Genomic DNA, 51711 nt, shown 5'->3' with positions numbered 1-51711 from the left:
GGCCCGAGCACCGATCCCGCGGTGCGGCAGCGCCACCGAAGTCAGCGCCGGCACCACGCACGAGGCGACATGCTTTTTTAATGATACGGCGACCACCGAGAGCTCCTCCGGAACTCGGATTCCCCGGTGGGCCGCAGCCAGGAGCACACCGACAGCGGTGCGGTCGTTGGAGGCGAGGATCGCGGTGGGTCGATCGTCCGGATCACCGTCGTCGAACAGCGCGGCCGCGGCGCGGTATCCCTCGTCGATCTCCCAGCCGCAGGGGATCGTCCACGGGGTCGCGCGCCCTTGGGCGGTCCGGAGAAAGCCCGCGCGCCGCCGCGCGGTGGCCGGCGAGTCCTCGGTGCCGGCCAGCTGGACGATATCTCGGTGGCCCAGGGCCAGCAGGTGCTCGACGGCCTGCACCGACCCGCCGGCCTCGTCGGCGACGACGCTCGGCGCCCCGTCGGCTGGGCCCAGGCAGTTCGCCAGCACCGCCGGCAGGGCCAGGAGCTCCTGCGGCGGGGCCAGGTCGACCAGTCCGCCGGTGGCCAGCATCAGCGCGTCCACACTGCGCGAGAAGAAGACCTCGGACATCTCCCGAACGAGGTCCTCCTCGCCCTCGGTGTCGGCCACCATGATCATGAAGCCGTGCTCTCGGGCGACGACGCCGGCGCCGCTGATGATCCCCCCGGCGAAGGGAGAGGTGACGATCTCGTCGGTGATCACGCCGACGGTGCGCGTGCTCCGCGAGCGCAGAGACCGTCCGACGCTCTGCGGGACGTAGCCCAGCTCGTCCACGGCCGCGCGGATCCGTTCCTGCAGCGACGGCGCGACGTTGCCGTCGGCTCGGCCGTTGAGCACCAGAGAGACGGCGCTGCGCGAGGCACCGGAACGCTCGGCGACCTCGGCCGCGGTGATGCGTCGTCGTGTGTCCCGATTCACCAACGCTCCTGTCGCGGGGCGGAGCAGCCGACGGCCGACGCCGCCGGCTGCTCCTCGATGTCGTTCCGCGCCAGTCTACCGACCGGTCGGGCCGCTGGCCGGGTGTCTCAGCCCAGCGCCGGCCCCTGACGCAGCGCCCCGCCGGAGTGGGCCTCGCCGATCAGCTGACGCTGCCGGCGGTCGGCGGTGCCGCGCTTGGGCTTGCCCTTCAGGATCTGGACGACCGACGGACGCGGCATGGCGAACCGACCGTCGCCAGCGGAGTCCACGTAGTCCGGGAAGAAGGACTGCGGGGCCTGCCAGCTGCCGTCCTCGCCGGGGTGCTGGACGGCGACGAAGGCGGTGCGCTGGGTGTCGCGGATGACCGGTCCGCAGGTCTCCGCGCCGGCCGGCACGGAGAGGAACTGCTCGACCAGTCCGCGGTCCTCGCCCTCCAGCTGGACGCGGAAGAGCCCGTCGCAGTAGCCGATGCCGCTGGGGGCGCCGTCGGTGGAGATCCACAGGTTCCCCACCGAGTCGAAGGCGACGTTGTCCGGGCAGGAGATCGGCGAGACCTGGTCAGCCGGGAAGCCGGAGAAGTAGGTCGCATCGCCCTGCGCGGGATCGCCGCAGACCAGCACCAGCGTCCAGCCGAAGGACGTCGCCGTCTGGTCGCCCTGCTCGGTGATCTCGACGACGTGGCCGTCGCGGTTCTTCGCCCGCGGGTTCGGTTCGTCGACGCCGGCATTGCCCGCCGTGGCGCGCTCGTCGTTGTTGGTGCAGGCCATGTAGACCCGACCGGTGACCGGATTGGGCTCGACGTCCTCCGGGCGGTCCATCTTGGTGGCTCCGACGGCGTCGGCGGCCAGTCGGGTGTGGACCAGCACCTCCTCGACGCTGAAGCCGGAGACCTGCGAGGCGCCGTCGACGAGCAGCGGCAGCCAGGTGCCGCCGCCGTCGAAGGCGCCGTCGGAGGGCACCGCACCGGAGCCGTCGATCTCGCCGGCCGGCGAGTTGCCGGTGAAGCGGGCGACGTAGAGGTCGCCCTCGGAGAGCAGGGTCTTGTTGTGCTCACGGTCGCCCTCGACGTAGGTGTCGCGGGAGACGAACTTGTAGAGGTACTCGAAGCGGGCGTCGTCGCCGGAGTAGGCCACCGCATGGCCGGAGTCGGCGATGATCACCGTCGCGCCCTCGTGGTTGAAGCGGCCCAGGCCGGTGTGCTTGACCGGGGTCGACTCCGGGTCCCACGGATCGACCTCGACGATCCAGCCGAACTTGTTCTTCTCGTGCTCATGCCCGGCGTTGCGGGCGTCGAAGCGCGGCTCGTCGATCTCCCAGCCGCGGGCGGTGGCCTCGGCGGTGATCCCGTAGCGGCGGTCGGCCTCGGAGGTCCCGGCGGAGACGAAGTAACCGTGGAAGTTCTCCTCGCCGGAGAGCATGGTGCCCCAGGGGGTGAGCCCGCCGGCGCAGTTGTTGATCGTCCCGCGCACCGAGACGCCTTCGGGGTCGTCAGAGGTGGCCAGCAGCTCGGAGCCGCGCAGCGGGCCGTCGAAGGTGTACTCGGTGTGCATGGTGAAGCGGCGGTTGCGCGAGCCGGCGACGTCGACGCTCCAGGCGTCGTTGCGATTCTTCCGGACGACCTCCACGGCCGTCATGCCGTGGGCGGCCATGCCCACCGCCCGGCGGGTGGCCTCGTCCGTCGAGTCCGGGAACATCAGGTTCTCGTTGGTGTACTCGTGGTTGGCGAAGAGCAGGCCGCGCCGGCCGTTGCTGCCCGGCACCTCCTGGATCTCCAGGTAGTCGTTGTTGTACCCGAACTGCTTCGCCTGGGAGTCGGCGCTCTGGTTCTCCGGGTCGAAGGCCGGCGAGTCCGGGAAGAGGCCGTCGCCCCAGCGGATGACCGGCTCCCAGGTGTAGCCCTCCGGGACGATGAGGCCGTCGACGGCGTGATGCACCGGATCGATCGGAGTGAACGTCAGCTTCGAGGCTCCCCAGGACTTCGCGGCGGCGGGCTGGGTGCCGGCGACGTCGGAGGCCGCGCCGACGGCGAGGGCCAGCGCGCCGGCGGCTCCGGCGCCGAGCATCTGCCGGCGGGACAGCGCCGAGGAGGCGACGTCGCGGAAGTAGTCGTTGTCCGAGGTGTTGCAGGCGGCGCGCGCACAGATGTTGTCGCACTTCAGCGCGCAGGTGACGGCGCTGCGCTTGCCACGGACGTGGTCAAGCATCGGAAGCATCTCGCGAACTGGCACTCAGGGGTCCTTTCGAGGGTGTCGTGGGCTGGTCCGGAATGCCCGCCGTGCCGGCGGAGCGCCGGCGCAGAGCGTCGACATGCGGCTGACCTGACCTTCCGGAGTGATGCCGCAGATCACCGTGACAGTCCGATCATGCCCCGACACCACCGGAGCATGAACGGCGGGCAAACTCCCCTGGACAGTTCCAAAACATCACGGCAACGTTCGCTAAACCTCCGTGAGGCAGGACGAGCCTGTCTGATCGACGTCGCACTCCGCGCAGCCGCACTCCGCCCTGACGAGCGCACCGAGCGTTATTGTGAATCACTCAGATCTGCGGCACACTGGATGCCATGAGCTCGACGACCGAGACGGACTGGCGCAGTCTGCTGCGTGACCGCGGACTGCGCGTCACCCGGCAGCGCCTGGCCGTGCTCGACGCCGTCGCGAGCCTGCCGCACCACCCGGCGGAGGCCATCCACTCGGCAGTCACCGAGCGCCTTCCCGAGATCAGCGTGCAGTCGGTGTACACCGTGCTGCACGACCTCACCGCCGCCGAGCTGCTGCGCCGTGTCGACCCGCCGGGATCCCCGGCCTGCTACGAGACCCGCACCGACGACAATCACCACCACGCCATCTGCACCGTCTGCGGGCGGATCGAGGATGTCGAGTGCCTCCACGGCCAGGCCCCGTGCCTCACGCCGCCGGACGGCCTGGGCATGGCCATCGAGGTGGCCGACGTCGTCTTCCGCGGGATCTGCGACGACTGCGCCTCCGCGGCGGGTCCGAGCGACGCCGGGAGCGGCGGCACGACGCGACGCAGGGGCACGGCGCACCCGGGCGAGGCGGAGGCCGGCGCGCCGGTCTCCGGGGCCTCCCGCTGACCCCGTCCACCCGAGGATCCACCCGAGTAGAGAAGAAAGGGACGTGTGATGAGCACCGACTCCACCCCGCACGGCACCGGGTCGACGACCCAGGCCGGCATCCCCGCAGTCAGCGATCGCAACTCGCTGAGCGTCGGCCCCGACGGTCCGCTGCTGCTGCACGACCACCACCTGGTCGAGACCCTGGCGCACTTTAACCGGATGAACGTCCCAGAGCGTCGCCCGCACGCCAAGGGCGCCGGCGCCTTCGGCACCTTCGAGGTCACCGAGGACGTCTCGCAGTACACCGAGGCCGACCTGTTCCAGCCCGGCAAGAAGACCGAGACGCTGCTGCGCTTCTCCACCGTCGCCGGCGAGCTGGGCTCCCCCGACACCTGGCGTGACGTGCGCGGCTTCGCGCTGAAGTTCTACACCGAGGAGGGGAACTTCGACCTGGTCGGCAACAACACGCCGGTCTTCTTCGTCCGCGACCCCATGAAGTTCCCGCACTTCATCCGCTCGCAGAAGCGCCTGCCGTCCTCGGGCCTGCGCGACAACCACATGCAGTGGGACTTCTGGACGCAGAACCCGGAGTCGGCCCACCAGGTCACCTACCTGATGGGCGACCGCGGCCTGCCGGCCTCGTGGCGACTGATGAACGGCTACGGTTCGCACACCTATCAGTGGAACAACGCCGACGGCCAGCGCTTCTGGGTGAAGTACCACTTCATCAACGACGAGGGCGTCGAGAGTCTGTCCAATGAGGAGGCCGAGCGCCTGGCCGGCGCCGACGCGGACTTCCACCGCCGCGACCTCTACGAGAACATCGAGAAGGGCAACCACCCGTCCTGGACCCTCTACGTGCAGGTCATGCCGTACGAGGACGCCAAGACCTACCGGATCAACCCCTTCGACCTGACCAAGATCTGGCCGCAGAAGGACTACCCGCGCATCAAGGTCGGCACGCTGACGCTGAACCGGAACCCGCAGAACTTCTTCGCCGAGATCGAGCAGGCCGCCTTCTCGCCGGCGAACATGGTCCCGGGAACCGGCAACTCCCCGGACAAGATGCTGCTGGGCCGCAACTTCGCCTACGCGGACGCCCACCGCTACCGCATCGGCACCAACTTCCAGCAGCTGCCGGTCAACCGGCCGAAGAACGAGGTCCACACCTACAACTTCGAGGGCAACATGTGGTTCGACCACTCCGGCACCAAGCCGGTCTACGCCCCGAACACGGTGCCGGGCTCCACCTGGTCCGACGAGCAGGGCCCGGTCGACAACGGCTGGGAGACCGACGGCGAGCTGGTGCGCCAGGCCTACACGCTGCGCGCCGACGACGATGACTTCGGCCAGCCGGGCATCCTGGTCCGCGAGGTCTTCGACGACGCCCAGCGCGACCGCCTGGTCGAGACCGTCTCCGGCGCGCTCTCCGACGGCGTGCAGGAGCCGGTGCTCTCCAACGCCTTCCAGTACTGGAAGAACGTCGACGCCGAGATCGGCCAGCGCATCGAGGACGCCGTCAAGAACGGCTGATCCTCCCGCGCCGCGGCTCCGCCGCGCATGACGACGGCCCCTCGCCCGCCCGGTTCCGCCGGGTCGGACGAGGGGCCGTTCGTATGCAGGGCGGGCTGAGGACTCGCGCGGCCGCGTGGGAAAGGGGCGGGGTCAGCCGTCGAGCTCGTCGCCCTCCGGTCCGGACGCTCCGTCGTCGCCGGATTCTGCACCGGATTCGAGGCCGTCCTCGGACGACGGCGCCGGGGCGCCGCCCGCGGCGGCCGCGGACTCGGCCGTCTGCCGGGGCGGATCGTCCCAGGCCGTCGTGCCGAAGACTGCCATCGACGCCACGCCCAGCGCGCCGGCGGCGGACAGGATCCGGCTCGCATCGGTGCCGGCCATACGTCTGCACCTCCCTCGTCGTGCCTCCGCGGAGGCTCTGCCGACGACCGCCGCGGACGGCCCCGCGGGTGGTCGTGGAGACCGTCCGGGCGGACGGTCTGTGGCCATGATGGTCATCGCCGAGGGCTCGAGGAAAGGCCGAGAGCGGGTCCTCGGCCGAACTCTGGGCGAGCTCCCACGAGGCGTCGAGGAGCCGCCCACCTGCTCGGCGGATCCTGGCCGTCCACTGACCGCGGCCGGCCGAGGGCTCAGCCGGCCAGCAGCTCGCCGAGCTCGGCGCGCGGCATCGTCTTCTGCTCGGGAGGCACCCCCGGGCCCTCCGAGGAGTACCAGTCGCTGAACCTCAGCTCGAAGGCCCCGTCCCTGGCCTCCCGGACGCAGCTCAGCAGCACCGGATCCTCCCCGGGGCGGACGACGGTCTCGAAGACGCCGTCCGAGTAGACCCAGACGTTCTCGCCGTCGCGGGTCCGAGTCTCGCCGTCGAACGTGACGAGCGGTTCCCGGCCCTCCAGCGCACGGCGGAGGTGTTCCAGGAACCGCTCGGTCGTCCGGCTCTCAACGCCTTCCTTCTCCTTCCATTCGACCCACGTCCCCGCGGCCTCGTCGCGGGCGTGCTCGGGGATCTCCGTGTTCTCCACGGCTCGGCTCAGAGAGTCCAGCAGAATCGGGGTCGGGTCATAGTAGACGTCGCCGGCGAGCCGAGCCCTGCTGATCACCGTCTCGTCACGCACTGCGCGGTACGTCGCGTCGGTATCGGACCATGAGTCGGTCGAGGTCCTTCCTGCAGAAGAGCACACCCTGGAGTCGCTCGGCGGGAGTCAGCGGGGCCACGAGCAGCTCCCGCCGATCAGCCGGTCACGATGGCGCGGACCTCGTCGAGGGACAGCACATCCTCCTCGGCGGGCTCCTCCGGCCCCTCGGACGCGTCCCAGTCCTCGAAGGTCAGGTCGACGGACTCGCCGCCGCTCTCACCGGCATAGCTCAGCAGGACGGGCTCGTCGCCGGCACGGACCACGGCCTCCACGCCACCGCCGGAGTAGACCCAGACGTCCTCGCCCTCGCGGGTCTCGGCCTCGCCCTCGAGGCTGCTCGCCGCCCCGCTGTCCTGCATGCTGGAGCGCATCTGCTCCAGGAAGGCGGCGGTGGAGGCCTGCGAACGATCGACCTGTCCGCTGTAGTCGACCCACGTGCCCTCGAACTCGGCGGCGAAGTCCTCAGCCGAGAAAGCCTCTCCCGAGGCTCGGGCGATGGACTCCAGCTCCCGCGCGCCGGGAACGTAGATGGCGTCCTCGAGCATGTGCCTCTCCGTGGTGACGCCGTCGTTGAGTTCGTGGAACGTCGACGCCGTTCCGTCGAGGCTGCCGGCGTACTCCTGCTCCACCACGGCATCCGACGAGGCCTGTGGATTCATCAACGCGGCGGACAGCTCCACCGAGAGCGTGACCGACTCGGCGGCGAGCATCGTGTCCCAGATGTCGGACTCGATCTCGGTGTACTCCGGAGCCGGAGGCACCTCCGGGGTCTGGCTCACCTCGGCGGCGGGATCCTCGCCGCCGCCTCCGCAGGCGGTCAGCGTCAGCAGCGCGACGCCGGCGGCGGCGCGCGGAGCGAGGCGGGCGGAGGGCGGAACGATCTGAGGCATGAGGTCCTCTCCTGAGACGAGTGATCGGGGCACGGCGGTGACGCCCCGGAGGGACGCACCCGATCATCGTTCTGGATCACCGAAAACCGAGCAAACCGATCTCCACAGGCCCTTCGCACTCGTCCCGGGACGCTCCGTCGGCCCGGAATGCTCCGATCCGGGTCCCTCCGGCCCGGCCGCGCTCAGTCCTGCGCGTCGTCCCCGGTCGCCGCCCGGTGCGCATCGCGCAGCCGGTGGTAGGTCTCGGCGTTGCGGGCCAGGCCGGCGACCTCCTCGTCGGTCAGCTCCCGACGGACCTTGCCCGGCACCCCGGCCACCAGCGACCGCGGCGGGATCTCGGTGCCCTCGAGCACCACCGCCCCGGCGGCGACCAACGACTGCTCGCCGACCACGGCGCCGTTCATCACCGTCGCGCCCATCCCGATCAGCGACCCGTCGCCGACGGTGCATCCGTGCACCACCGCGCCGTGCCCGATCGACACCGAGTCGCCGAGCGTGCACGGGAACCCGGCGTCGGCGTGCAGCACCGCGCCGTCCTGGACATTGGTCCCGGCCCCGACGCGGATGGGCGCGGAGTCGCCGCGCAGCGAGGTGTTGTAGAAGGCCGAGGCGCCCTCTGCCAGGGTCACGTCTCCGGTGACCGCGGCGGTCGGGGCCAGGAACACCCCGTCGCCGAGGCTCGGGGTCCGCCCGTCGATCGTCAGCACATGGGCCATCTCTGCTTCTCCTCTCCTGGGGAGCTCGTCGTCGAGCTCCCTCCTCGGGTCTCAGGCCGCCGCCCCGGCCGCCGCGCGCGACGGCCGGCGGCTCAGTAGCCCCGCTCAGGGCTGGCCACGCCGATCGGCTCCTCGCCGTCGCGCAGCCGACGGTGGTTGGTCAGCACCCGCTCGCGCAGCAGCGGCGCCACCATCTCCGGGGTGTCGGCGGTGTGCGGGGTGATCAGGCAGTTCTCCAGCTCCCAGAGCGGGTGACCGTCGGGCAGCGGCTCCGGATCCGTGACGTCCAGTCCCGCCCCGCCGAGCCGTTCGGCGCGCAGCGCGGAGACCAGCGCCTCCTGGTCGACCAGCCGACCGCGGCCGACGTTGACGACCACGGCGGACTCGGCGAGCCGATCGAGCTGCGCGGCCCCGATCATCCGCTCGGTCTCCGGGGTGACGGCGGCGGCGAGCCCGAGGACGTCGGCGCCGTCGAGCACCTCGTCCAGCTGGTCGAAGCTCACCGTGCGGTCGGCGCCGTCGAGCGGGGCGGAGCTGCGCCGCACCACGGTGACATGGGTGCGGAAGGCCTTGTAGAGCCGGACCATCTCGGCGGCCACTCCCCCGGCGCCGACGACGACGCAGCGCAGCCCGTGCAGCGACTCTCCGTGCGCCTCGCCCCAGGTCTTCGCGCGGGCCCGCTCGGTCAGCCGGCGCAGCGCCGCCAGGGTCAGCAGCAGCCCGTGCTCGCCGACCGGTTCGGCATAGGCGCCCTTCGCCGAGGTCCAGGTCCGCTCGGGGAAGCGCGCCATCGTCGGGGCATAGGCCTCGATGCCGGCGCTGGGCAGCTGCACCCACTCCGCCTGCGGGTTGTCCTCGAGGAGCCGGTCCAGATCCAGCTCGGCGAACATCCCTGTGACGATCACCCCCGTGGGACCTTCGTAGGCTCCGACGATCTCGGCCCCCTGGGCCCTCAGCCCCTCGATCAGCGGCTCCGGTGCTGCGTGGGTGAGATGGATCCGGGAAGTCACGGCCCCTCCGATGAGTCGACGATGAACTGGCGCTCAGCTGCGGAGCACCGGCGTGCTCCGAGTCACCATCCTACGAGACGACGACGGGCCGGCTCCTCGCGGGGAGCCGGCCCGTGCTCAGATGTCGCCGTCGGAGACGGTCGGAGGCGTCGAGGTCAGCGCTTCAGCGCGTCCACGATGCCGTTGAGCGTCGCCGACGGGCGCATGGCCGCATCGGCCTTCGCGGCGTCGGGACGGTAGTAGCCGGCCAGGTCCACTGCGCGGCCCTGCACGTCGGCGAGCTCGCCGACGATGGTCTCCTCCTGGGAGGTCATCTGCTCGGCGACCGGGCCGAAGACCTCGGCCAGCTCGGCGTCCTCGTCCTGCTGCGCCAGCTCCTGCGCCCAGTACAGGGCCAGGTAGAAGTGCGAGCCGCGGTTGTCGACGGTGCCGACCTTCCGGCCCGGCGAGCGGTCCTCCATCAGGAAGGTCGCCGTCGCGCGGTCCAGCGCCGAGGCCAGGACCTTCGCCCGCGGGGCGTCGGCCTGCTCGGCGTACTTCTGCAGCGAGGGCACCAGTGCGAAGAACTCGCCCAGCGAGTCCCAGCGCAGGTAGTCCTCCTCCATCAGCTGCTGGACGTGCTTCGGCGCGGAGCCGCCGGCCCCGGTCTCGAAGAGCCCGCCGCCGGCCATCAGCGGCACGATGGACAGCATCTTGGCCGAGGTCCCCAGCTCGAGGATCGGGAAGAGGTCGGTCAGGTAGTCGCGCAGCACGTTGCCGGTCACCGAGATGGTGTCCTCGCCGCGGCGGGCGCGGCCCAGCGCGTGCTGGGTCGCGGCCACCGGGTCCATGATCCGGATCTCCAGGCCGTCGGTGTCGTGCTCCTGCAGCGCCGACTCGACCTTGCCGATGAGGTTCGCGTCGTGGGCGCGCTCGGCGTCGAGCCAGAACACCGCCGGGGCGCCGGACTCGCGGGCGCGGGAGACGGCCAGCTTCACCCAGTCGCGGATGGGCTCGTCCTTGGTCTGGCAGGCGCGCCAGATGTCACCCGGGGAGACCTCGTGCTCGATGAGCACGTGGCCGACGCCGTCGACGACCTGCACCGTGCCGGTCTCGGAGATCTCGAAGGTCTTGTCGTGGGAGCCGTACTCCTCGGCCTTCTTCGCCATCAGTCCGACGTTCGGCACCGAGCCCATCGTGGCCGGGTCCAGCGCGCCGTTCTCCCGGCAGTCGTCGATCGCGGCCTGGTACACACCGGCGTAGGAGGAGTCCGGGATGACCGCCAGCGTGTCGTCGGTCTCGCCGTCGGGGCCCCAGACTTTTCCGCCGTTGCGGATCATCGCCGGCATCGAGGCGTCGATGATCACGTCGGAGGGCACGTGCAGGTTGGTGATGCCCTTGGAGTCGTCGACCATCGACAGCCGCGGCCCCTCCTCGAGGCCGCGCTGCACCTCGGCCTTGATCGCCTCGCCGGCCTCGCCGAGCTCCTCGGCGCCGGAGAGGATCGAGGCCAGTCCATCGTTGGCCGAGAGGCCGGCCTGCGCCAGCGTCTCGCCGTGCTCGGCGAAGAGCCGCGGGAAGAAGGCCTTGACGATGTGGCCGAAGATGATGGGGTCGGAGACCTTCATCATCGTGGCCTTCAGGTGGGCGGAGAAGAGCACGCCCTCCTGCTTGGCGCGCTCCACCTGGGCGGCGAGGAACTCGTCCAGGGCCTGCGCGCTCATGACGGTGCCGTCGACGACCTCGCCGGCCTCGACCGGCAGCTCCTCCTTCAGCACCTGGGTCTCGCCGGCGGCGGTCACCAGCTGGATGCGCAGCGTCCCGGCCTCCTCGACGACGACCGACTGCTCGTTGGCGGCGAAGTCGTCGGCGCCCATGGTCGCCACGTTCGTCTTCGAGTCGCCGCTCCACTCGCCCATCCGGTGCGGGTTCTGCCGCACGTAGGCCTTCACCGACGCCGGCGCGCGGCGGTCGGAGTTGCCCTCGCGCAGCACCGGGTTGACCGCCGAGCCCTTCACCCGGTCGTAGCGGGCGCGCGCGTCGCGCTCCGCGTCGGACTCCGGGGCCTCCGGGTAGTCGGGCAGGTCGTAGCCCTGCGCCTGCAGCTCGGCGATCGCGGCCTTGAGCTGCGGCACCGAGGCGGAGATGTTCGGCAGCTTGATGATGTTGGCCTCGGGAGTCTTGGCCAGCTCGCCCAGCGCCGACAGCGCGTCCTCCTCGCGCTGCTCGGCGGTGAGCCGATCGGGGAACTGGGCGATGATGCGCCCGGCCAGCGAGATGTCCCGGGTCTCGACCTCGACCCCGGCGGTCGAGGCGAAGGCTTCGACGATCGGCTTGAACGAATAGGTGGCCAGCAGCGGCGCTTCGTCGGTGTGGGTGTAGATGATCTTCGTCATCGGCAGGAACGTCTCCCTCGGGGTCTGGGGTCGGGATCAGCAGGTGTCGAGGTCGGCGGTGCGCAGACCGGCCGCCTCGCCGAGCGCCGCCCCGTCGGACCCCGGACGGGGCCGGGCTCGATCGGAGCAGTCCGCTCGCGGAACAGTTCCCAATCTACCGGAGGTCGGCGGCGGCTCGACGCCGGTGTCGGCGCCGGCGTCGAGCCGCCGTCGGGCGTCGGGCCCGATGCTCCGGAGACGGACGGGGCGGGTCAGATCCCCAACACCGCGCGGGCGATGAGGAAGTAGACGACCAGCCCGGAGGCGTCGACGAAGGTGGAGATGAACGGGTTGGCGAAGACGGCGGGATCGGCGCCGAGCTTCTTGCCCAGCAGCGGCATCAGCCCGCCCGCCGAGGCGGCCAGCGTGCAGAGCGCCACCAGGGTCAGGCCGATGACGACGCCGATGTCCCATGTGTAGGTGAACCCGACGCCCAGCAGCCCCAGCACGCCCAGCGTCGAGCCCAGCGTGGCCCCGACCCGCAGTTCGCGCCAGGCCACCTGTAGCGCGTCGCGCGTGCTCACGTCGCCCAGCGCCAGCGCGCGGGTGACTGTGGTGGCCGCCTGGTTGCCGGTGTTGCCGCCGATGCCGATCAGCAGCGGGATGAAGAGGCTCAGGACCACCAGCTGCGAGAGCGTGGCCTCGAAGACGTCGAGCACCTGCACCGTCAGCGTGCCGCCGATCGCCAGCACGAAGAGCCACACCACGCGGGTGCGCATGATGCGCAGCACCGGTGTGGACAGATACGGCCGGTGCAGCGGCTCGGCACCGCCGTGGCGGGCGGCGTCCTCGGACTCGGCCCGCTCGAGGATGTCCAGCGCGTCGTCGACGGTGAAGATGCCCACCACCCGGTGTTCGGAGTCGGTGACCGGCATGGCCAGGTGCTTGCGGTCGGCGCACAGCCGTGCGGCCTCCTCGGCGGGCAGATCGGCGTCGACCGAGTCCACCTCGGTCATCAGGTCCTCGACCGCCTCGTCCTCGTCGGCCGAGACCAGCACGCGCAGCGAGACCACGCCCTTGAGCAGACGCTGACGATCGACCACCGGCAGCGTGTAGAGCGTCTCCGCGTCGGCGCCGGCCCGCCGCACCTTCTCCAGCGCCTGCCCGACGGTCCAGTGCTCGGGGACGGCGACGAACTCCGGACTCATCTGCCGGCCGATCGTGCCGGAGGGGTACCCCAGCACGATGTTGGTCAGGCTCCGCTCGCGCGGGTCCAGATGGCGCATCATCTTCCGCGCCACCGAGGCCGGCATCTCGTCCATCAGCCGGACGCGGTCGTCCGGGTCGAGCGCGTCGAAGAACAGCGCGACGTCGACGTCCTTCAGGCCCTCGATGATCTCATGCTGCAGCGCCTGGTCGAGCATGTCGAAGACGTCGACCGCCTGATCCTTGGGCAGCAGTCGGAAGGCCACTGCCCGCTCCCGGACGCCGAGGCGCTCGAGGAAGTCGACGATGTCTCCGACCGCGTGCTCCTCCAGCGCACGGCGCAGCTCGGTGAGCCGCTCGTCGCGGACCATCTCGGTGAGCTCGTCCAGCTGCTCCGACACTGACCATCACCCCTTCCGAGGGTGTTCATACCTGGTGATCGCGGGTCCGGCGCGGCCGGCGGCCGCGCGCGCGATCAATGGTAGAAGTGGCGCGCGCCGGTGAAGTACATCGTCAGTCCGGCCTCCTCCGCGGCGGAGACGACCTCCTCGTCCCGCTTGGAGCCGCCCGGCTGGACCACTGCGCGGACGCCGGCGGCGATCAGCGTCTGCAGCCCGTCGGCGAACGGGAAGAATGCGTCGGAGGCGGCCACCGATCCGCGGGCCCGGTCCACGCCGTCGCCGGCCAGCGTGTTGGCCCGCTGCACCGCCAGGTGGCAGGAGTCGAGGCGGTTGACCTGGCCCATGCCGATGCCCACAGAGGCGCCGCCGTCGGCCAGCAGGATGGCGTTGGACTTCACCGCGCGCACCGCGCGCCAGGCGAACTCGAGGTCGGCCATCGTCGCGGCGTCGGCGGGTCGGCCGGCGGCCAGCGTCCAGCTGCCGACGGCGTCGCCCTCGGCGTCCAGCGCGTCGGAGGCCTGCAGCAGCATGCCGCCGGAGATCTGGGTGTACTCGACGGTGTCGCGGCGGTGCCCCTCGGGCAGCTGCAGCAGCCGGATGTTCTTCTTCGCCGTCAGGATCTGCAGCGCCGCCTCCTCGAAGGACGGGGCGACGACGACCTCGGTGAAGATCTCGGAGATGGTGGTGGCCATCTCCGCGGTCACTTCACGGTTCGCCGCCACGACGCCGCCGAAGGCCGAGAGCGGGTCGCAGGCGTGGGCGGCGCGATGGGCCTCGGCGATGGTCTCGGCGACCGCCGCTCCGCAGGGGTTGGCGTGCTTGATGATCGCCACCGCCGGCGCGGAGAAGTCGAAGGCGGTGCGCACGGCGGCGTCGGCGTCGACGTAGTTGTTGTAGCTCATCGCCTTGCCGTGCAGCGTGCGGGCCTGGGCCAGCCCCGGGGCGGCGTGCCGCTCGGCGTAGAGCGCCGCCGGCTGATGGGCGTTCTCCCCGTAGCGCAGCGAAGCGGTGCGCTCGAGGGCCAGGCCGGCGTGCGGCGGGAACTTCAGCGCCTTGTCCTCGCGGGTCAGCGGCGGCTCGGGCAGCGCGGCGACGTCGAAGTCGTCGTCGAACTGCTGCGAGGTCCAGCGGGCGACTGCGGTGTCGTAGGCGGCGGTGTGGGCGAAGGCCAGTGCGGCCAGACGCTGGCGGGTGGCCAGCGTGAAGCCGCCCTCGCCGACGGCGGCGACGGCCTCGGCGTAGCGCAACGGGTCGACGACGACGGCGACCGAGGCGTGGTTCTTCGCCGCGGCGCGGACCATCGAGGGGCCGCCGATGTCGATCTTCTCGATGATCTCGTCCTCGGTGCCCCCGGCGGCGACGGTCTCGGCGAAGGGATAGAGGTTGACCACGACCAGGTCGAAGGGCGCGATGTCCAGCTCCTCGAGCTGCTCGCGGTGATCCTCGCGGGTCCGGTCGGCGAGGATGCCGGCGTGCACCCGCGGGTGCAGGGTCTTCACCCGGCCGTCGAGGCACTCGGGGAACCCGGTGACCTCGGCGACCTCGGTGACCGGGAGGCCGGCGGCGGCGATGCGGCTCGCCGTCGACCCGGTCGAGACCAGCTCGACGCCGGCCTGGTGCAGACCGCGGGCGAGATCCTCCAGACCGGTCTTGTCGAACACCGAGAGCAGGGCCCGGCGCACGGGCCGCCGTTCCGCGGCGGAGGGGTTGTCGGACTTCTCAGTGGACTCGGGCACGCTGCTCACGCACACTCCTTCTCTCCGTCGCGCGGGTGGGGCTCGCGACCAGTCTATCGGGACTCAGCCCTCGAACTTGTACCCCAGCCCGCGCACGGTGATCAGGTGCTGCGGCTGCGACGGGTCCGGCTCCAGCTTGGCGCGCAGCCGCTTGACGTGCACGTCCAGCGTCTTGGTGTCGCCGACGTAGTCCGAGCCCCAGACGCGGTCGATCAGCTGACCGCGGGTGAGCACGCGGCCGGAGTTGCGCAGCAGCATCTCCAGCAGCTCGAACTCCTTCAGGGGCAGCCCGATCTCCTCCTGGTCGACCACGACGCTGTGCCGCTCGACGTCCATGCGCACCGGCCCGGCCGAGACGATCGAGGTGTCCTCGACCTCGGGGTCGACATGGCGGCGCAGCACCGCGCGCACCCGGGCCAGCAGCTCGCGGGAGGAGTAGGGCTTGGTGACGTAGTCGTCGGCGCCGAGCTCGAGCCCGACGACCTTGTCCACCTCGTCGTCCTTGGCGGTGAGCATGATGACCGGCACGTTGGAGCGCTGCCGGATCTGCCGGCAGACCTCGGTGCCGGGCTGCCCCGGCAGCATCAGGTCGAGCAGCACCAGGTCGGGGCTCTCCTGGTCGAACAGGTCCACCGCCTGGAACCCGTCGTCGGCGACGGAGACGTCATACCCCTCCTTCTCAAGAGTGTATGACAGGGCCTCGGAGAACGAGGCCTCGTCTTCGACGATGAGAATCCTGGTCACGCTGTTCCTCCTTCATCGGCGGTGCGGCCGGCCGAGGCGCCGCCGGCCTGCCCGCCCCGCTGCTCTCCACTGGTCTGGTCTGCGTCGTGTTGCTCGGCGACGGTCCGCTCCGCCGCGGGCTCGTCGGGCCTACCCGGCCCCTCGGGCGCCGCCGTCGCCGCCGGCAGCGTCGTCGGCGTCTCGCCGGTGTCCAGGCTGGAGTCCCGCTCGGGCAGCCGCACGGTGAAGGTCGAGCCCTTCCCCGGCTGGGACCACAGCGAGACGTCGCCGCCGTGGTTGGCGAAGACGTGCTTGACGATGCTCAGCCCCAGGCCGGTGCCGCCGGTCTCCCGCGAGCGCGCGGCGTCGACCCGGTAGAAGCGCTCGAAGACGCGCTCCTGCTCCTCGGCGTCGATCCCCATCCCCTGATCGGTGATCGTCACCTGGGCGATGCCGTCGCGCGAGGTCAGCCCGACGCCCACCCGGGTCTTCTCCGGCGAGTAGCGCACCGCGTTGTCGATGAGATTCCGGAAGGCCATGGTCAGCTGGTCGTGGTCGCCGTGGACCGGGCGCGGCGCCGACCCGCCGACGCGCAGGTCGATCCCCTTGGACTCGGCCGGCAGCCGGGTGCGGTCGACGGCGTCGGAGATCACCTCCTGCAGATCCACCGCGGACTCGGCGCGCAGCACGTTCTCGCCCTGCACGCGGGAGAAGTCGATGATGTCCTGGACCAGCTCGGAGAGCCGGTCGGACTCGCGGTGCAGGCGCTGGGCGAAACGGCGGACGGCGACCTCGTCGTCGGCGGCGTCCTCCAGCGTCTCGGTCAGCAGCGAGATCGCCCCGACCGGAGTCTTCAGCTCGTGGGAAACGTTGGCGACGAAGTCGTTGCGCATCGCCTGGGTGCGGACGAACTCTGTGCGGTCGTCGGCCAGGATCAGGATGTATTCCTCGCCCAGCGGGGCCACGCGCAGATGCAGCACGATGCTGGACTCGCCCTGCAGCCCGCGGGGCAGCTCGCGATCCTCGTCGAGGATCACCCCGTCGGCGCGGACCCGGGCGGTCATCCCCAGCAGCTCCTGGTGGACCACTGTGTGGCCCCGGACCAGGCCGAAGGCGTACGCGGCCGGGTTGGCGCGGACGACGCCGTCGACGGTGTCGACGACGAGATAGGCCAGCCCCAGCGAGGCGAGCACCTCAGTGGCCCCGGGCGGCATGGCCGGCTCGTCGACGTCGATCCCGGCGACGCGCTGCCGTTCGCTCACGCGGAACGCGTGCATCCCGGCCACGCCGAGGGCGAGACCGGCGAGTCCGGCGAGGATGGCGATGATGACGGGGTCCACGGGTCCACCTTAGGCATGTGTTCATGCATTCGTCGCCGTGAGTCCCTTTCCGTCGACGGGGTTCAACAATCGTTCACCTGGTGGTTGACTGGACCCCCGTTCCACGTTCACATCGCTGGGCGAACCTGGTCCGTCGGGGATGGACGCGGCACCGGGTCCGCCCGCGGGGCGCAACGGCCGAGCCGACGCCCCGCGGGGCCGGCCGCATGCCCCGCAGGACACCGACGCCTCCCGGCGCGACTCGACGAAAGGACTCCGGTCACGTGCGCACGCTCTTTCAGGAAGACCTCCAGAAGCTCGGGGACGAGCTGATCCGGATCTCGACGCTGGCGGCCGAGGCGATGGACAAGGCGCGCCGGGCGTTCGAGGACGCCGACGTCCAGCTGGCCGACGAGGTCATCGCCGCCGACCAGCGCATCGACGCGCTGCAGAACGACCTCGACGAGCACGCCATCGACCTGCTCGCCCTGCAGGGTCCGGTCGCCTCGGACCTGCGGATGATCGTCGGCGCGCTGCGGATGAGCGCCTCGCTGGAGCGGATGGGGGACCTGGCCCGGCACATCGCCCAGCTGGTGCGGCTGCGCTTCCCGGACCACGTCGCCCCCGACCACCTGAAGCCGGTGTTCTCCCGGATGGCCGAGCATTCGGTGACCGGCGGGCGGAAGGTCACCGAGCTGCTGGAGACCCGTGACCTGGCCGTCGCCCGGGAGGTCACCGAGATCAACGAGCAGATCAACGAGCTGCACCGATCGATCTTCACGCTGATCGCCGAGGAGGACTGGGAGGCCTCGGCGGCGACGACGGCAGACTGCACGCTGGCCAGCCGCTACTTCGAGCGCTTCGGCGACCACGCGGTGGCAGTGTCGAACAAGGTGGCCTATCTCGTCACCGGCGAGTGGGACGCGAAGGCCGCCGAGTGAGCTGAGGGCTCCTCACCCGGCCGCATGCACGTCGAGCGGGGGACCTCTCGCCGTCCGGATCCGGTCAGACCGGTCGGGACGGCGGGGAGTCCCCCGCTCGATGCATGCTCAGCGGCCGCGGGACCGGGCTCCTGGCCCTACTTCTTGCCCTGGTTCGCCACCGCCTGGATGGCGTCCTGCGCCGCCTCCGGGTCCAGGTAGGTGCCGCCGGGGTTGAGCGGGGCGAAGTTCTCGTCCAGCCGGTAGTGCAGCGGGATGCCGGTGGGGATGTTCAGCCCGGCGATGTCTTCGTCGCCGACGCCGTCGAGGTACTTCACCAGCGCGCGCAGCGAGTTGCCGTGCGCGGCCAGCAGCACCGTCTTCCCGTCCTTCAGGTCCGGGATCACCGAGGACTCCCAGTAGGGCAGGAAGCGCTCGACGACGTCCTTCAGGCACTCGGTGCGCGGCACCGCGTCGCCGAGGTCGGCGTAGCGCGGGTCGCCGACCTGCGAGTACTCGTCGTCGGCGTCGAGCTCCGGCGGCGGGGTGTCGTAGGAGCGGCGCCAGGTCATGAACTGGTCCTCGCCGTAGGTCTCCAGGGTCTGGGCCTTGTCCTTGCCCTGCAGCGCGCCGTAGTGGCGCTCGTTGAGCCGCCAGTGGCGCGTCACCGGGATCCACAGCCGGTCGGCGGTCTCCAGCGCCAGGTGGGCGGTGGTGATCGCCCGCTGCAGCAGCGAGGTGTGGACGACGTCGGGCAGCAGGTCGTGCTCGGCCAGCAGCTCGCCGCCGCGGGCCGCCTCGGTGCGCCCCTGCTCGGTGAGCGGGACGTCCACCCATCCGGTGAAGAGGTTCTTCTCGTTCCAGTCGCTCTGCCCGTGGCGGAGCAGAATGAGGTCATAGCTCATCTGACGGCGAAGTCCTTTCAGTATGTGCGGTCCGGGTATGCGATCCGGGTCGCGGTCCGTGCAGTCGGCGGCTATTCGGAGACGGCCGGGTTCACGTCGGCCAGGTAGACGGCGGCCATGCAGGCGCCGATCACCGGGAAGAGGAAGCCGAAGGGGCCTCCGAAGAGCTGCGAATAGGCGCCGATCAGGCAGAGCGCCGAGGCGCCGCCCGTCATGCCCAGCCAGAAGCCCTTGGTGCGCTTGAACGCGATGTCGAAGCGCTGGGCGTTCTTCGGCAGGCACTTGATCAGCGCCATGAGCGCGACCACCAGGCAGACCACGGCGAAGGCGAGGAAGATCCACCGCTCCGTGAGGAGGACGGCGTACCAGATCCCGCTGAGGGCGAAGGGGGCGTTCATGCTCCCGATGCTATCGGGTCTCGGCGGGATTGTCCGGGCGGACGTCGCCCGACAGCCGCAGCGCCTGGACCAGATCGGCATGCAGGTCGTCGACATGCTCGATGCCCACCGAGAGTCGGATCAGCCCGGCGGGCACCGTGTCCGGCTCGCCGCCGTGGCGACGGCGCCGCTCGGCCAGCGACTCCACGCCGCCCAGGCTGGTGGCCGGCGTCCAGACGCGCAGCGCGGAGAGCACCGCGTCGGCGGAGGCGACGTCGGGCAGGTGCAGCGCGATGATGGCGCCGTAGCCGGTCAGCTGCTCGCCGGCGCGCTCATGCTGCGGATGCGAGGCGAGCCCGGGGTAGCTCACCGCCTGCAGCGGCGTCTCGCCGATGGCGGCGAGCTGCTCCAGGCGGACCGCGAGCTCGGCGGCGTTGGCCTCGGCGGCGTCCAGCCGGACGGCCAGCGTGCGCACCCCGCGCAGCGCGAGGAAGACCTCCATGGGCCCCGGCACCGCGCCGTGCAGGCTGCGATGCCGGCGCAGCCGTTCGCGCAGCTGGGGATCGGCGACGACCGCCGCACCCATCACCAGGTCGGAATGGCCGGCCAGGAACTTGGTCACCGAATGCACCACGATGTCGGCGCCGTGCTGCAGCGGCCGCTGGCGCAGCGGCGTGGCGAATGTGTTGTCGACGGCGGTCAGCACCCCGCGCCGTCGGGCCTCGGCCAGCAGCGCGGGCAGGTCGGCGACTTCGAGCATCGGGTTCGTCGGCGACTCGGCCCAGAGCATCACCGGAGCCTCCTGCGCCTGGGCGAGGGTGGCGACGTCGGCCAGCGTGGTCTGCACCGCCTCGGTGTCGGCGATGTCGACCCGGTGGGCGGTCAGCCGCCCCTCGGCGGCGAGCTCGTCCACCAGCGCGGAGGTGCCGTTGTAGCTGTGCCGCGGCAGGATGATGTGCCCGCCGATGGGCAGCAGGTGCACGACCGCGGCGATGGCGGCCATGCCGGAGCCGAAGAGCAGCGCCGGCGGGACCTGCAGCGCGGTCTGCTGCTCGGTGGCGACGAAGCCCTCGCCGCTCCAGGTGCTGCGCGTGCCGCCCTCCAGGTGGGCCAGCAGCTCCTCCAACGGCTCCCAGGTGGGCATGCCTTCGCGGGCGTAGACCCTGCCGCCGTCGTCGTCGGGCCGGTAGCTGTAGGTCGAGGAGAAGTCGACCGGAGCGTTGACCGGCACGCCGGAGGTGCCCGGAGCGTGCGGATCGCCCTCCGGGCCGCCGCGACCGGCCGAGACCACATAGGTGTGCGGATGGTGGCCGGCGACCGGATGCTCGACGGCGTCGGACGTGGGGCTGTGCGACTGCTGGTTGTTCGAGGCGTTCTCCACGTCGGCCACCCTAGTCCAGCTCCCCCGGGCCGCGCCGGAGCGGACGGTCATGCCCGCAGTGTGAGACGACGAGCACCATCCGCCGGGCGTCGGGCCGCCCGTCGAGAGGAGCCGCGGTCGGTGGGTGAAGCCGCGTCGGGCCGATAGGCTGGGGGCGTGACTGGACGTGAGCGGGGCGTGTTCATCGTCGTCGAGGGCGGCGACGGCGCCGGGAAGACCACCCAGCTGGACCTGCTGCAGGCCTGGCTGGAGGAACGCGGCGTGCCGGTGGACCGCACGCGGGAGCCGGGCGGCACCGTCGTCGGCGAGGAGCTGCGCCAGCTGGTTCTCGAACACGGCCGCGGGGAGATCGACCCGCGCACTGAGGCGCTGATCTTCGCCGCCTCCCGCTCGGCGCACGTCACCCAGCGGATCGTCCCGGCCCTGGAGGCGGGCACTGTGGTGCTCTGCGACCGCTACATCGACTCCTCAGTGGCGTACCAGGGCGTCGGCCGAGAGCTCGGGGCCGAGGAGATCTCCACGCTCAACGAATGGGCCACCGCCGGGCTGCAGCCGGATCTGACGCTGTTGCTCGACGTCGACGCCGAGGTCTCCCGGGCGCGCCGGAGCGCCCGCGACGGCGACGGCGGCGACCGGATCGAGGCCTCCTCCGACGACTTCCACGCCCGACTGCGTGCGGCGTTCCTGGCACGTGCGGAGGCCGAGCCGGAGCGCTATGCGGTCCTCGACGCCGCCGTCGACCCCGAGGCCCTGCACCACAGCGTCCGCGAGCATGTCGCCGCGCTGCTCGCGACCTCGGAGGACGCCGCATGACGGCCGGCCCCTCCCCCGCCGCAACTGCCGACGACGCGGTCGGCGGCGTCTTCGACGAGCTGGTCGGCCAACAGGCCGTCGTCGAGCAGCTGCGCACTGCGGCCGGATCGCAGGCTCCCGCGCATGCTTGGCTGTTCACCGGCCCGCCCGGCTCCGGACGCTCCAACGCCGCGCTGGCCTTCGCCGCGGCGCTGAACTGCGAGGTCGCCGATCCGGCGGGACGCGGCTGCGGGACCTGCCGGACCTGCCGGCTGATCACCGGGTCCTCACATCCCTCGGTGAAAGTCGTCTCCACGGAGAGTGTCAGCTACCGGATCGAGGACGTCCGTGAGCTCATCACCGCCGCCCAGGACCGTCCGCAGGGCGGGCGCTGGCGGGTGATCGTGGTCGAGGACGCCGACCGGATGACCGAGCGGGCGACCAACGTGCTGCTGAAGGCCATCGAGGAGCCTCCGCCGCACACCATCTGGATCCTCTGCGCACCGAGCCCGGCCGACGTGCTGGTGACCATCCGCTCGCGCTGCCGGCACGCGAATCTGCGCATCCCGCCGTCGGACGCCGTCGCCGCGCTGCTGGTCGCCCGTGACGGGCTCGACGCCGAGCAGGCGCACTTCGCCGCGCGGGTGGCGCAGAACCACGTGGGCGTCGCCCGGCGGCTGGCCCAGGACGCCGAGGTCCGACGGCGCCGCGAGGACGTGGTCTCGCTGCCGCTGCGCGTGCGCACCTCCTCCGACGCCGTCCAGGCCGCGGCGAAGCTGGTGGAGATGAACCAGGCCGATGCCGAGGCGGAGTCCTCGGCGCGGCTGGAGTCCGAGCACGCCGCGCTGCGCCGGTCGCTCGGTCTGGATCCGGAAGAGAAGATCCCGCCGAAGCTGCGCAGCCAGTTCAAGCGGCTCGAGGAGGACCACACCCGGCGGTCGAAGCGGGCGGTGGCCGATGCGCTGGACCGCTCGCTGATCGACCTGACCGCAGTGTTCCGGGATCTGCTGAGCCTGCAGCTCGGCGCCGAGGTCGAGCTGATCAACGAGCACATGCGCGACGACCTCACCCGGCACGCCGAGGCGATCACGGCCGAGCAGGCACTGGGCTGCCTGGACGCGATCAGCGCCGCACGCAGCCGGATCGGGCAGAACGTGCCGCCGCAGCTGGCCATGGAAGCGCTGATGATGACCTTCCTGCCGCAGCGCAAGCCCGGCGAGCGCACCGGCGCCGGCTCGGCGTCGCGGTCGTCGTCCCAGGCGGCCTCGAGCTCCGGCGGCGGGCGACGGCGACTGCCCCGGCCCGGCGACAGCAAGGCCTGAGGCCGAGGATCGCCGACCGGCGGCGCGGCAGTCCGCCCCGAGCCTCGTTTTGACCACCTCAGAGCGTCCCAGTACACTGGTGGATCGCGCGTGCGGTGCCTGACGGACCGGGACGCGCAGGCCGCCTTAGCTCAGGGGTAGAGCGATTCACTCGTAATGAATAGGTCATCGGTTCGAATCCGATAGGCGGCTCCGCCAGGCCGGTCGAACAGGCACTCCACCTGTTCGATCGGCCTTATCTCTGCCCGCGGCACGTACACCTGGTACGCCGGACGCCAGATGACGAGACATCGGCGGTCAGGGCGCACCCCCATCACGTTTGAGACGGTCGACAGTGTCCGCGAGCTCGTCGACAGAGACCATCACGTCACGAAGTCTGGACCTCTGAGCCGGCCCGACCACACCGTCGGATGCCATGGTCTCCATGAGCCACGCGGCCTCGGCGTGGCTGACATCGAGCTTCCGCTGGAGCATGGGCGTCGAGCCGAACTGGGTCATCACTGCGAGTTCGGCGGCCTGCAGCAGCAGGTCACGTTCACCGTCGCCCACCATTCCATCCCCTCCCCCGGCCCTTGGCGTCTGCGGCAGTCTGCTCTCACGTCACCGTCGCACAGACGGCACAGCCGGGCATCGCGTCAACGAAAGATGCGCCCCAACAGCCGGCCGGTCGCCTTCCCGGAGATCCGCCGGCCGATGCGGCGGCCGACCCGCCCGCGGCGGACCGCCTGCACATCGCCGAGCAGCCTCCCCAGTCCATAGAGCATGCTGCGGAACGTGTTCATCCCCGCCACCTCTCGTCTCGTCACGGGCGCCGTATCGCGGCGCGGATGCCGCGTATGGACCGCCGGGTAGGGTGCCGGGACGCTCGTAGCGCAGAGTCCACGGAGGAGGTGGGACACCGTTCCGACGAGAGACCCGAACACGGCACCGGTTCCGACCGGCGAGCGCCCGTCGAGGCCGAGACGCCAGAGATTCGGGTCCGCCGAAGCCATCGGTACGCACTGTGGCGCCGCGCCTCGATATGGCCCAGGCATTCTGCAGGATCCTCGTGGTGACCTGCGGAATCCCAGAGCTCATCCCGGGGTCGCTGCTGTTCATCATGGGCCTGGGACCGGCAGCCAGCACCACGCAATCATCCACGTCCTGCAGTCCACCCAGAACACCGAGGAATCTAGATGCCACGGCCCGTCCGCTCCCGACTTCTTCGGATACGGCGAGAAGCTGTCCTGATGCCGAGCTCGCCGAGGACGCACAGCCCGTTGCTCACCGGGTTCCTGAACTTGGAGCTGAACCGTATCGAACGCTCGCTGGCGGTGCTCTCCGGGGTGCTCACCAAGCTCACCATGGGGTCGATCTACGACGGCGGCGACCAGGATCAGCGCGGCCGATGGATGCCGGACGTGGTCGACATGTCTCGCATCGGCGCGTTCGCGCTCACCGAGCCGGAGGTCGGCTCCGACGTCGCCGGCGGCATGCACACCACGGCGGGCAGCCTCCACGGCACCACCTTCTTCCCGCAGTGGATCGAGCAGGACGGGTCGAAGACTGTGCTATACCAGAACGACCACCTGGAGGAGATGCGCGCCTTCCGCGACGCCGGACCGACCTACTCGATCTTCGTCGTCCCGGAGTTCGCCCGGATCACCCTCTTCGAGCACGTCGGAGTCGACGACGAGACGGTAGTCTCGGTCGCACCCGGCGAACTGCCCTCCGGGTTCGCCGACCGGACGAACTGAGGAGCGCCATGGAGCCCCCGCCCCTGACATTCGTGATGCAGATCCGGATCGAGGTCGGAGAGCCGGTGGATCTCGGCCCGGCCCCGACCGGACATCGCCGCCTGGTGCCCATCCTCGGCGGCACGGTCAGCGGACCGGCGTGCAGCGGGCACGTGCTGCCGGCCGGCGCCGACGACCAGCGTCTCACTTCGCCGACGCTGACCGAGCTGGACGCCTCCTACTCCCTGGAGACGGACGACGGCGCACGGATCGGGGTCCGGAACACCGGAATCCGCGTCGGCCGGGCGGAGGACATCCGGGCGATCGTCGAAGGAGAGCCGGTTCCTCCGGAGCGGATCCACTTCCGCACCCAGCCGCGGTTCACCACGGCCGCCCCGGACCTGGCCTGGATGAACGAGCGGCTGTTCGTCGCACGAGGCGCCCGCACGCCTGACGCGGTGCAGCTCGAGGTGTTCCGCCTGGACTGACCGCCGGCCTGGAACAGCCCGCGGCGGGGCGGCGTCGCCGACCCCGACGCCGCCCCGCCGCGGACCAGGGGCTCAGCGAGCCGCGACCGGCTGACGCGCGCCGCCGCGGAAGAGCGCGGCGTCGAGGCCGACCCGGCCGCCGCCGCGGACGACGAGCAGCACCAGCCCGGCGAAGAGTGCCAGGACCAGCTCCGCGCCGCCCTGGTCGACGAAGAGCCCATTCGGCAGGTGGACGAAGACCGCCGCGCCGAGCATCACGACGGCGGCGCAGAGCGCGGCCAGCGGGGTCAGCAGTCCGACGATGAGCATCGCCCCGCCGATCAGCTCCACCCAGGTCGCGACGGCGGCGGTCGCCGAGGCCATCGGCACACCCATGCCGGCGAAGGATTCGGCCGTGCCGGCGACGGTCCATTCATGGAACTTCTGCCAGCCGTGGGCGATGAGGACGACGCCGATCACCACGCGGGCGATCAGCAGGCCCAGGTCGGCGAGCTTCGGCGAGACGGACGAGGGGTTCACGAGGAGACGCATGACGGGGAGTTCCTTTCGTCGGGGCCGGGTCGACAGAGGTCGCCGGAGAGGACCCGGATTATTGTTGCGACAACCACCCTAGACAGTCGAAGGTTGTTCCGACAACCACCATCGGAGAGAATCTCCCTGTGGATGATCGATGGTTGAACACACGGCAGCTGGCCACCTGGGTGCGGCTGACCGCAGTGCTGGAGCTGCTGCCCGGGATCCTGGACTCTCAGCTGCGCCGAGACTCGGGGCTGACCCACTTCGAGTACTACGTGCTGGCCATGCTCTCCGAATCGCCGGAGATGTCGCTGCGGATGAGCCAGCTGGCCGCCCGGACCAACGCGACCCTCCCCCGTCTGTCACACGTGGTCAGCCGCCTGGAGGGCCGCGAGATGGTGGAGCGCCACCACGGCGCCGGCGACGCGCGCGCCACCTACGCCCGCCTCACCGAGACCGGCTGGCAGGCCGTCCGCGAGGCCGCGCCCGGCCACGTCGAGACCGTCCGGCATCACGTCATCGATGCGCTGACCGAGGAGCAGCTCGACCAGCTCGGCGAGATCACCGAGGCCATGCTCGAACGCCTCGACCCCGACGAGAAGCTGGGCCCGGTCTACCGGCGACACGACTCCTGACCGACAGGCGGGCCCGTCTAGGATGACCACATGGACCCGTCCGGACGCCAGAACGATCCCGCGACACCGTCACCCTCGGAGCCGCTACGGCGGGACCCGCTCCCGCTGTGCGGTCGAACCGTGCTGGTCACCGGGGTCAGCCGACGCGACGGGATCGGCCACGCGATCGCCTGCCGCGCCGCGGCCATGGGCGCGAACCTCTTCTGCCATCACCACAGTGCTCACGACGCGGACCAATCCTGGGGAGCCGACGACGTCGACGCGGTGCTGGCGAGCATCTCGACGCACCTGGTCGACGGTGCCCGCCTGGAACACTCCCCCGGAGACCTCACCGACGAGCAGGGACCCGAGCGGCTCGTCGACGCCGCCGTCGAGGCCTTCGACGCATTGGACGGCCTCGTCTGCAATCACGCGCTCAGCGGCGGCGACGGGGCGCTCGGTGAGCTTACTGCCCCGATGCTCGACGCGCACTGGGCGGTGAACGCTCGCACGTCGCTGCTGCTGACCCAGCGGTTCCTCCACCACCACCGCCCCGGGAGCGACGCCTCCGTGGTCCTGATGACCTCCGGACAGGGCGAAGGACCGATGTCCGGAGAAGTGGCCTACGCCGCGTCCAAGGCCGCCCTGGCCGGCATCACCACCACCCTCTCTGACCAGGTCGCCGACCAGCATCTGCGGATCAACACGGTGAACCCCGGCCCCGTGGACACCGGGTACCTCACCGACGCGGCGTGGGAGCACGTGGGCGCGCAGTTCCCCCGGGGACGCTTCGGCCGTCCCGACGATCCTGCACGGCTGATCACATGGCTCCTGACAGAGGAGGCCGAGTGGATCACCGGCCAGGTGCTCAGCACCGAAGGAGGGTTCGCCCGCTGGCGAGCGGGCTCCTGACGAACCCGGCACGTCGTCGGCCGTCGTCGACGGCCGTCGTCGACGGCCCCAGATCTCACTCCACCACGCGCACGCCCAGCTGCGCGGCGAAGGCCCCGGCGAGCTCGACCAGCTGCTCGGGACTGATCACCGCTCCCCCGATCCGGTCCAGCCCGACGATGCGGCTCAGCTGTGCGCCGCGCAGGTCGACGTCGGCCAGCCACGCGTCGGTGAGGTCCAGCGTGTCCACTCGGCAGCCGCGCAGCCGCAGTCGCGTCGCTTCGGCGCCTCCCAGATCGAGCTCGACCAAATGGGTGTCGACGAGGTCGACGTCGGCGATCCGGGCGCCGCGCAGATTGACCAGATCCAGCTTGCTCGTGCTGATCCGCACCCCGTCGAGTCCGGCGTCGTAGAGCTCGGCGGCACCGATCCGGCTGTCCGCGATCTCCACGTCCCGCCAGGTGGTGCGCCGGGCGTCGAGATACGCCGCACCCAGCCCGGTGATCATCGACTCGGCGACTGTGGCGCCGGTGAGGTCGACGCCGTCGAGTGTCACCCCATCGAGCCGGCACCCCACGATGCTGCCGCCGGCCAGGTCGACGTCGGCCAGCGTCGCGCCGGCGAAGCGCATTCCTTCGGCCTGGCCGAGACGGGCGAGCTGGTCGACGTCTCCGCCGATCAGGTCCTCCGGCTCGACCAGCTCGATCCGCGGCGGTGCGGGGGCGTCGTCGTGCGCTGCCGAGGTCATGACCGCGAGCCTACCGCCCGGTGCTACAGTGCCCGGCGTGGACATCAGACCTGCCGCCTACGCGGTCATCACCGACGACGAGGGCCGGATGCTGCTGCCCCACTGGCACCACGAGACCCTGGGCGGCGGGTGGACGCTGCCCGGCGGCGGCGTCGAGCCCGGCGAGCATCCCGACGACGCCGCAGTCCGCGAAGTCCGTGAGGAGACCGGCTACGACGTCGAGCTGACCGGCGTGCTGGCCGTCGACTCGCAGGTCATCCCCGGTGACCGCCGCGGGGACCCGGCCCGCGAGGGCGTCCCGCTGCAGGCGCTGCGCATCATCTACACCGCCCGCATCGTCGGCGGCTCGCTGCAGATCGAGCAGGACGGCTCCACCGACGACGTCGGCTGGCACGCACCCGACGAGGTCGAGGCGCTGGACCGGGTCTCGATGGTCGACTTCGCCCGCGAGCGCGCCGGTCTCATCCCGGCGCGCTGACCGCGGACCGCCGCAGATCCTCCGAGGTTCCCCACATGGCCGACGGTCTCTCGCGTGGGTCATGGCCGTGCGCGCCAGCCGTTCGCGCCGGAGACCCAGGAAGTGAGATGACGACCGGATCGACCCTTCAGCCCTCGTCGGCGAGCGCCCGAGCCTGCTCCACGCATTCGAGGACCCGGTCGGCACGACGTCGCACCGCAGCGATCTCAGCACTGCCCAGCCGGACCATGGCCGCAGCTTCAGCCGTGGTGGCCAGATGGTTCGCCGCCCGCGAGAGTTCGGAGTGCAGCCGCGCCGCGCCGCCGGGGATGCGCATCTCCTCAGCCGGCCAGCGACGCTGGGCGGCGACGCAGCAGGCGCGCAGACTCGGCAGCGCCTCGGCGAGCTCGTCGCCGAGGCGGACCAGCTCGTTGTGCGCCGCGTCGTCGTCGACGCCCTCGAGTATCTGGTGATACCGGTCGAGGCCGCGCACGAATCGGTCGTGAGCCTGCCGCCAGAGTCCGCGGCCGAGCTCCTTCTCCAGCCGACGCGCCCGACGGCGCCGAGACAGCAGCTTCATCCCACCTCCACCTGTGGTTCCTTCCGCGGACGACGCCGAGGCTCGGCGACGCGACGAGTCTACCGAAGCCGGCTCTTCCGGCCCGGCGGCACCTCAGAAGCGCAGCAGCACCTTGCCCAGGTGGCCGCCCGACTCCAGATGACGGTGGGCAGCGGCGGCGTCGTCGACGGAGAAGACCGCATCGGTCTGCACGCGGACGTCGCCGGACTCGATCAGCGGCCAGACCTCCTCGCCGACGCCGGCGACGAAGCGCGCCTTAGTCTCGGCGTCGCGGGAGCGCAGCGTCGCGGCGATGATCCGCAGCCGGCGCCCCAGCATCAGCCCCAGGTCAGCCTCGGCGCGGCGCCCGCCCTGCAGCCCGATGATCACCAGCCGGCCGTCGACGGCGAGGCTGGACAGATTCTTCTCCAGGTACTTCGCCCCGATGAGGTCGAGGATGACGTCGACGCCGCGGCCGCCGGTGATCTCATCGACGCGTGCGGCGAAGTCCTCGGCGCGGTGGTCGATGACGTGGGCGGCGCCCAGGTCCTTCGCGGCGTGGGCCTTCTCCGCGCCGCCGACGGTGGTAATCACCGTGACGCCCAGCGCGTGGAGGAACTGCAGCGCGAAGCTGCCGATGCCGCCGGTGCCGCCGTGGATCAGTGCGGTGTCGCCCGGGCGGATGCCGGCCTCGTCGCGCAGCGTCGAATGCACCGTGGTGGCGACCTCGATCAGTCCGGCGGCGTCGACCAGATCGACGCCGTAGGGCACCGGCAGCACATGGCGGGCGTCGACGACGACCCTCTCGGCGTAGCCGCCGCCGGCCAGCAGCGCGACGACCTGCTGACCGACCATCTCGCTGACCGAGCCCGCGCTGCCCGACCCAGCGGCGACCACAGTGCCCGAGACCTCCAGACCGGGGGTGAGCGAGGCGCCGGCCGGCGGCGGATAGTTGCCCTCGCGCTGGGCGAGGTCGGCGCGGTTCAGCCCCGCGGCGGCGACCTCGATCAGCACCTCGCCGGCGGCGGGGACCGGGGTCTCGGCCTCGGTCACGCGGATCACCTCTGGCCCTCCGGCCTCGGCGTACTCGACAGCTCGCATGCTCACGCTCCTGCGCTCGGGCCCGACTCGATGCCGGGACGCGGTCTCCCGTATAGTCTTCCCCCAGAGTTTCACATCTGCGCGGCCCCGCTCAGCGGCCGCGGTCACAGACCGAAGCTCTGCCCTGGAGCGCTGTCCGAGCGGCCGAAGGAGCCGGTCTTGAAAACCGGTGGGCGGCGACCCCGTCCCGTGGGTTCGAATCCCACGCGCTCCGCTCTGAGACGTGCCGGGACGTCGTTCGCCCGATGCCCCGGCACGTCTTCTGTGTCAGCACACCGCTGTATGCGTCTGCTCCGACCTCGCGAGATGCACGCCTGATGTGGCGCGGATTGGGCGAAGGCGCCCTCGGCGTGACACTCCACGTGTGCAGCACTGTCGACTCAGCCGCCCGGCCCCTCCCCCGGACCTCCGCCCCCGGCTAGCCTGGCCGGATGACCGATCGCTCGACATCCCAGCCGCTGACGCTGCACATCGGCCACGAGGAACTGGTGATCCGCGGACGCTACGAGGTCCTGAGCATCATCAACGACATCCTCATCGCCGTCTGGTTCACCATCGGCAGCGTGCTCTTCTTCTTCACCAGCACCACTGTCGTCGGGACCTGGCTGTTCCTCATCGGCAGCATCCAGCTGCTCATCCGGCCGGTGATCCGCCTGACCCGCCGCATCCACCTGGTCCGCGTCGGCGCCCGCAGCGCGGAGACCGCGCGCGACTTCTGAGCCGGGCGGGGAGCGCCGGGCCGCGGCCGAGGGTGCTGGCAGACTGGAGTCAGCGCTCGAGACCCCGGCACGAGCCCGACCGCAGGAGGATCCGATGACCGACACCCCGCAGGGACGCCAGCACCCGGAGCACCCCGAGGACCGGCACGACGGCGAGGAGGCCTTCGGCGCCAGCGCCCGGCCGGACCGCGACGCCGAGGCCCCCGCCGCGCCGCAGCCGCCGGTCGATGCCCCGCAGGCCTCCGCCGACGCCGCCCGGCCCGAGCCGGCCTACCCGGTCCCGCACGACCCGCAGGCCGGCTGGGGCGCGACCAGCCAGACCGGCCATCCCCCGCAGGAGGCGGCCGGCCCGTACGGCGGCGGCTACGGCGGCGCTCAACCGCCCGGCAACTACCCGCCCGGCGCCGGCCAGCCGGGCCCCTCGACCTGGGGCGGCGAACCTCCGCAGCGCACCGGCATGGGCGTCACCGCCCTGGTGCTGGGCATCATCGCTCTGGTGCTCTCGTTCATCCCGTTCGTCGGACTCCTCAGTCTGCTGCTCGGCCCGGTGGCGGTCATCGTCGGCATCATCGCCGCGGTGAAGCGCCGCGGCCGCGGACTGGGCATCGGCGGCGCCATCACCGGCGCGCTCGGCACGATCATCGCGCTGGTCATGACGATCATGATCGCCTCATCGGTGATGACGTTCTTCGACGACTATCAGCAGTTCGAGGAGGAGCTCGGCCTCGAGGAGGGCGACGGCGCGCAGGAGCAGCAGGACGCCGACCCGGGCGACACCGGGGACCTGCCGAGCGAGCTCCCCAGCGATCTGCCCTCGGAGCTGCCCAGCGATTTCCCGACCGAGCTCTCCGACGAGCTGGAGCAGCAACTCGAGGACGGCGAGGTCGACCAGGAGCAGCTCGATCAGCTCCGCGAGGAGCTGGACCAGCTGTCCGAGGACCTGCCCGAGGACTGGCAGCAGCAGCTGCCGCAGCAGTGATCGACGGTCCGACGGCGGCCGGGGCGGCCCGTGCGACCCGGCCCAGTCGGAGGTCGCGGCCCGGAGTCAGCCCCGGCCCGGTCAGCCCTGGTTCTTGAAGACCACCAGGAACTTATGCGCCTCGTCCTCGGTCAGCGGCGAGTGCTCGGAGAGCAGCTGGGCCGCCTCGGTGACGTGGTCGTCGCGCAGCAGCGCGTAGAGCTGATCATGGACCCACGGCTCGAGATCCTCGTGGGAGAGGGTGATCTTCTCGCCCTCCCGCTGGACCTCCAGGTGGAATCCGGCCGGCTCCTCCTGGGCGTCCTGCCGAGTCCACTCCTCCGGGACGGTCAGCTCCTCGTCCAGGGAGAACTCGGACTCGGCCAGCAGCCGACGGGCCGTCTCCTCGACCTCGGGGTCCTCGGCGGGCTCGCCGTCGGCGGCGCCGGGGCTGGTCTCGGACTCCGATCGATCGGCCGATTCGGCCTCGTCCTCCGGAGTCGCGTCCGCCTGGTCCTCGTCCCGCGCGGCGCGGTCATCCTCCCGCTCCCCGCCGGGGATGTCCGGGATGCCGGCCTCGTTGGGGCCGAGGATGCGCCCGGTGTAGGGATCGGCCTCGGCCACCGGGCCGCCGTCGTCGTCCTGGTCGCGGCGCCGGTCCCGGGGCTCGTCGGCCCCGGCATCCGCTCCGGCGTCGTCGTCCTGGCCTCCGGTCCCGCCGGACGCCTGGTCGTCGGGCTGGTCGCGCACCTCGTCGATGGCGTCCTCGACGAGCTCCTCGCGGACTTCGGGACCGTCGGAGACGCCGGAGAGCTCGTCCTCCAGCCGCAGCTCGGAGGGCGCGCGCTGCGGATACTGGTGCAGCGCCTGCACCGCGATGATGCAGTCCCGCACGCCGGCGCCGGTCGCCTGCTTGAAGGTCGCGAGCGCACGGCGCCCGTCATCGGCGGCGATGGCGCGGTAGACCTCGCGGTGCTGCTCGTCGGTCAGCGCGAGCGCGGCGGTGCGGGCGTTCTCCGGCGTCACGGCGTCCTCGATCCGCCGGTTGAGCCGTCGTCCCTGACGAGCCAGGAGCACGCGCACCCCGAGCACCAGCAGGACGGCCAGAACGATCACTCCGATGATTTCCACGCCGCCAGTCTAGGGCACGCATCCCGACGGTGTCTGCGGCGTCACAGCCGTCCCGGTCAGGGGTCCGACGGCGGCCGGGCCGGCACCCTCAGTCCCGCGGCAGCACGACGGCGGCGAGCACAGTGGCCGTGGCCGCCAGCCCGACGACCATCCCCACCGTGGCCGGCCATCCGCCCAGGTGCAGGAAGGTCCCGCCGAGATAGCCGAAGATCGACGACCCGGCGTAGTACCCCAGCGTGTAGAGCGAGGCCGACTGAGCGGCTCCGCCGACCGCCGCCGCGCCGGCCCATCCGGCGGCCACCGCATGGGCGGCGAAGAACCCGCCGGTCAGCACCACCACCCCGACGATGACGGCCGCCGTGTGCGGCACCAGCGTGAGCAGCACCCCGACGATCATCAGCCCGTTGCCGGCCAGCAGGACCGGTCGCCGAGCGTGTCGGGAGGCCAACCGGCCCGCCCAGGGCGAGGACCAGGTGCCGGCCAGATAGGCCAGGAAGACGAAGGCCGTCAGCCACACCGGCAGCCCGAAGGGCGGGCCGGTCAGGTGGAAGCCCAGATAGTTGTACATCGCGACGAAGCCGCCCATCGTCAGCATCGCCTGCAGGTAGATGACCCACAGCCGCGGCGAGCGCAGGTTCGCCGTCAGCGCCGCGGACGCCGCACCGATCCCCCGGGCCCGGCGCACCTCGCACCGGGCGCGCGGCAGCAGCCACACCGCCAGCAGCACGCAGATCCCGGCCAGCAGCGTCACCGCGTGCACGCCGACCCGCCAGCCCAGCGCCTCGCCGATCGGCGCGGCCAGCAGACGGCCGCTCAACCCTCCGAGAGTCGTCCCGGAGACGTAGGTCCCGGCGGCGACCGCTGCGGCCCGCGGGCTGACCTCGGCGTTCAGGTGCGCGACGGCGAGCGCCGGCACCCCGCCGAGCATCAGCCCCTCCAGGCCGCGCGCGACGAGCACCGCCGGGAAGGCGTCGACGACGGCGGCGACCAGCGCACACACGCAGGCCAGGCTCACCGACCAGAGCATCGTGCGCCGTCTCCCCGCCGCGTCGCCGAGATAGGACCACGGAATGACGCCGAGGGCCAGGCCCAGCGTGGCCGTGGAGATCGTCAGCGCGGCCCGGTCGGCGGCGACGCCCTGGTCGACGGCGATGAGCGGCAGCAGCCCCTGCGGCGAGTACAGCTGGGCGAAGGTGGCGACGCCGATGCAGAACAGCCCCGCCAGCAGGCGGCGGTACCCCGCAGTGCCCGGTTCGTGACCTGGGTGGCCGGCGTCGGCGGGGCGGGCGTCGTCGTTCACTCCACTCAGCCTACGCCGACCGGACGCCGGTCCGGGGCACGATCCCGGGCACGATCCCGGGCACGGCCCCGGCGGCGCCGCGGGTGTCCGACCCGGCGCGGGCCGCGGACTGACTTACGATGAAGGCGTGAGCATCGATCTGTCCTCCTCTTTCAAGGCCTACGACGTCCGCGGGCTCGTGGGCGAGACCATCACCGCCGAGTCGGTGCGCGCCGTCGGCGCCGCCTTCGTCGACGTCCTCGACCTCGCCGGCCGCGAGGTGCTGGTCGGCGGTGACATGCGCCCCTCCTCGGCGGAGTTCGCCGAGGCCTTCACCGCCGGGGCGGCTGCCCGCGGCGCGCATGTCACCCAGCTGGGCCGGGTCTCGACGGACATGCTCTACTTCGCCTCCGGCCAGCGCGACGCCGCCGGAGTGGTCTTCACCGCCAGCCACAACCCGGCCGAGTACAACGGGATGAAGATGTCGAAGGCCGGGGCCGTGCCGCTCTCCGCCGAGACCGGGCTGACCGAGATCCGCGACGCCGCCCAGACCTATCTGGACGCCCTCGACGACGGCGAGGCGATCCCGGAGGTCGACCGCCCCGGCCCGGTCGAGCAGGCCGAGCTGCTGGCGGACTACGCCCGCTATCTGCGCAGCCTGGTCGACCTCTCCGGAGCGCGGGAGCTGACCGTCGTCGTCGACGCCGCCAACGGGATGTCGGGCCTGACCACCCCGGCGGTGCTCGGCGACGAGCATCTCGAGGCGCTGCCGCTGCGCATCGTGCCGCTGTTCTTCGAGCTCGACGGCACCTTCCCCAACCACCCGGCGAACCCGCTGGAGCCGGAGAACCTGCGCGATCTGCAGACCGCCGTCCGCGCCCACGACGCCGACCTCGGCCTGGCCTTCGACGGCGACGCCGACCGGTGCTTCGTCGTCGACGAGCGCGGCGAGCCGGTCCCGCCGTCGGCGGTGACCGCGCTGGTCGCCCGTCGGGAGATCGCCCGGGCCCGCGCCGAGGGCGAGGAGTCCCCGACGATCATCCACAATCTGATCACCTCCCGTGCGGTGCCCGAGCTGGTGGAGCGCGAGGGCGGCCGAGCGGTGGAGACCCGCGTGGGCCACTCCTACATCAAGGCCGTGATGGCCGCCGAGCAGGCGATCTTCGGCGGAGAGCACTCGGCGCACTACTACTTCCGCGAGTTCTTCAACGCAGACACCGGCATGCTGGCGGCGATGCACGTCCTCGCCGCGCTCGGCGGGCAGTCCCGGCCGCTGTCCGAGCTGGCCGCCGAATACAGCCCCTACGCCGCCTCGGGAGAGATCAACTCCCAGGTGCAGGACAAGCAGGCCGCCGCCGCACGCGTCGAGGCCGCCTTCGCCGACCGCGACGTCGAGATCTCCCGGCTCGACGGCCTCACCGTCCGCGCGGCCGACGGGACCTGGTGGTTCAACCTGCGGCCGTCGAACACCGAGCCGTTCCTGCGGTTCAACGGCGAGGGCCACACCGCCCGGGTGATGGAGCAGGTCCGCGACGAGGTCCTGGAGCTGGTCCGGCAGGGCTGAGCGGCTCAGCGGAAGAGGTTACCCAGTCCGCCCAGCGGGCCGATCTGACCGGGCTTCTGTCCGTCGTCCTGCGGGCCGCCGCAGCGCATGGTCTCGCTGGGCTGGACGGTCACGAAGCCCTGGCCGCCGAAGCCCAGCTGGGACTCCTCGCCGGAGGTGCGGCCGATCAGCGCCTTCATCCCGATGTCGGCCTTGACCTGATTGGTCAGTCCGGCCGACCAGCGCCTTGACGCCGCCCTGGGAGAGCTCGGTCTTCATCATCGTCGAGTTCTGCCGGAGGAACGTCCCGGCGGCCTCGACCTCCTAGTTGGATTCGGCGAAGAGTTCGCTGCGCATAGGGAGGGGCCGATCGTCGAGGACGCGCGGGTGCACCGTTCAGTCTTCGCGTCGCATCCGACGTACGGCAAGGCGTCCCCGGCCTCGGCATCGCCCCGGCTTCGCGGAGCGACGGCGCCGTACGAGTCAGCGCGCAGCCGGTCAGACCGCCGTCGATGCGCCTCCCGCGGGTCAGAGGGCCCGACCCGAGCGCGTCGCGGCCGCGTGGCGAGCCGCTTTCGCACGGTTGCCGCACCGTCGCATCGAGCACCAGCGTCGCCGTCCGGCCCGCGAATGATCCAGGTACCGCAGCCCACAAGTCTCATGCGAACAGATCTTGATCTGCTCAAGCTCTCCGCGCTCGACGATGGCCACCGCCTCGGCGGCGACAGCTCCGAGAGCCTCGACCGGAGTCATCGGAGGTCGGGTGAGGCGACCGGGCGCGTCCTCGTCCAGCTGCGGCACCGGCGCGACGCGGCTCCAGGTATTGATCAGCTGTACCTGCTCGGCCGTCGCCTTCTGCCCGGGGGCGAGCAGTGCGTCGACGGCGGAGCGCAGGGCCACCGCCTCGGCCCGCAGAGCCGGCCGTGCCGGAGCCGCCGTCGGCTCCACCGGATATCCGGCGTCGACGAGCCACATGACGACGTCGGCGTCCGAAGCCAGCGTCTCGCGCGGCGCCACGGCACGATCGCGCAGCGTGTTGACCAGGTCCAGGGCGACGCCTCCCCCGAGGAACAGCCAGTCCTCGGGACGTGAGGAGACATCCGGAGCCGGGGAACGAGGGCAGGAGGAGTCCATGCCGTCGAGTCTAGAACTAACCTGATCAACCGGTTACTCTTCCCGGATGGACCACATGACACGCCTGCCCGAGCTGACCATGCACCACCGCGAGCACGGAGAGGCCCCGGAGGATCGGACGGCGATCCTGCTCCACGGCTGGCCGCAGACCGCGACCTGCTGGGAGGAGCTCGCCCTACGACTCGGCGACGAGCATCGGCTCGTCGCCCCTGACCTCCGCGGCTACGGACTCAGCGACAAGGCCACCTCCGGCTTCGACAAGCGCCGCATGGCCCAGGACATCGTCGACCTGATGGACCGACTGGGCCTCGAGACGGTGCACCTGGTCGGCCATGATCGCGGAGCCCGGGTCGCCCATCGCCTGGCGCTGGACCACCCGGCGCGTCTGCGGTCACTGACGGTGCTCGACATCGCCCCCACGCTCGCGACCTTCCAGACGGATCTGATCGGCGGCACCGGGTTCTTCCACTGGCTGTTGCATATGCAGCCGGACCTGCCCGAGCTGCTCACAGCAGGACTCGAGGAGCAGTACCTGCGGCACTTCTTCGAGCGCTGGACATTCCGCCGCGACCTCATCGAGCCGAAGATCCCCGAGTATGTCCGGGCCTTCCGCCGACCGGGCGCGATGCGGGCAGGGTTCGACGACTACCGCGCTTCACGGCAGGACCTCGCCGACGACGAGGCCGACCAGCAGGGCGGGCGCGGAGTCACCGCGCCCACCCTGGCGCTCTGGGGCGCCGAGGGTCTCGTCGGCGGAGCTCCGGTGCTCGAGCGGTGGCGCGACTACGTGGACGTCGCAGGCGGCACGCGGCTGGAGGGCCATGCGCTCCCGGGCTGCGGCCATTTCATCCCGGAGGAGGCCCCGGACGAGCTCGCCGAGGAGCTGCGCCGATTCTGGGCGTCCCTCGGCGACGTGCCGCGCTGACCGCTGATCGCCGCACCCGCGAGATCCCGCCCCTCGACGCGTCCGAATGACAGACTCCGCCTCCGACGAGGGATGACGCGGGCCTCCGCCCACCTCAGCGACTGATCGACAGCCCGTCCTGCGTCAGCGTAATATCGCCCCAGCTCGTGTGCTCCATCACACCTCGTCAGGAGGGTTCCATGTCCGTGGATCTGGCCGAACGGTCCGCCCCGCTGCAGCGCATCACGGCCGAACCGGGGTTCAACCGCTGGCTGATCCCGCCGGCGGCGCTGGCCATCCATCTGTGCATCGGCCAGGTCTATGCGACCAGCGTCTACAAGACCGCCCTGGTCTCGCACTTCGACACCAGCCTGACCGCCGTCGGCGTGATCTTCTCGATCGCGATCGTCGTGCTCGGCCTCTCGGCTGCGCTGTTCGGCACCTGGGTCGACCGCAACGGCCCGCGCCGGGCGATGCTGGTCGCCGCCGTCTGCTGGGCGACCGGCTTCTTCGTCGGCGCGGCCGGGATCTATACCTCGCAGCTGTGGCTGGTCTACCTGGGCTACGGGGTGATCGGCGGCGTCGGCCTGGGCATCGGCTACATCTCGCCGGTCTCCACGCTGATGAAGTGGTTCCCCGACCGCCCCGGACTGGCCACCGGGATGGCGATCATGGGCTTCGGCGGCGGCGCGATGATCGCCGGCCCGCTCTCCTCGGCGCTGCTGAATCTCTATGACACCGCCCCGGCCGGCTCCGCCACGGCCTCGGGCTCGGCCGTCGGCGGCCTCTTCCTGACGCTCGGTGCGGTCTATCTGGCCGTCATGCTCTTCGGTGCCTGGCTGGTCCGCGTGCCGGCCCCGGGCTGGGCGCCGGCCGGCTACGACCCGTCGCAGGCCGCGACGCGCGCCCTGGTCACCGACGGCGACGTCCGGGCGAACACCGCGATCCGAACCCCGCAGTTCTGGCTGCTGTGGATCCTGCTGTTCTGCAACGTCACCGCCGGCATCGGCATCCTCGAACAGGCCTCGCCGATGATCCGGGACTTCTTCCGGACCGACGGCTCCACCGCGATCTCCGCGGCCGCCGCAGCCGGGTTCGTGGGCCTGCTGAGCCTGATGAACATGCTCGGACGCTTCGTCTGGTCCTCGACCTCCGACGTCGTCGGGCGCAAGGTCACCTACCTGATCTACCTGGGCGGCGGCGTGCTGCTCTACACGCTCCTGGCCGCCCAGGGGCAGGTCTCAGTGATCCTGTTCGTGGTGCTGGCCGGAGTCATCATCAGCTTCTACGGCGGCGGCTTCGCCACGATCCCCGCCTACCTGCGCGATCTCTTCGGCACGCTGGAGGTCGGGGCGATCCACGGCCGGCTGCTCACCGCCTGGTCCGCCGCCGGCGTCGTCGGCCCGCTGATCATCAACAGCTTCCTCGACGCCCGCGGCGAGCCGGGGGACCTCGTCGCCGCCGACTACCGGCCGGCGCTGTTCACCATGGTCGGCCTGCTCGTCGTCGGGCTGCTGGCGAATCTGCTGGTCCGCGCCGTGCACACCCGCCACCACGTCGACTCGACGGAGCAGCCGACGTCGACGGCGCCGGCCGGGGAGGCGGGCGGACCGACGGCGCCGGCCGTCACACCCGCCGGGGCCCCGCCGGTGCCGGTGTGGCTGCCCTGGGCGGTCGTCGGGCTGCCGCTGGTCTATGGCGTGCTTCAGACCGCCGGCAGCGCCCTGAAGCTCTTCAGCTGAGCACGCGCGGCGAGTCTCGCCGCCGGCCGGGGCTCACGGCGTGCGGCGGCGCAGCAGCCAGAGCAGATACGGCGGGCCGAGGACGGCGACCACCAGCCCGGCGGGCAGCTGGTCGGGCGCGATGGCCGTGCGCCCGAAGGTGTCTGAGACCGAGACCAGCGCCGCGCCCAGCAGCACCGCCAGTGGGACGAACCACCGGTGGTCGCGGCCGACGAGCATCCGGGCCATATGCGGGGCGGCCAGCCCGACGAAGCTGATCACCCCGACGCCGATCACCGCCGTCGCCGAGAGCAGCACTGCCAGCAGCAGCACCGTCGAACGCACTCGGGCGGTGCGCACGCCGAGCACCTGCGGGGTGTGGTCGTCCAGCGAGATCAGGTCCAGGTCCCGGCGCAGCAGCCAGACCACCGGGATCGCGGCCAGCAGCATCACCAGGATCGGCACCAGATCCTCGCCGCCGGCGCCGAAGGTCGAGCCGCCCAGGAAGGCGATGGCCATCGCCTGTTGATGCGGCATGGCCGAGGAGATCATCAGCTGGGTGAGCGCCTGCGCGGCGGTCATCAGCCCGATGCCGACCAGCACGACCTGCTGCGGAGAGCTGCGCCGCCCGCCGGCGAGCAGGAAGACCACCGCCCCGGCGACCAGCGAGCCGACTGTCGCCCCGGCCGACATCGACCAGGTCCCGGTGCCGAGGACGATCAGCGCCAGCACCGCCCCGGCGCCGCCGGAGGCGGCCACGCCGAGGATCCCCGGCTCGGCCAGCGGATTCCGGGTGACGGTCTGGACCAGGGCGCCGGCCAGGGCCAGCGCCCCGCCGGCCAGCAGCGCCGCCCCGACGCGGGGCGCCCGGAAGTCCAGCGAGAGCTCGATGGCCCGGGCGGCCTCTCCGGAGAGCCACAGCTGCAGATCGCCGAGCCGCAGCCACCAGTCCCCCAGCAGCATCCCGGCGCCGGCGAGCACGGCGACCAGCGCCGCGGCGGCGACGAGCATCAGCACTCGACGTCGCAGCCCCACGCCGGTGGGCAGGGCGACGGCGCTGATCTCCTGGCCGCCGCCGGTCGCCGGCATGCGCAGGGCGAGCACGATGAGGAAGACCGCGCCGAGCAGCGAGGTCACCACGCCGGTGGGGATGGACACGCCGAGGGTGCTCTCCCCCGCCCAGTCCGCCAGTGCCCGGACGCCGACGTCGGCGGCGACCACGATGAGCGCGCCGAGCAGCGCCGAGCCGGCCACGGCCCAGGTGAAGCGGCCGAAGCGGGTGAGCCGGCCGGCGAGCAGCCGGACGATCGCCGGGGCGCAGAGGCCGACGAAGCCCAGCGGCCCGACCATGGTCACCGCCGCGGCGGCCAGCACCACGGAGAGCACCAGCAGCAGCGCCCGCAGCCGCGCGACCCGCACCCCCAGGCTCTGCGCGGCGTCGGAGCCGAGGCCGAGCATGTCGGTGCTGCGCGCCAGGAGCAGCAGGCCCAGCGTCGCGACGCCGATGACCGGCAGCAGCGGCAGCAGCCCGTCCATGCCCGCCAGGTTCAACGTCCCCGCGCCCCAGAGGAAGAGTCCCTGGGTGGACTGCGAGTAGAGCATCATCAGCGCCGCGGTCACCGAGCTCATCCCCAGGGCGACCACAGTGCCGGCCAGCACCAGGCGGATCGGGGCCTGCTCGGAGAAGCCGGCGAGCAGCAGCACCGCCCCGGCGGCGGCCAGCCCGCCGAGGAAGGCCAATGCCGCGGAGCTGAGCATCGGCAGCGAGAGCCCGAAGGCGGCCGCGGCGGTGAGCGCCAGGTGGGCGCCGGCATTGACCGCCAGCGTGTCCGGCGAGGCCAGCGGGTTGCGGGTCATCGCCTGCAGCGCGCAGCCGGCCGCGCCCAGCGCGGCGCCGACGACGAGCCCGCCGACCAGTCGGGGCAGCCGCGAATCCATCGCGATGCCGCGCAGCAGCTGCCGGGTGGGGTCCTCGGCGGCCGCCGGGTCGGAGAAGACCGCGGCGAGCAGCTGGGCCGGCGTCGCCGTGGAGGTCCCCTGGGTCAGGTGCACGGCGGCCAGCACGACCAGCACGGCGGCGCCGAGGACCAGTGCGGCCGTCGCCGCCGCCCGGGCCCGCGCCGGGGCGTCGCGGCGCGGCGGGGCGGAAGCCCCGTCGTCGTCGAGGACCGGCGACGACGCCGTGCGGGTGCCGGGCAGGCTCATGCGCCGGCGTTCTCCCCGGCGTCCTCCCCGGTGTTCTCCTCGGTGTTCTCCTCGGCGTGCTCAGCGGCCGTCTCGGCCAGGTGCTCCACGACCTGCTGCGAGGAGGCCGGCCCGCCGTAGATCCACTGGCCGCGCAGCTGCTCGACGGCGTCGTGCTCGACGAAGCCCAGCGAGGTCCAGGCGCTGTTGTTCTCCAGCGACTCCAGAGCGTCGTCCGACTCCTCGGTGCCGAGCCAGCGGTAGAACAGCGTGTCCTCCGGCAGAGCGCTGAGCCCCTCGACGTCGGACTCGCTGATGCCCCAGATCTCGTCGCCGGACTTCTCCCAGGCGGTGGTCAGCCCGATCTCCTCACCGAGTGCCTGGACCTGCGCGCCCGAGCCGTGCATGCGGAAGGTGGCGGTGTTGCCCTCCACACTGGCGTAGGAGACGGTGAACGGGGTCCCCTCGGCCCCGGCCTCGGACAGCGTGGACCGAGCGTCGTCGAGCGTCTGCTCGTACTCGCTCCAGACCTCGTCGGCCTTCTCCTCGGCCCCCAGCAGCTCGGCGGTGGTGCGGAAGTTCTCCTCCATCGTGCCCAGCGGGTCCTGAGTGTCCGCGGAGGTCAGCAGGACGACCGGGGCGATCTCCTCGAGGTCTTCGATCTGGTCCTGCGGCACCGAGTTCGCCGACCCCAGGATCAGGTCCGGATTCGCCTGGCCGATCGCCTCCAGGCTGGGCTCCTGACGCTGGCCGACGTCGACGGCGTCCTCGGGCAGCTCCACGGCGGAGTTCCACTGCGCGAAGGTCTCGGCGTCGGCGATGCCGACCTGCTCGCCGCCGAGCGTCGCGACGTCCTCGGTCTGCGCCCACTCGAGCGTGACCACGCGGTCGGCGGGCTCCTCGAGGGTGACCTCCTCGCCGGAGTGGTCGGTGACGGTGATCGGGCCGGCGTCGCCGGAGGACTCCTCCTCGGAGCCGCCGACGTCGGTGGTGCCGCAGGCGGTCAGCGAGAGGGCGGCGACGGCCGCGAGCGAGAGCAGGCGCACCGGCTGGGCGGAGCGGAGGACGGTGGAGGACATCGAGGGGTTCCTTCGGTCGAGGTGGAGGGACGGGCCTGGTGCGGGCCCGCGGAGGGTATGTCGAACAGGTCAGGCCGGCACGGCGAGGGCCTCCTCGCCGGCGGCGCCGGAGATCTCGGCGCGGGCCGCCGAGGCGGCGGCGCGACGGCCGGTGCGCCGAGCGCGCACGGTCAGCCGCCCGTCGGGCATCTCGACGACGTCGACGGGCACGTCGTAGACCCGGCTGAGCCGGTCGGAGGTCATCACCTCCGCCGGCGCCCCGGCGGCGACGACTTCGCCCTCGGAGAGGAGCACGACGTGGTCGGCGATGTCGGCGGCCTGCTCGAGGTCGTGGAGCACCACCCCGATGGTCAGCCCGTGATCGTCGGCGAGGTCGCGGATGAGGTCCAGCAGGCTCATCTGGTGCTTCAGGTCCAGGAAGGTGGTCGGCTCGTCCAGCAGCAGCACGTCGGTCTGCTGGGCCAGACAGGCCGCCAGCCAGACGCGCTGCAGCTGACCGCCGGAGAGCTCGGCGACCGGCTGGTGCGCCAGCTCCTCCAGACCGGCCAGCGCCATGGCGCGTTCGACGGCCGCGGCCCCGCCGGGGTCGACGCGGGAGAGGCGGCCGCGGTGCGGATGGCGGCCGAAGCCGACGACGTCGACGACGGTCAGTCCGGTCGGCGTCGGGCGCTGCTGGGCCAGCACAGTGAGCCGCCGGGCGAAGGCGCGCGGCGAGTAGGAGGCGGCGTCGACGTCGTCGAGGCTGATCTCCCCCTCGGCGTCGGACAGCCGGCAGAGCCCGCGCAGCAGCGTGGTCTTGCCGCTGCCGTTGGGGCCGATCAGCGCGGTGACGCCGCCGGGGCGCAGCGCGACGTCGACGTCGTGCACCACGCGGCGGGCGCCGTAGGCCACGGAGACGCCGCGGCCGTCGAGCGGAGTGCTGCGAGCCTGATCCGTTGAATTTCGCACACGGGCATCTTACCTAATAACAGGCAGGCGCGCCTCACCTTTTTTCGGACAGAGGTCGGCCCCCGCCGCACAGGCGACGGGGGCCGGCCTCTTCTCCCGCATGGACGGAGTGGTTCAGCGGACGAGCGCCCGGATCAGCCGGCCGTGTCCACCCGCTCGCGCAGCTGCTGCAGCTCGTCGAGGATCGGCTGCGGCATCGAGTCGCCGAAGCGGTCGAACCAGATCTCGATGTCGTCGAGCTCGGCCCTCCACTCCGAGGGGTCGACGCGCAGCGAGTCCTCGAGCGCCTCGTCGGAGATGTCCAGCCCTTCGAGCTCCAGCGACTCCGGGGTCGGTGTGAGCCCGATCGGCGTCTCACGTGCCTCCGCACGGCCCTCGAGCCGCGCGATGATCCAGGTCAGCACGCGAGTGTTCTCCGCGAAGCCGGGCCAGGCGATCTTGCCGTCCCGGCCGCGGCGGAACCAGTTGACCAGGAAGATGCCGGGCAGCTTCTCCGGATCGGCGGCGCCGGAGACCTCGATCCAGTGCTTGAGGTAGTCCCCGGCGTCGTAGCCGATGAACGGCAGCATCGCCATCGGGTCGCGCCGCACCCGGCCGACTTCGCCGGCCGCGGCGGCGGTGGTCTCCGAGGACAGCGTCGCGCCGAAGAAGATGCCGTGGGTCCAGTCGCGAGCCTCGGTGACCAGCGGGATCGTGGTCTTCCGCCGGCCGCCGAAGAGGATCGCGTCCAGCGCGACCCCCTCCGGGGCGTGGAACTCCTCGGCGAGCATGTCGGTCTGCTCGATCGGTGTGCAGAACCGCGCGTTCGGATGTGCGGCCGGCCGATCGGCGTCGGGCGTCCAGTCCTCGCCCTTCCAATCGATCAGATGCGCCGGCGGCTCCTCGGTCAGGCCCTCCCACCAGACGCCGCCGTCGTCGGTCAGCGCGCAGTTGGTGAAGATGGAGTTGCCCTTCGCGATCGCCCGCATGGCGTTGGCGTTGGTGCTCCAGCCGGTGCCCGGGGCGACGCCGAAGTATCCGGTCTCTGGATTGATCGCGCGCAGCTCGCCGTCGTCGCCGGGGCGGATCCAGGTGATGTCGTCACCGAGGGTCTCGGCCGTCCAGCCCTCCAGCGTCGGGTCGATCAGCGCCAGATTGGTCTTGCCGCAGGCGGAGGGGAAGGCCCCGGAGATGTAGTGCGTGCGTCCCTGGGGGCTGGTGAGCTTGAGGATGAGCATGTGCTCGGCCAGCCAGCCCTCGTCGCGTCCCATCACCGATGCGATGCGCAGCGCGAAGCACTTCTTGCCCAGCAGCGCGTTGCCGCCGTAGCCGGAGCCGAAGGACCAGATCTCGCGGGTCTCCGGGAAGTGGACGATGTGCTTGTCGTCGTGGCACGGCCACGGGACGTCCTGCTCGCCCGGGGCCAGCGGCGCCCCGACCGAGTGCACGGCGGGGACGAACTCGGCGTCGAGCTCCTCCATCCGCGCCAGCGGCCGCGCGCCGATGCGCGTCATGATGCGCATCGAGGCCACCACGTAGGCCGAGTCGGTGATCTCGACGCCGAACTTCGGATCCGCGGCGTCCAGCGGACCCATGACGAAGGGGATGACGTACATCGTCCGCCCGGCCATGGAGCCGGAGAACAGGCCGCTCAGCGTCCGGCGCATCTCCTCAGGGTCACGCCAGTTGTTGGTGAACCCGGCGTCCTCCTCGCGCTCGGAGCAGATGAAGGTGCTCTCCTCCACGCGCGCGACGTCGGAGGGGTCGGAGAAGGCGGCGTAGGAGTTCGGGAACTCCGGGCTGGTGAGCCGGGTCAGGGTGCCGGCGGCGACGAGCTCGTCGGTGAGCCGTCGGTTCTCGGCCTCCCCGCCGTCCACCCAGTGGATGCGGTCGGGGGTCGTCAGCTCCGCGATCTGGCTGACGAATTCGTTCAGGGCTGTGTGCGTCGTCGGCGACTCCGCGACGATGTCAGCACCGGGCGTCATTGCAACGGTGGCGACCATTGTTTCCCTCCGTCGGGTTCTGCGGGCGCTGCTCGATCTCCGCGATGCAGGGCGGACTCTCTCCGTCTCGCCGGTGAGCCGGAGCCGATCGCCGGACACGCCGTCGTGTCCGCCGAAGCCCACATCTGTGATCCAGCAGGTGCTCATACTGTAGTGGTCCGCGCCCCTCCACTTCAGAGCGTGAGGCCGCATGACGGCACATCAATCGATTTGTGTGATGAATATCACGCACTGCGCTCCAGGAAAGCGCCGACCAAGACCGCCCCCGTCTCGCGCACCGAGACTCGGAGGCATCACGCCTCGGCCAGCGGGACGACCTTCGGCGTGCCCGACTGCGGGTCGCGGGTGATCTGGCAGGACAGCCCGAAGACGTCGGCGACCAGCTCGGCGGTGATGATCTCCTCGGGCGGTCCGGCGGCGGCGATCCGCCCGCCGTCGAGGACCACCATGTGGTCCGCCCAGCGGGCGGCCTGGTCGAGGTCGTGCAGCACGGCGACCACGGTCCTGCCCTGCTCGCGGATGGCGCGGCAGAGCCGCAGCACCTCCACCTGGTGGGCGAGGTCCAGGAACGACGTCGGCTCGTCGAGCAGCACATGCTCGGTGTCCTGGGCCAGGACCATCGCGATCCAGGCGCGCTGGCGCTGTCCGCCGGAGAGCTCGACCACCGGCGCCTCGGCGAACTCGGCGATGCCGGTGGCCACCATGGCGTCGGTGATCGCCTCGTCGTCGCCTGCGACCCACTGTCGCAGCGGCGAGTGGTACGGATGCCGACCGCGCGCGACGAGCCCGCGCACCGTCACACCGTCGGGCACCACCGGCGACTGCGGCAGCATCGCCACCCGGCGGGCGATGCGCCGAGACTTCCAACGGGTCAGCGGCGTGCCGTCGAGCAGCACCTCGCCGGCGCGCGGAGTCAGCGTCCGCGCCAGCGTCTTCAGCAGCGTCGACTTGCCGCAGCCATTGGGTCCGACGACGGCGGTCACCCGCCCGTCCGGGACCTCCAGGCTGAGATCCTCCAGGACCGGGCGCGCGCCGTAGCCGACGGTCAGCGACGCCGCGCGCAACGACGCCGACGGTCGTCCGGCGAGCTCCGCCGGGCGCACGTCGTCGTCGCCGTCGAGGCGCCGAGGCGTGCTCTCGATGAACTCAGGCACTGGCCCTCCTCCATTCCACGATCAGCAGATGGCCCAGGTAGACGCCGCCGACGCCGGCGGTGACGATGCCGACCGGCAGGCCGTCGAGGAACGGCAGCTGCTGGGCGGCCAGATCGGCCGAGACCAGGATCATCGCCCCCGCCAGCGCGGAGACGGCGAGGTTCGGCCCCGGCGCGCGGGTCAGCCGCCGGGCGATGTGCGGAGCGGTCAGCGCGACGAAGGAGATCGGCCCGGCGACGGCGACCGCCGCGGCGGCCAGCAGCACGGCCAGCACGATGGCCGCCGTCCGGGTGCTCGCGGCTCCCGAGCCGAGCGTGTCGGCGAGCTCGTCGCCCAGATCCATGGGCCGCAGCCGGTGGGCGATCAGCACCAGCGCGGGCAGCAGCACCGCCAGTGCGACGCCGATCAGCGTGGCATGCTCCATGCTGCGGGTGCCCAGCGAGCCCATCGTGTAGGCGGCGAGGTCGTGGGCGGCGTCATGCAGGGCGACGGCGACGACGTAGTGGGTCAGCGCCGTGGCCATCGAAGCCACGCCGATGCCGGTGACGATGACCCGCGCCGGCGAGGCGAAGCCCACTCCGCTGGACCACCAGACGAGCAGGATCGCGATCCCGGCGCCGGCCACTGCGCCGATCGGGGCCGGGACCATGCCGCTGCCGAGCAGCGTGGTCATCGCGACGCCCGCCCCGGCTCCGGCGCCGAGGCCGAGGACGTCCGGACTGCCCAGCGGGTTGCGGGTGACGGTCTGGAACAGCGACCCGGACAGGCCCAGGGCCAGCCCGACGCCGACGGCGGCCAGCAGCCGCGGTCCGCGCAGCCGCTCGAGGACGAACTGCACCTTGGCGTCGGCCTCGCCGGCGAGCGCGGCGACCGCCTCCGCGGGCGCCACCCCGAGACTCCCGGCCGAGAGGGTGACCAGCCCGCAGACCAGGATCAGCGCGCCCAGCACTGCAGCCACGGTCAGGCTCCGCGGAGAGACGGGCAGCGCGACGCGGGAGCCGAGGCGCAGCATGCGCGGGGCGGCACTGCGGGATCCGGGACGGGCAGCGGTCGCCGCCGCCGTCGCCGGAGCCTCCTGCCGCGCCGTCGTCGGCGGCGTCGTCGCGGTGCCCGACGGGGCTGCGGACGCCGGCGGCGCCTGCTCCCCCGCACGCTGGGTCGTCGTGCTCATGCCGCGACCCTCCCGCGACGGACGGCGGCCAGCAGGAACGGCGCGCCGACGAACGCGGTGACCGTGCCGACCATCACCTCCTGCGGCCAGGCGACGAGCCGGGCGACGACGTCGGCGGCCACCAGCAGCGCCGCGCCGAGCAGCACCGCGACCGGGATCTGCACCCGGTGGTCGGCGCCGACCAGTGCGCGGACGACATGCGGCACCGCCAGCCCGACGAAGGCGATCGGGCCGACGGCGGCGGTGGCCGCGGCGGCCAGCAGCGTGGCCGCGGCGATGGCGCCGAGCCGCACGCGTGCCACCGGAGCGCCCAGCGAGACGGCGACCTCCTCGCCCAGAGCCAGCGAGTTCAGCCCCGATCCGCAGGCCAGCGCCAGCAGCAGCCCCAGCACGATCGCCGGCAGCACGGTGACCAGCGTCTCGGGCGAGGCCCCGATGAGCGAGCCGACCACCCAGTGCCGGTAGGAGTCGAAGACCTCCGGCCGCAGCAGCGTCATCGACTGCACATAGGCGCCGAGCACGGCGGAGACCACTGCGCCGGCGAGCACCAGAGGCACCACGGAGGAGCCGCCGGCGCGGCGGCCCAGCAGATAGGAGATCAGCACCGCGACCACGGCTCCGGGCAGCGCGGCGAGCACGAGCATCTGGCCGGTGGCCGCCCCCAGCAGCGCGGTGACGGTGACGACTGAGGCGGAGGCGCCCATCGTCACGCCCAGCAGCCCGGGCTCGCCCAGCGGATTGCGCGTCACGCCCTGGATGAGCACGCCGGAGACCGCCAGGGCGGCGCCGACCACGGCACCGGTGAGCAGGCGCGGCACCCGGCCGGCGAGGACCATCTCCATGTAAGGGGCGCCGTCGCCGGTCAGCACGCGCCAGACCGGGCCGACGTCGACCGATCCTCCTCCGACGACGAGGCTCGCCGCGGCGGCGACCAGCAGCACCGCGGCGGCGAGGCCCAGCGCTGTCGCCGTCGGGACACGACGTCGACCCGCCGCCCGGAGTGCGGGCGGCGGGTCGACGTCGGAGGCGGAGCGTCCGGGCGCCGCCGTCGGCGGGGTCGCGGCGGACGCCGGACGGGTCTCCGGCTCAGTCCTGCTCGTGCTCAGCGACGGCCTCCTCGATCATCGGGACGTAGCGCTCCAGGACCCACGGCACCGTCAGCGGGTTGATCATCGACGAGGCGGTGACCAGCGCCGGGTCCTCCGGGGCAACCAACGCCCCTCGCTCGACGGCGGGAATGGACTGGTAGAGGTCCTGCGACTCGATCTCCTTCCGCGTCTCCGCGTCCGAGTAGAAGGTGAAGATCAGGTCCGAGTCGGAGAGCATGTCGGCGTTCTCCAGACCGATCATGGCCGAGTCGGTGCCTTCGACGTCGTACTCCTTCAGCTGCTCGCTCTCGGTGACGGGGTCCGGGGTGAGGCCGAGCTTGTCGACCATCGCCGCCCGCTGCTCGCTCGGATAGAAGACGCCGAGGGTCCCCGGGCCATCAGTGTAGGTGTAGGAGTAGGTGATGTCCTCCCACTCCGGACGGCTGGCCTGGTCGAACTGCGCCTCGATGTCCTCGATGAGGCCCTCGGCCTGGTCCTCCTTGCCCAGCGCCTTGGCCACCGTCTTGATCTGTCCGTCCCAGGTGACCGTCCAGGGCTCCTCTTTGTAGGCGACAGTCGGGGCAATGTCGGAGAGCACGTCGTACTGCTCCTGGTCGATGCCCGTCCAGGGAGCCAGGATGACGTCGGGCTCGAGGTCGACGATGGCCTCGACGTCCATCTCATCACCGCCGGTGAACAGCTCCGGCGGCTCGTCGCCGTTCTCCTGGACCGCCTCGTGGATCCAGGGCAGGTACCCGGATTCGTCGGCGCCCCAGGGGTACTCCTGCATTCCGACCGGGGTGACGCCGAGGGCGATGGCGGTCTCGGCGGATCCCTGACCGAGTGCCACCACGCGCTCGGGGTCCTCCTCGATCTGTGCGGTGCCGAGCGCGTGCTCGATGGTGATCTCTCCGGAGCCGTCGTCGGCGGAGCTGCCCCCGCCGCAGGCGGAGAGCGTCAGGGCGGCCAGGGCCGCGACGGCCGGCGTCGTCCGCCGCAGAGTCGGGTGAGGAGTCGGGTGAGTGCTCGTGGGCATCGGGGAAGACCTCCGGTGTCGGTGCTGGTGACGGCGGCCCGGTCGGGCCGTGAAGGATCCACCGACGTGATTAGATCAGCGGCGGATGACTCAATGCGAGTGAGCCTAACCTAACTCTCTGGCGATCGTGAACGCAGGTCGCTGGATGACGTGCTCGACGCTGCGGCCGGCCGCCACAGAACTCGCTCACTGCCGACCTGTGTGGCATCCCGCACACCAGGCGGCTCGAATTTGTCGACCCCGAACGGTGGATGTATAGTCGTACAAGTCGTGATCGCGGGGAGCGGTCACGGAGACAAGTGAACATGCGCCTATAGCTCAGCTGGATAGAGCGTCGGTCTACGGAACCGAAGGTCTGGGGTTCGAATCCCTATGGGCGCACCGCGCGAGAAGCCCCCGCATCCTGGTCAGCACAGGCATGCGGGGGCTTCTTCGTGCCCCGAAGTCGCAGGCCCGACGGGACTCTGGTGTAGCCATTAGTGCGGCCATTCCGCAGATTCATGCAGCCGCATCCAGCAGTGTTCTGGGCACCCCTCCCGTCGTGCAGACATTGTGTCCACACTGCTCCCCAGCGGCCCTGCCGGCGTCATAGCGCCCAGCAGATTCCCAGCGGCTACCGAGCCTGTAGTCACGACGCGCATGTAGCGTAGTCATCACCTCATCGAGGTGCGAGTGATCCGACCCCCGGATTGGCCTTCTATGCGTCCCTCAGCGCTGGTCATTCCGGGGGTCTTCTCTGTGCGCACCAAAGACGGCCGAGATCCCCTGACCCGACGCGGTCCGAGGCGTTATGCTCGCAGTTCCGAGACAACGATGTCCGGAGTGTCGCGGACGACTGCGCGGCATATAGGTGACCAGGGGGTCACCATGATGAGCTATCACGCAGAACGACGAGAGATCGCAGACCTGCTCGACCACACGCCCGACGAGTACGAGACGCTGCGCCCGACAGAGCTGGTGCCGATCCTGGACGCCTGGGCACACTGCGGATTCGTCCGAGAGGGACATGTCCCCGATCTGCTGCGCAGGCTGTGCGCCTGGGTCGACGGCTACGAGCATCACCGCACCGGCTGGTACCTGCTGGGACATCACCGAGGCCGCAATGACTGGATGAACATCGTCAAGTCCGCGAGCCCCGACGCGCTGGACCGCCGCACCTGGCGATGATCTGAAGCCTCAGGGTCTACTCACGGCCAATTCCCAGAAGAACCTCGTGGAGGACGCGCATGCTGACGACCACCTCGTATTGGGATGCGAGACTGCACCCCCGGTAAAGTAGGGCGCACGGCACCCCGGGGAGCCTATCTGCGACGTGATATCACGGGCCAACTCGGGGACTCTCGGCAGTTACTGCGCCGGCTCAAGCTCACTTGTGACGAACCACTTATGGTTGGTCATATCCATGCTGCCCGTCTCGATGTCGACCATGTAGGCGGTTTCATCAGTCACGCGCTCAATGACTGCTTCTGCTCCCTGCATGCCTGGCATGTGATCGGCATCGAGGGTGACCTCATCGCCGACCTGCAACGGGGCATCGCCAGGATCCTCGAGCTCCTCGTGGGCCACCCACTTATGATCGTCAACTGGGTCTCCACCAGTTGTCGGAGTGTAGGTCACCGAGTAGATCGTCGTGTCGTACGCTCCGGCAACGGTGGCCGTCGACCCCTTCATATTCTCCATGTGCCCGCCGGCGAGGACTGCTGTGGAGCCTACTGGATACTCGGGCGAGCTTGCCTTCTTGATCCCATCGGGCGCCGGGCCACCGTCATGGCCGTGCTGATGCTCGCCGCCTCCTTCGGAAGCACTAGGGGCCTCGGACTCTTCGTTCGTCGTAGTGCTGCATGCAGTGACCACGAGGACGCCTACTGCTGCCAATGCGGCCATGCGCATC

Annotated in this window: 50 protein-coding genes and 3 tRNA genes; 19 read left to right on the top strand and 34 right to left on the bottom strand. The window is 71.4% G+C overall.

Annotation, left to right across the window (positions count from 1 at the left end; translation table 11 throughout):
• A partial coding sequence (locus GCL72_RS01975) for a LacI family DNA-binding transcriptional regulator (RefSeq protein ID WP_153143037.1) occupies window positions 1-924 on the bottom strand: 924 nt, incomplete at its 3' end.
• 107 nt (window positions 925-1031) lie between these two features.
• Window positions 1032-3137, bottom strand: coding sequence for a PhoX family protein (locus tag GCL72_RS01970; RefSeq protein WP_153143036.1), 2106 nt, complete (start codon window positions 3135-3137; stop codon window positions 1032-1034).
• A 350-nt stretch (window positions 3138-3487) separates the two neighbouring features.
• Between GCL72_RS01970 and GCL72_RS01965 the strand changes: the two genes are divergently transcribed.
• Complete coding sequence (locus tag GCL72_RS01965) at window positions 3488-4018, top strand: Fur family transcriptional regulator (RefSeq protein WP_170289526.1); 531 nt, start codon at window positions 3488-3490, stop codon at window positions 4016-4018.
• A 48-nt stretch (window positions 4019-4066) separates the two neighbouring features.
• Window positions 4067-5533, top strand: coding sequence for a catalase (locus GCL72_RS01960; protein ID WP_153143034.1), 1467 nt, complete (start codon window positions 4067-4069; stop codon window positions 5531-5533).
• Between the two features lie 132 nt (window positions 5534-5665).
• On the opposite strand, the gene GCL72_RS01955 is transcribed toward GCL72_RS01960, so the two are convergent.
• From GCL72_RS01955 to GCL72_RS01910, 10 genes are all read right to left on the bottom strand, one after another.
• Complete coding sequence (locus tag GCL72_RS01955) at window positions 5666-5896, bottom strand: hypothetical protein (protein ID WP_153143033.1); 231 nt, start codon at window positions 5894-5896, stop codon at window positions 5666-5668.
• A 248-nt stretch (window positions 5897-6144) separates the two neighbouring features.
• Window positions 6145-6612: a hypothetical protein gene (locus tag GCL72_RS01950; protein WP_153143032.1), complete on the bottom strand. Its 468-nt coding sequence runs from the start codon at window positions 6610-6612 to the stop codon at window positions 6145-6147.
• A 131-nt stretch (window positions 6613-6743) separates the two neighbouring features.
• Window positions 6744-7538 (bottom strand): hypothetical protein, encoded by a 795-nt coding sequence (locus GCL72_RS01945; protein ID WP_153143031.1) that lies wholly within the window; start codon window positions 7536-7538, stop codon window positions 6744-6746.
• Between the two features lie 182 nt (window positions 7539-7720).
• The gene (locus GCL72_RS01940) at window positions 7721-8254 is read right to left on the bottom strand and encodes a gamma carbonic anhydrase family protein (RefSeq protein ID WP_153143030.1); all 534 of its coding nucleotides are present in this window, start codon (window positions 8252-8254) and stop codon (window positions 7721-7723) included.
• A gap of 92 nt (window positions 8255-8346) precedes the next feature.
• Window positions 8347-9264: an NAD(P)-dependent oxidoreductase gene (locus GCL72_RS01935; protein WP_153143029.1), complete on the bottom strand. Its 918-nt coding sequence runs from the start codon at window positions 9262-9264 to the stop codon at window positions 8347-8349.
• 155 nt (window positions 9265-9419) lie between these two features.
• A complete protein-coding gene (locus GCL72_RS01930) occupies window positions 9420-11639 on the bottom strand; it encodes an NADP-dependent isocitrate dehydrogenase (protein ID WP_153143028.1) in 2220 nt (739 codons plus the stop codon).
• Between the two features lie 251 nt (window positions 11640-11890).
• Window positions 11891-13225 carry a magnesium transporter gene (gene mgtE, locus GCL72_RS01925; RefSeq protein WP_211364940.1) on the bottom strand — a complete coding sequence of 445 codons (1335 nt, stop codon included), beginning with the start codon at window positions 13223-13225 and terminating at the stop codon, window positions 11891-11893.
• Between the two features lie 74 nt (window positions 13226-13299).
• On the bottom strand, window positions 13300-14970 hold the full coding sequence (gene purH, locus GCL72_RS01920; protein WP_153143027.1) for a bifunctional phosphoribosylaminoimidazolecarboxamide formyltransferase/IMP cyclohydrolase: 1671 nt from the start codon (window positions 14968-14970) through the stop codon (window positions 13300-13302).
• 54 nt (window positions 14971-15024) lie between these two features.
• Window positions 15025-15705, bottom strand: a complete 681-nt coding sequence (locus GCL72_RS01915) for a response regulator transcription factor (RefSeq protein WP_153143026.1) — start codon at window positions 15703-15705, stop codon at window positions 15025-15027.
• Window positions 15702-17024 (bottom strand): sensor histidine kinase, encoded by a 1323-nt coding sequence (locus tag GCL72_RS01910; RefSeq protein WP_153143025.1) that lies wholly within the window; start codon window positions 17022-17024, stop codon window positions 15702-15704. Before GCL72_RS01910 ends, GCL72_RS01915 begins: the two co-directional genes overlap by 4 nt.
• Before the next feature lie 263 nt (window positions 17025-17287).
• Here GCL72_RS01910 and phoU point away from each other — a divergent pair, with 263 nt between their 5' ends.
• Entirely contained in the window at window positions 17288-17944 is a 657-nt protein-coding gene (gene phoU, locus GCL72_RS01905) for a phosphate signaling complex protein PhoU (RefSeq protein ID WP_153143024.1), read from the top strand.
• Between the two features lie 137 nt (window positions 17945-18081).
• On the opposite strand, the gene GCL72_RS01900 is transcribed toward phoU, so the two are convergent.
• The 3 genes from GCL72_RS01900 to GCL72_RS01890 form a co-directional block, all read right to left on the bottom strand.
• Window positions 18082-18828, bottom strand: coding sequence for a phosphoglyceromutase (locus GCL72_RS01900; RefSeq protein WP_153143023.1), 747 nt, complete (start codon window positions 18826-18828; stop codon window positions 18082-18084).
• Between the two features lie 71 nt (window positions 18829-18899).
• The gene (locus tag GCL72_RS01895; RefSeq protein WP_153143022.1) at window positions 18900-19226 is read right to left on the bottom strand and encodes a DUF2516 family protein; all 327 of its coding nucleotides are present in this window, start codon (window positions 19224-19226) and stop codon (window positions 18900-18902) included.
• A 10-nt stretch (window positions 19227-19236) separates the two neighbouring features.
• Window positions 19237-20637 carry a trans-sulfuration enzyme family protein gene (locus tag GCL72_RS01890; RefSeq protein ID WP_246160964.1) on the bottom strand — a complete coding sequence of 467 codons (1401 nt, stop codon included), beginning with the start codon at window positions 20635-20637 and terminating at the stop codon, window positions 19237-19239.
• 105 nt (window positions 20638-20742) lie between these two features.
• On the opposite strand from GCL72_RS01890, the gene tmk reads away from it, so the two are divergent.
• From tmk to GCL72_RS01875, 3 genes are all read left to right on the top strand, one after another.
• Window positions 20743-21399 carry a dTMP kinase gene (gene tmk / locus GCL72_RS01885; protein WP_153143021.1) on the top strand — a complete coding sequence of 219 codons (657 nt, stop codon included), beginning with the start codon at window positions 20743-20745 and terminating at the stop codon, window positions 21397-21399.
• Window positions 21396-22700: a DNA polymerase III subunit delta' gene (locus tag GCL72_RS01880; RefSeq protein WP_153143020.1), complete on the top strand. Its 1305-nt coding sequence runs from the start codon at window positions 21396-21398 to the stop codon at window positions 22698-22700. The genes tmk and GCL72_RS01880 overlap by 4 nt, the downstream gene beginning before the upstream one ends.
• 120 nt (window positions 22701-22820) lie before the next feature.
• Window positions 22821-22892: transfer RNA gene (locus tag GCL72_RS01875), tRNA-Thr, on the top strand.
• A gap of 105 nt (window positions 22893-22997) precedes the next feature.
• Here the strand turns inward: GCL72_RS01875 and GCL72_RS01870 are convergent.
• Window positions 22998-23252: a DNA translocase FtsK gene (locus GCL72_RS01870; RefSeq protein WP_153143019.1), complete on the bottom strand. Its 255-nt coding sequence runs from the start codon at window positions 23250-23252 to the stop codon at window positions 22998-23000.
• A gap of 83 nt (window positions 23253-23335) precedes the next feature.
• The gene (locus GCL72_RS09660) at window positions 23336-23482 is read right to left on the bottom strand and encodes a hypothetical protein (RefSeq protein ID WP_170289525.1); all 147 of its coding nucleotides are present in this window, start codon (window positions 23480-23482) and stop codon (window positions 23336-23338) included.
• Between the two features lie 447 nt (window positions 23483-23929).
• On the opposite strand from GCL72_RS09660, the gene GCL72_RS01865 reads away from it, so the two are divergent.
• Both GCL72_RS01865 and GCL72_RS01860 read left to right on the top strand, forming a co-directional pair.
• Window positions 23930-24436: a phenolic acid decarboxylase gene (locus GCL72_RS01865; protein ID WP_153143018.1), complete on the top strand. Its 507-nt coding sequence runs from the start codon at window positions 23930-23932 to the stop codon at window positions 24434-24436.
• Between the two features lie 8 nt (window positions 24437-24444).
• Window positions 24445-24903 carry a DUF3237 domain-containing protein gene (locus tag GCL72_RS01860; protein ID WP_153143017.1) on the top strand — a complete coding sequence of 153 codons (459 nt, stop codon included), beginning with the start codon at window positions 24445-24447 and terminating at the stop codon, window positions 24901-24903.
• A gap of 72 nt (window positions 24904-24975) precedes the next feature.
• On the opposite strand, the gene GCL72_RS01855 is transcribed toward GCL72_RS01860, so the two are convergent.
• On the bottom strand, window positions 24976-25434 hold the full coding sequence (locus GCL72_RS01855) for a DoxX family protein (RefSeq protein ID WP_153143016.1): 459 nt from the start codon (window positions 25432-25434) through the stop codon (window positions 24976-24978).
• A gap of 143 nt (window positions 25435-25577) precedes the next feature.
• Between GCL72_RS01855 and GCL72_RS01850 the strand changes: the two genes are divergently transcribed.
• Both GCL72_RS01850 and GCL72_RS01845 read left to right on the top strand, forming a co-directional pair.
• A complete protein-coding gene (locus GCL72_RS01850; protein ID WP_153143015.1) occupies window positions 25578-26054 on the top strand; it encodes a MarR family winged helix-turn-helix transcriptional regulator in 477 nt (158 codons plus the stop codon).
• Window positions 26055-26159: 105 nt separating this feature from the next.
• A complete protein-coding gene (locus GCL72_RS01845; RefSeq protein WP_281347419.1) occupies window positions 26160-26945 on the top strand; it encodes an SDR family oxidoreductase in 786 nt (261 codons plus the stop codon).
• A 55-nt stretch (window positions 26946-27000) separates the two neighbouring features.
• On the opposite strand, the gene GCL72_RS01840 is transcribed toward GCL72_RS01845, so the two are convergent.
• Window positions 27001-27672, bottom strand: a complete 672-nt coding sequence (locus GCL72_RS01840) for a pentapeptide repeat-containing protein (protein WP_170289523.1) — start codon at window positions 27670-27672, stop codon at window positions 27001-27003.
• A gap of 37 nt (window positions 27673-27709) precedes the next feature.
• Here GCL72_RS01840 and GCL72_RS01835 point away from each other — a divergent pair, with 37 nt between their 5' ends.
• Window positions 27710-28150, top strand: coding sequence for an NUDIX hydrolase (locus GCL72_RS01835; RefSeq protein ID WP_153143012.1), 441 nt, complete (start codon window positions 27710-27712; stop codon window positions 28148-28150).
• Window positions 28151-28277: 127 nt separating this feature from the next.
• Here GCL72_RS01835 and GCL72_RS01830 read toward each other — a convergent pair whose 3' ends face one another.
• Both GCL72_RS01830 and GCL72_RS01825 read right to left on the bottom strand, forming a co-directional pair.
• Window positions 28278-28709 (bottom strand): hypothetical protein, encoded by a 432-nt coding sequence (locus GCL72_RS01830; RefSeq protein WP_153143011.1) that lies wholly within the window; start codon window positions 28707-28709, stop codon window positions 28278-28280.
• A gap of 93 nt (window positions 28710-28802) precedes the next feature.
• Window positions 28803-29789, bottom strand: a complete 987-nt coding sequence (locus GCL72_RS01825) for an NAD(P)H-quinone oxidoreductase (RefSeq protein WP_153143010.1) — start codon at window positions 29787-29789, stop codon at window positions 28803-28805.
• Between the two features lie 126 nt (window positions 29790-29915).
• On the opposite strand from GCL72_RS01825, the gene GCL72_RS01820 reads away from it, so the two are divergent.
• From GCL72_RS01820 to GCL72_RS01810, 3 genes are all read left to right on the top strand, one after another.
• Window positions 29916-30003: transfer RNA gene (locus GCL72_RS01820), tRNA-Ser, on the top strand.
• Between the two features lie 217 nt (window positions 30004-30220).
• Window positions 30221-30508 carry a YrhK family protein gene (locus GCL72_RS01815; protein WP_153143009.1) on the top strand — a complete coding sequence of 96 codons (288 nt, stop codon included), beginning with the start codon at window positions 30221-30223 and terminating at the stop codon, window positions 30506-30508.
• A gap of 94 nt (window positions 30509-30602) precedes the next feature.
• On the top strand, window positions 30603-31487 hold the full coding sequence (locus GCL72_RS01810) for a DUF308 domain-containing protein (RefSeq protein ID WP_153143008.1): 885 nt from the start codon (window positions 30603-30605) through the stop codon (window positions 31485-31487).
• Between the two features lie 81 nt (window positions 31488-31568).
• Here GCL72_RS01810 and GCL72_RS01805 read toward each other — a convergent pair whose 3' ends face one another.
• Window positions 31569-32597 carry a hypothetical protein gene (locus GCL72_RS01805; RefSeq protein WP_153143007.1) on the bottom strand — a complete coding sequence of 343 codons (1029 nt, stop codon included), beginning with the start codon at window positions 32595-32597 and terminating at the stop codon, window positions 31569-31571.
• Window positions 32598-32685: 88 nt separating this feature from the next.
• Window positions 32686-33897, bottom strand: a complete 1212-nt coding sequence (locus GCL72_RS01800; RefSeq protein WP_153143006.1) for an MFS transporter — start codon at window positions 33895-33897, stop codon at window positions 32686-32688.
• 127 nt (window positions 33898-34024) lie between these two features.
• Between GCL72_RS01800 and GCL72_RS01795 the strand changes: the two genes are divergently transcribed.
• A complete protein-coding gene (locus GCL72_RS01795; RefSeq protein WP_153143005.1) occupies window positions 34025-35440 on the top strand; it encodes a phosphomannomutase/phosphoglucomutase in 1416 nt (471 codons plus the stop codon).
• Window positions 35441-35445: 5 nt separating this feature from the next.
• On the opposite strand, the gene GCL72_RS01790 is transcribed toward GCL72_RS01795, so the two are convergent.
• Window positions 35446-35619 (bottom strand): hypothetical protein, encoded by a 174-nt coding sequence (locus GCL72_RS01790; protein WP_153143004.1) that lies wholly within the window; start codon window positions 35617-35619, stop codon window positions 35446-35448.
• Window positions 35620-35947: 328 nt separating this feature from the next.
• A complete protein-coding gene (locus tag GCL72_RS01785; RefSeq protein WP_153143003.1) occupies window positions 35948-36553 on the bottom strand; it encodes a CGNR zinc finger domain-containing protein in 606 nt (201 codons plus the stop codon).
• A gap of 46 nt (window positions 36554-36599) precedes the next feature.
• Here GCL72_RS01785 and GCL72_RS01780 point away from each other — a divergent pair, with 46 nt between their 5' ends.
• Together GCL72_RS01780 and GCL72_RS01775 are read left to right on the top strand one after the other, a co-directional pair.
• Complete coding sequence (locus tag GCL72_RS01780) at window positions 36600-37478, top strand: alpha/beta fold hydrolase (protein WP_153143002.1); 879 nt, start codon at window positions 36600-36602, stop codon at window positions 37476-37478.
• A 179-nt stretch (window positions 37479-37657) separates the two neighbouring features.
• Complete coding sequence (locus GCL72_RS01775) at window positions 37658-39199, top strand: OFA family MFS transporter (protein WP_153143001.1); 1542 nt, start codon at window positions 37658-37660, stop codon at window positions 39197-39199.
• Window positions 39200-39232: 33 nt separating this feature from the next.
• Here the strand turns inward: GCL72_RS01775 and GCL72_RS01770 are convergent, their stop codons facing one another.
• The 8 genes from GCL72_RS01770 to GCL72_RS01735 form a co-directional block, all read right to left on the bottom strand.
• Window positions 39233-41383: an iron ABC transporter permease gene (locus GCL72_RS01770; protein WP_153143000.1), complete on the bottom strand. Its 2151-nt coding sequence runs from the start codon at window positions 41381-41383 to the stop codon at window positions 39233-39235.
• Window positions 41380-42441 (bottom strand): ABC transporter substrate-binding protein, encoded by a 1062-nt coding sequence (locus GCL72_RS01765; protein ID WP_153142999.1) that lies wholly within the window; start codon window positions 42439-42441, stop codon window positions 41380-41382. Before GCL72_RS01765 ends, GCL72_RS01770 begins: the two co-directional genes overlap by 4 nt.
• 69 nt (window positions 42442-42510) lie before the next feature.
• Complete coding sequence (locus GCL72_RS01760; RefSeq protein WP_281347418.1) at window positions 42511-43389, bottom strand: ABC transporter ATP-binding protein; 879 nt, start codon at window positions 43387-43389, stop codon at window positions 42511-42513.
• Between the two features lie 134 nt (window positions 43390-43523).
• The gene (locus tag GCL72_RS01755) at window positions 43524-45371 is read right to left on the bottom strand and encodes a phosphoenolpyruvate carboxykinase (GTP) (RefSeq protein WP_246160962.1); all 1848 of its coding nucleotides are present in this window, start codon (window positions 45369-45371) and stop codon (window positions 43524-43526) included.
• A 293-nt stretch (window positions 45372-45664) separates the two neighbouring features.
• Window positions 45665-46525: an ABC transporter ATP-binding protein gene (locus tag GCL72_RS01750; RefSeq protein ID WP_153142998.1), complete on the bottom strand. Its 861-nt coding sequence runs from the start codon at window positions 46523-46525 to the stop codon at window positions 45665-45667.
• Window positions 46518-47696 (bottom strand): FecCD family ABC transporter permease, encoded by a 1179-nt coding sequence (locus tag GCL72_RS01745; RefSeq protein ID WP_246160961.1) that lies wholly within the window; start codon window positions 47694-47696, stop codon window positions 46518-46520. Before GCL72_RS01745 ends, GCL72_RS01750 begins: the two co-directional genes overlap by 8 nt.
• The gene (locus GCL72_RS01740; RefSeq protein ID WP_246160960.1) at window positions 47693-48637 is read right to left on the bottom strand and encodes a FecCD family ABC transporter permease; all 945 of its coding nucleotides are present in this window, start codon (window positions 48635-48637) and stop codon (window positions 47693-47695) included. Before GCL72_RS01740 ends, GCL72_RS01745 begins: the two co-directional genes overlap by 4 nt.
• A 145-nt stretch (window positions 48638-48782) precedes the next feature.
• A complete protein-coding gene (locus tag GCL72_RS01735; protein WP_153142996.1) occupies window positions 48783-49820 on the bottom strand; it encodes an iron-siderophore ABC transporter substrate-binding protein in 1038 nt (345 codons plus the stop codon).
• A 307-nt stretch (window positions 49821-50127) separates the two neighbouring features.
• Between GCL72_RS01735 and GCL72_RS01730 the strand changes: the two genes are divergently transcribed.
• Window positions 50128-50201, top strand: a tRNA-Arg gene (locus GCL72_RS01730).
• Between the two features lie 489 nt (window positions 50202-50690).
• On the top strand, window positions 50691-50987 hold the full coding sequence (locus GCL72_RS01725) for a hypothetical protein (RefSeq protein ID WP_153142995.1): 297 nt from the start codon (window positions 50691-50693) through the stop codon (window positions 50985-50987).
• Between the two features lie 180 nt (window positions 50988-51167).
• Here GCL72_RS01725 and GCL72_RS01720 read toward each other — a convergent pair whose 3' ends face one another.
• Window positions 51168-51710, bottom strand: coding sequence for a YdhK family protein (locus GCL72_RS01720; RefSeq protein ID WP_153142994.1), 543 nt, complete (start codon window positions 51708-51710; stop codon window positions 51168-51170).
• Window position 51711: the final 1 nt, after the last annotated feature.

The sequence above is a fragment of the Nesterenkonia halophila genome (assembly GCF_009467795.1).
GTDB classification, from domain to species: domain Bacteria; phylum Actinomycetota; class Actinomycetes; order Actinomycetales; family Micrococcaceae; genus Nesterenkonia; species Nesterenkonia halobia.
Note: the sequence above shows the minus strand (reverse complement) of the source record. Positions and strands in the feature narration are given on the sequence as shown.

What these genes read in the sequence shown, in the direction of transcription:
- GCL72_RS01970 (WP_153143036.1), bottom strand. Translation starts at nt 3,137, where the DNA reads ATGCTTCCGATGCTTGACCACGTCCGTGGCAAGCGCAGCGCCGTCACC.
- GCL72_RS01965 (WP_170289526.1), top strand. Translation starts at nt 3,488, where the DNA reads ATGAGCTCGACGACCGAGACGGACTGGCGCAGTCTGCTGCGTGACCGC.
- GCL72_RS01960 (WP_153143034.1), top strand. Translation starts at nt 4,067, where the DNA reads ATGAGCACCGACTCCACCCCGCACGGCACCGGGTCGACGACCCAGGCC.
- GCL72_RS01955 (WP_153143033.1), bottom strand. Translation starts at nt 5,896, where the DNA reads ATGGCCGGCACCGATGCGAGCCGGATCCTGTCCGCCGCCGGCGCGCTG.
- GCL72_RS01945 (WP_153143031.1), bottom strand. Translation starts at nt 7,538, where the DNA reads ATGCCTCAGATCGTTCCGCCCTCCGCCCGCCTCGCTCCGCGCGCCGCC.
- GCL72_RS01940 (WP_153143030.1), bottom strand. Translation starts at nt 8,254, where the DNA reads ATGGCCCATGTGCTGACGATCGACGGGCGGACCCCGAGCCTCGGCGAC.
- GCL72_RS01930 (WP_153143028.1), bottom strand. Translation starts at nt 11,639, where the DNA reads ATGACGAAGATCATCTACACCCACACCGACGAAGCGCCGCTGCTGGCC.
- GCL72_RS01900 (WP_153143023.1), bottom strand. Translation starts at nt 18,828, where the DNA reads ATGAGCTATGACCTCATTCTGCTCCGCCACGGGCAGAGCGACTGGAAC.
- GCL72_RS01895 (WP_153143022.1), bottom strand. Translation starts at nt 19,226, where the DNA reads ATGAACGCCCCCTTCGCCCTCAGCGGGATCTGGTACGCCGTCCTCCTC.
- GCL72_RS01890 (WP_246160964.1), bottom strand. Translation starts at nt 20,637, where the DNA reads ATGACCGTCCGCTCCGGCGCGGCCCGGGGGAGCTGGACTAGGGTGGCC.
- GCL72_RS01880 (WP_153143020.1), top strand. Translation starts at nt 21,396, where the DNA reads ATGACGGCCGGCCCCTCCCCCGCCGCAACTGCCGACGACGCGGTCGGC.
- GCL72_RS01870 (WP_153143019.1), bottom strand. Translation starts at nt 23,252, where the DNA reads ATGGTGGGCGACGGTGAACGTGACCTGCTGCTGCAGGCCGCCGAACTC.
- GCL72_RS09660 (WP_170289525.1), bottom strand. Translation starts at nt 23,482, where the DNA reads ATGAACACGTTCCGCAGCATGCTCTATGGACTGGGGAGGCTGCTCGGC.
- GCL72_RS01865 (WP_153143018.1), top strand. Translation starts at nt 23,930, where the DNA reads ATGCCGAGCTCGCCGAGGACGCACAGCCCGTTGCTCACCGGGTTCCTG.
- GCL72_RS01860 (WP_153143017.1), top strand. Translation starts at nt 24,445, where the DNA reads ATGGAGCCCCCGCCCCTGACATTCGTGATGCAGATCCGGATCGAGGTC.
- GCL72_RS01855 (WP_153143016.1), bottom strand. Translation starts at nt 25,434, where the DNA reads ATGCGTCTCCTCGTGAACCCCTCGTCCGTCTCGCCGAAGCTCGCCGAC.
- GCL72_RS01840 (WP_170289523.1), bottom strand. Translation starts at nt 27,672, where the DNA reads ATGACCTCGGCAGCGCACGACGACGCCCCCGCACCGCCGCGGATCGAG.
- GCL72_RS01830 (WP_153143011.1), bottom strand. Translation starts at nt 28,709, where the DNA reads ATGAAGCTGCTGTCTCGGCGCCGTCGGGCGCGTCGGCTGGAGAAGGAG.
- GCL72_RS01825 (WP_153143010.1), bottom strand. Translation starts at nt 29,789, where the DNA reads ATGCGAGCTGTCGAGTACGCCGAGGCCGGAGGGCCAGAGGTGATCCGC.
- GCL72_RS01815 (WP_153143009.1), top strand. Translation starts at nt 30,221, where the DNA reads ATGACCGATCGCTCGACATCCCAGCCGCTGACGCTGCACATCGGCCAC.
- GCL72_RS01810 (WP_153143008.1), top strand. Translation starts at nt 30,603, where the DNA reads ATGACCGACACCCCGCAGGGACGCCAGCACCCGGAGCACCCCGAGGAC.
- GCL72_RS01790 (WP_153143004.1), bottom strand. Translation starts at nt 35,619, where the DNA reads ATGAAGGCGCTGATCGGCCGCACCTCCGGCGAGGAGTCCCAGCTGGGC.
- GCL72_RS01785 (WP_153143003.1), bottom strand. Translation starts at nt 36,553, where the DNA reads ATGGACTCCTCCTGCCCTCGTTCCCCGGCTCCGGATGTCTCCTCACGT.
- GCL72_RS01780 (WP_153143002.1), top strand. Translation starts at nt 36,600, where the DNA reads ATGGACCACATGACACGCCTGCCCGAGCTGACCATGCACCACCGCGAG.
- GCL72_RS01775 (WP_153143001.1), top strand. Translation starts at nt 37,658, where the DNA reads ATGTCCGTGGATCTGGCCGAACGGTCCGCCCCGCTGCAGCGCATCACG.
- GCL72_RS01770 (WP_153143000.1), bottom strand. Translation starts at nt 41,383, where the DNA reads ATGAGCCTGCCCGGCACCCGCACGGCGTCGTCGCCGGTCCTCGACGAC.
- GCL72_RS01765 (WP_153142999.1), bottom strand. Translation starts at nt 42,441, where the DNA reads ATGTCCTCCACCGTCCTCCGCTCCGCCCAGCCGGTGCGCCTGCTCTCG.
- GCL72_RS01755 (WP_246160962.1), bottom strand. Translation starts at nt 45,371, where the DNA reads ATGGTCGCCACCGTTGCAATGACGCCCGGTGCTGACATCGTCGCGGAG.
- GCL72_RS01745 (WP_246160961.1), bottom strand. Translation starts at nt 47,696, where the DNA reads ATGAGCACGACGACCCAGCGTGCGGGGGAGCAGGCGCCGCCGGCGTCC.
- GCL72_RS01735 (WP_153142996.1), bottom strand. Translation starts at nt 49,820, where the DNA reads ATGCCCACGAGCACTCACCCGACTCCTCACCCGACTCTGCGGCGGACG.
- GCL72_RS01725 (WP_153142995.1), top strand. Translation starts at nt 50,691, where the DNA reads ATGAGCTATCACGCAGAACGACGAGAGATCGCAGACCTGCTCGACCAC.
- GCL72_RS01720 (WP_153142994.1), bottom strand. Translation starts at nt 51,710, where the DNA reads ATGCGCATGGCCGCATTGGCAGCAGTAGGCGTCCTCGTGGTCACTGCA.